The 57,671-nt window shown below is 45.6% G+C and carries 55 protein-coding genes (1 of these 55 running past the window's edge); 42 read left to right on the top strand and 13 right to left on the bottom strand.

The annotated features are described in order from the left end of the window. The 5 genes from BIZ39_RS04080 to BIZ39_RS04060 form a co-directional block, all read left to right on the top strand. Positions 1-49, top strand: partial view of a cation diffusion facilitator family transporter gene (locus BIZ39_RS04080; RefSeq protein WP_187446409.1) — the final stretch only. 944 nt of this gene lie to the left of the window's left edge; only the last 49 of its 993 coding nucleotides appear in the window; the start codon falls outside the window, past its left edge; the stop codon is at positions 47-49. 111 nt (positions 50-160) lie between these two features. Next, positions 161-1,156: a YeiH family protein gene (locus tag BIZ39_RS04075; protein WP_061096108.1), complete on the top strand. Its 996-nt coding sequence runs from the start codon at positions 161-163 to the stop codon at positions 1,154-1,156. Positions 1,157-1,315: 159 nt separating this feature from the next. Then, positions 1,316-2,398 (top strand): methyl-accepting chemotaxis protein, encoded by a 1,083-nt coding sequence (locus BIZ39_RS04070; RefSeq protein WP_187446408.1) that lies wholly within the window; start codon positions 1,316-1,318, stop codon positions 2,396-2,398. A 255-nt stretch (positions 2,399-2,653) separates the two neighbouring features. Further along, positions 2,654-2,890, top strand: a complete 237-nt coding sequence (locus tag BIZ39_RS22155; protein ID WP_239257672.1) for a sensor histidine kinase — start codon at positions 2,654-2,656, stop codon at positions 2,888-2,890. 156 nt (positions 2,891-3,046) lie between these two features. Beyond that, on the top strand, positions 3,047-4,618 hold the full coding sequence (locus BIZ39_RS04060) for a methyl-accepting chemotaxis protein (RefSeq protein WP_187446407.1): 1,572 nt from the start codon (positions 3,047-3,049) through the stop codon (positions 4,616-4,618). Between the two features lie 129 nt (positions 4,619-4,747). Here the strand turns inward: BIZ39_RS04060 and BIZ39_RS04055 are convergent, their stop codons facing one another. The 3 genes from BIZ39_RS04055 to BIZ39_RS04045 form a co-directional block, all read right to left on the bottom strand. Beyond that, complete coding sequence (locus BIZ39_RS04055) at positions 4,748-6,073, bottom strand: ABC transporter permease (protein ID WP_049585674.1); 1,326 nt, start codon at positions 6,071-6,073, stop codon at positions 4,748-4,750. Next, on the bottom strand, positions 6,073-6,876 hold the full coding sequence (locus tag BIZ39_RS04050) for an ABC transporter ATP-binding protein (protein ID WP_061096103.1): 804 nt from the start codon (positions 6,874-6,876) through the stop codon (positions 6,073-6,075). Before BIZ39_RS04050 ends, BIZ39_RS04055 begins: the two co-directional genes overlap by 1 nt. 222 nt (positions 6,877-7,098) lie before the next feature. Next, complete coding sequence (locus tag BIZ39_RS04045) at positions 7,099-7,386, bottom strand: YebG family protein (RefSeq protein ID WP_061096102.1); 288 nt, start codon at positions 7,384-7,386, stop codon at positions 7,099-7,101. Positions 7,387-7,632: 246 nt separating this feature from the next. On the opposite strand from BIZ39_RS04045, the gene rpsF reads away from it, so the two are divergent. From rpsF to BIZ39_RS04010, 7 genes are all read left to right on the top strand, one after another. Further along, positions 7,633-8,034, top strand: coding sequence for a 30S ribosomal protein S6 (rpsF, locus tag BIZ39_RS04040; RefSeq protein ID WP_014951120.1), 402 nt, complete (start codon positions 7,633-7,635; stop codon positions 8,032-8,034). 11 nt (positions 8,035-8,045) lie between these two features. After that, positions 8,046-8,273, top strand: a complete 228-nt coding sequence (gene rpsR / locus BIZ39_RS04035) for a 30S ribosomal protein S18 (RefSeq protein ID WP_012519954.1) — start codon at positions 8,046-8,048, stop codon at positions 8,271-8,273. 26 nt (positions 8,274-8,299) lie between these two features. Beyond that, complete coding sequence (gene rplI, locus BIZ39_RS04030; protein WP_012519953.1) at positions 8,300-8,752, top strand: 50S ribosomal protein L9; 453 nt, start codon at positions 8,300-8,302, stop codon at positions 8,750-8,752. 459 nt (positions 8,753-9,211) lie between these two features. Then, the gene (locus BIZ39_RS04025) at positions 9,212-12,397 is read left to right on the top strand and encodes an efflux RND transporter permease subunit (protein ID WP_049585677.1); all 3,186 of its coding nucleotides are present in this window, start codon (positions 9,212-9,214) and stop codon (positions 12,395-12,397) included. Between the two features lie 13 nt (positions 12,398-12,410). Continuing rightward, positions 12,411-13,499: an efflux RND transporter periplasmic adaptor subunit gene (locus BIZ39_RS04020; RefSeq protein WP_168463113.1), complete on the top strand. Its 1,089-nt coding sequence runs from the start codon at positions 12,411-12,413 to the stop codon at positions 13,497-13,499. A gap of 96 nt (positions 13,500-13,595) precedes the next feature. Further along, positions 13,596-15,641 (top strand): TonB-dependent receptor, encoded by a 2,046-nt coding sequence (locus tag BIZ39_RS04015; RefSeq protein WP_049585681.1) that lies wholly within the window; start codon positions 13,596-13,598, stop codon positions 15,639-15,641. 13 nt (positions 15,642-15,654) lie between these two features. Beyond that, positions 15,655-16,785, top strand: coding sequence for a PepSY-associated TM helix domain-containing protein (locus tag BIZ39_RS04010; protein WP_187446406.1), 1,131 nt, complete (start codon positions 15,655-15,657; stop codon positions 16,783-16,785). Here the strand turns inward: BIZ39_RS04010 and BIZ39_RS04005 are convergent. Continuing rightward, entirely contained in the window at positions 16,763-18,193 is a 1,431-nt protein-coding gene (locus BIZ39_RS04005) for a sensor histidine kinase (protein WP_049585686.1), read from the bottom strand. The genes BIZ39_RS04010 and BIZ39_RS04005 overlap by 23 nt on opposite strands. Next, complete coding sequence (locus BIZ39_RS04000; protein WP_014977663.1) at positions 18,190-18,879, bottom strand: response regulator transcription factor; 690 nt, start codon at positions 18,877-18,879, stop codon at positions 18,190-18,192. Before BIZ39_RS04000 ends, BIZ39_RS04005 begins: the two co-directional genes overlap by 4 nt. Positions 18,880-19,168: 289 nt before the next feature. On the opposite strand from BIZ39_RS04000, the gene BIZ39_RS03995 reads away from it, so the two are divergent. Beyond that, positions 19,169-20,281: an MBL fold metallo-hydrolase gene (locus BIZ39_RS03995; RefSeq protein WP_187446405.1), complete on the top strand. Its 1,113-nt coding sequence runs from the start codon at positions 19,169-19,171 to the stop codon at positions 20,279-20,281. Positions 20,282-20,302: 21 nt separating this feature from the next. Here BIZ39_RS03995 and BIZ39_RS03990 read toward each other — a convergent pair whose 3' ends face one another. Further along, positions 20,303-20,953 carry an MOSC domain-containing protein gene (locus BIZ39_RS03990; RefSeq protein WP_187446404.1) on the bottom strand — a complete coding sequence of 217 codons (651 nt, stop codon included), beginning with the start codon at positions 20,951-20,953 and terminating at the stop codon, positions 20,303-20,305. 111 nt (positions 20,954-21,064) lie between these two features. Here BIZ39_RS03990 and BIZ39_RS03985 point away from each other — a divergent pair, with 111 nt between their 5' ends. The 5 genes from BIZ39_RS03985 to dnaB all read left to right on the top strand — a co-directional run bounded on the left by BIZ39_RS03985 (position 21,065) and on the right by dnaB (position 25,371). Beyond that, entirely contained in the window at positions 21,065-21,640 is a 576-nt protein-coding gene (locus BIZ39_RS03985; protein ID WP_168463653.1) for an RNA polymerase sigma factor, read from the top strand. Further along, complete coding sequence (locus BIZ39_RS03980) at positions 21,633-22,130, top strand: hypothetical protein (RefSeq protein ID WP_187446403.1); 498 nt, start codon at positions 21,633-21,635, stop codon at positions 22,128-22,130. Before BIZ39_RS03985 ends, BIZ39_RS03980 begins: the two co-directional genes overlap by 8 nt. A gap of 13 nt (positions 22,131-22,143) precedes the next feature. Next, the gene (locus BIZ39_RS03975) at positions 22,144-23,145 is read left to right on the top strand and encodes a DUF4097 family beta strand repeat-containing protein (protein WP_187446402.1); all 1,002 of its coding nucleotides are present in this window, start codon (positions 22,144-22,146) and stop codon (positions 23,143-23,145) included. A gap of 254 nt (positions 23,146-23,399) precedes the next feature. Continuing rightward, the gene (locus BIZ39_RS03970; RefSeq protein ID WP_187446401.1) at positions 23,400-23,870 is read left to right on the top strand and encodes a hypothetical protein; all 471 of its coding nucleotides are present in this window, start codon (positions 23,400-23,402) and stop codon (positions 23,868-23,870) included. A gap of 115 nt (positions 23,871-23,985) precedes the next feature. Next, complete coding sequence (gene dnaB, locus BIZ39_RS03965; protein ID WP_014951107.1) at positions 23,986-25,371, top strand: replicative DNA helicase; 1,386 nt, start codon at positions 23,986-23,988, stop codon at positions 25,369-25,371. Positions 25,372-25,497: 126 nt separating this feature from the next. On the opposite strand, the gene BIZ39_RS03960 is transcribed toward dnaB, so the two are convergent. The 5 genes from BIZ39_RS03960 to BIZ39_RS03940 form a co-directional block, all read right to left on the bottom strand. Further along, positions 25,498-26,694: an OmpA family protein gene (locus BIZ39_RS03960; RefSeq protein ID WP_187446400.1), complete on the bottom strand. Its 1,197-nt coding sequence runs from the start codon at positions 26,692-26,694 to the stop codon at positions 25,498-25,500. 101 nt (positions 26,695-26,795) lie between these two features. Continuing rightward, complete coding sequence (locus tag BIZ39_RS03955; protein ID WP_014951105.1) at positions 26,796-27,233, bottom strand: secondary thiamine-phosphate synthase enzyme YjbQ; 438 nt, start codon at positions 27,231-27,233, stop codon at positions 26,796-26,798. After that, on the bottom strand, positions 27,223-27,687 hold the full coding sequence (locus BIZ39_RS03950; RefSeq protein ID WP_014951104.1) for a chemotaxis protein CheX: 465 nt from the start codon (positions 27,685-27,687) through the stop codon (positions 27,223-27,225). Before BIZ39_RS03950 ends, BIZ39_RS03955 begins: the two co-directional genes overlap by 11 nt. Continuing rightward, positions 27,677-28,150 carry a transcriptional repressor gene (locus BIZ39_RS03945; protein ID WP_014951103.1) on the bottom strand — a complete coding sequence of 158 codons (474 nt, stop codon included), beginning with the start codon at positions 28,148-28,150 and terminating at the stop codon, positions 27,677-27,679. The genes BIZ39_RS03950 and BIZ39_RS03945 overlap by 11 nt, the downstream gene beginning before the upstream one ends. Before the next feature lie 35 nt (positions 28,151-28,185). Beyond that, positions 28,186-28,650 carry an Rsd/AlgQ family anti-sigma factor gene (locus BIZ39_RS03940; protein WP_014977657.1) on the bottom strand — a complete coding sequence of 155 codons (465 nt, stop codon included), beginning with the start codon at positions 28,648-28,650 and terminating at the stop codon, positions 28,186-28,188. Positions 28,651-28,811: 161 nt separating this feature from the next. On the opposite strand from BIZ39_RS03940, the gene nudC reads away from it, so the two are divergent. From nudC to BIZ39_RS03925, 3 genes are all read left to right on the top strand, one after another. Beyond that, complete coding sequence (gene nudC / locus BIZ39_RS03935; RefSeq protein WP_080986364.1) at positions 28,812-29,645, top strand: NAD(+) diphosphatase; 834 nt, start codon at positions 28,812-28,814, stop codon at positions 29,643-29,645. A gap of 268 nt (positions 29,646-29,913) precedes the next feature. Next, positions 29,914-31,005, top strand: a complete 1,092-nt coding sequence (gene hemE / locus BIZ39_RS03930; RefSeq protein WP_014951100.1) for a uroporphyrinogen decarboxylase — start codon at positions 29,914-29,916, stop codon at positions 31,003-31,005. 23 nt (positions 31,006-31,028) lie between these two features. Continuing rightward, on the top strand, positions 31,029-31,652 hold the full coding sequence (locus BIZ39_RS03925; RefSeq protein WP_014980563.1) for a hypothetical protein: 624 nt from the start codon (positions 31,029-31,031) through the stop codon (positions 31,650-31,652). 62 nt (positions 31,653-31,714) lie between these two features. Here the strand turns inward: BIZ39_RS03925 and queG are convergent, their stop codons facing one another. Then, complete coding sequence (gene queG / locus BIZ39_RS03920) at positions 31,715-32,857, bottom strand: tRNA epoxyqueuosine(34) reductase QueG (RefSeq protein WP_187446399.1); 1,143 nt, start codon at positions 32,855-32,857, stop codon at positions 31,715-31,717. A 6-nt stretch (positions 32,858-32,863) separates the two neighbouring features. On the opposite strand from queG, the gene BIZ39_RS03915 reads away from it, so the two are divergent. From BIZ39_RS03915 to BIZ39_RS03845, 15 genes are all read left to right on the top strand, one after another. Further along, complete coding sequence (locus BIZ39_RS03915; RefSeq protein ID WP_187446398.1) at positions 32,864-34,363, top strand: NAD(P)H-hydrate dehydratase; 1,500 nt, start codon at positions 32,864-32,866, stop codon at positions 34,361-34,363. Between the two features lie 74 nt (positions 34,364-34,437). After that, positions 34,438-34,920, top strand: a complete 483-nt coding sequence (gene tsaE / locus BIZ39_RS03910) for a tRNA (adenosine(37)-N6)-threonylcarbamoyltransferase complex ATPase subunit type 1 TsaE (protein ID WP_014951096.1) — start codon at positions 34,438-34,440, stop codon at positions 34,918-34,920. 85 nt (positions 34,921-35,005) lie between these two features. Next, positions 35,006-36,355, top strand: coding sequence for an N-acetylmuramoyl-L-alanine amidase (locus tag BIZ39_RS03905; RefSeq protein WP_187446397.1), 1,350 nt, complete (start codon positions 35,006-35,008; stop codon positions 36,353-36,355). 94 nt (positions 36,356-36,449) lie between these two features. Continuing rightward, a complete protein-coding gene (gene mutL, locus BIZ39_RS03900; protein WP_187446396.1) occupies positions 36,450-38,309 on the top strand; it encodes a DNA mismatch repair endonuclease MutL in 1,860 nt (619 codons plus the stop codon). A gap of 43 nt (positions 38,310-38,352) precedes the next feature. Further along, positions 38,353-39,246: a tRNA (adenosine(37)-N6)-dimethylallyltransferase MiaA gene (gene miaA, locus BIZ39_RS03895; RefSeq protein WP_262385702.1), complete on the top strand. Its 894-nt coding sequence runs from the start codon at positions 38,353-38,355 to the stop codon at positions 39,244-39,246. A gap of 78 nt (positions 39,247-39,324) precedes the next feature. Next, entirely contained in the window at positions 39,325-39,573 is a 249-nt protein-coding gene (gene hfq / locus BIZ39_RS03890; RefSeq protein WP_014951092.1) for an RNA chaperone Hfq, read from the top strand. A gap of 17 nt (positions 39,574-39,590) precedes the next feature. Further along, positions 39,591-40,880 (top strand): ribosome rescue GTPase HflX, encoded by a 1,290-nt coding sequence (gene hflX / locus BIZ39_RS03885; protein ID WP_187446394.1) that lies wholly within the window; start codon positions 39,591-39,593, stop codon positions 40,878-40,880. Between the two features lie 67 nt (positions 40,881-40,947). Then, positions 40,948-42,099 (top strand): FtsH protease activity modulator HflK, encoded by a 1,152-nt coding sequence (gene hflK / locus BIZ39_RS03880; protein WP_061096083.1) that lies wholly within the window; start codon positions 40,948-40,950, stop codon positions 42,097-42,099. A gap of 5 nt (positions 42,100-42,104) precedes the next feature. Continuing rightward, positions 42,105-42,986, top strand: coding sequence for a protease modulator HflC (gene hflC / locus BIZ39_RS03875; protein ID WP_039221808.1), 882 nt, complete (start codon positions 42,105-42,107; stop codon positions 42,984-42,986). A 296-nt stretch (positions 42,987-43,282) separates the two neighbouring features. Continuing rightward, positions 43,283-44,884 (top strand): AbgT family transporter, encoded by a 1,602-nt coding sequence (locus BIZ39_RS03870; protein ID WP_222936449.1) that lies wholly within the window; start codon positions 43,283-43,285, stop codon positions 44,882-44,884. 212 nt (positions 44,885-45,096) lie between these two features. Further along, positions 45,097-46,176 carry a ferrochelatase gene (gene hemH / locus BIZ39_RS03865; protein WP_014951087.1) on the top strand — a complete coding sequence of 360 codons (1,080 nt, stop codon included), beginning with the start codon at positions 45,097-45,099 and terminating at the stop codon, positions 46,174-46,176. 93 nt (positions 46,177-46,269) lie between these two features. Next, a complete protein-coding gene (locus BIZ39_RS03860; RefSeq protein ID WP_014977648.1) occupies positions 46,270-46,671 on the top strand; it encodes a DUF4112 domain-containing protein in 402 nt (133 codons plus the stop codon). A 142-nt stretch (positions 46,672-46,813) separates the two neighbouring features. Then, positions 46,814-47,698 (top strand): intradiol ring-cleavage dioxygenase, encoded by an 885-nt coding sequence (locus BIZ39_RS03855; protein ID WP_187446393.1) that lies wholly within the window; start codon positions 46,814-46,816, stop codon positions 47,696-47,698. Between the two features lie 151 nt (positions 47,699-47,849). Beyond that, positions 47,850-49,490: an acetolactate synthase large subunit gene (locus BIZ39_RS03850; protein ID WP_187446392.1), complete on the top strand. Its 1,641-nt coding sequence runs from the start codon at positions 47,850-47,852 to the stop codon at positions 49,488-49,490. Between the two features lie 32 nt (positions 49,491-49,522). Next, positions 49,523-50,953, top strand: a complete 1,431-nt coding sequence (locus BIZ39_RS03845) for an aldehyde dehydrogenase family protein (RefSeq protein ID WP_061096080.1) — start codon at positions 49,523-49,525, stop codon at positions 50,951-50,953. 84 nt (positions 50,954-51,037) lie between these two features. Here BIZ39_RS03845 and BIZ39_RS03840 read toward each other — a convergent pair whose 3' ends face one another. Next, positions 51,038-51,397 carry a DUF2237 family protein gene (locus BIZ39_RS03840; RefSeq protein ID WP_014951082.1) on the bottom strand — a complete coding sequence of 120 codons (360 nt, stop codon included), beginning with the start codon at positions 51,395-51,397 and terminating at the stop codon, positions 51,038-51,040. A gap of 164 nt (positions 51,398-51,561) precedes the next feature. Between BIZ39_RS03840 and ubiG the strand changes: the two genes are divergently transcribed. The 6 genes from ubiG to BIZ39_RS03810 all read left to right on the top strand — a co-directional run. Beyond that, positions 51,562-52,314 (top strand): bifunctional 2-polyprenyl-6-hydroxyphenol methylase/3-demethylubiquinol 3-O-methyltransferase UbiG, encoded by a 753-nt coding sequence (gene ubiG / locus BIZ39_RS03835; protein WP_187446391.1) that lies wholly within the window; start codon positions 51,562-51,564, stop codon positions 52,312-52,314. 249 nt (positions 52,315-52,563) lie between these two features. Continuing rightward, on the top strand, positions 52,564-53,553 hold the full coding sequence (locus BIZ39_RS03830) for an esterase/lipase family protein (protein ID WP_222936448.1): 990 nt from the start codon (positions 52,564-52,566) through the stop codon (positions 53,551-53,553). Further along, a complete protein-coding gene (locus tag BIZ39_RS03825; protein ID WP_187446390.1) occupies positions 53,553-54,566 on the top strand; it encodes a lipase secretion chaperone in 1,014 nt (337 codons plus the stop codon). Before BIZ39_RS03830 ends, BIZ39_RS03825 begins: the two co-directional genes overlap by 1 nt. 189 nt (positions 54,567-54,755) lie before the next feature. After that, positions 54,756-55,364, top strand: a complete 609-nt coding sequence (locus tag BIZ39_RS03820; protein WP_014951078.1) for a glutathione S-transferase family protein — start codon at positions 54,756-54,758, stop codon at positions 55,362-55,364. Further along, positions 55,364-56,023, top strand: coding sequence for a glutathione S-transferase family protein (locus tag BIZ39_RS03815; protein WP_187446389.1), 660 nt, complete (start codon positions 55,364-55,366; stop codon positions 56,021-56,023). Before BIZ39_RS03820 ends, BIZ39_RS03815 begins: the two co-directional genes overlap by 1 nt. A 95-nt stretch (positions 56,024-56,118) precedes the next feature. Continuing rightward, a partial coding sequence (locus BIZ39_RS03810; protein ID WP_187446388.1) for an alpha/beta hydrolase family protein occupies positions 56,119-57,671 on the top strand: 1,553 nt, incomplete at its 3' end.

Genomic DNA, 57,671 nt, shown 5'->3' with positions numbered 1-57,671 from the left:
TGACCATTTACACGCCCACTCTCATGAACACCAGCACGAAGAAATATAAGTTGCGTTTAACTCTGGCGAGAGTAGGGATTCGTTCTTTAAAGGCCTACGAAAATCAAGCTATTGTAGTGATAGGCCTTTTAAGTAATAACTATAATTAATAAATAAAAGTATGAATATTAGATATCAAGCGATTCTCCCGGGAGTAAGCGTTTCGGTCATAACCGGCTTGGCGGCTCTTTTTCTCAGCGATCACTACGGTTCCCCTGCCATGCTGTTTGCTCTTCTGATAGGAATGGCTGTTTCTTTCCTCTATCGAGCCGATTCACCAAGTACCGAAGGTATTGATTTCTGTGCCAGTACTCTATTACGTACAGGTGTTGTACTCCTTGGTTTAAGGCTCGCACTTGAAGATTTAACGGCACTGGGTTGGGATACGCTGGGCTTATTGTGCTTTGCCATTTTAACGACTATTTTGCTTGGAATTGGCCTCGCTAAAATTTTTGGGTTAAAAGGGCAGTTAGGTGCCTTAACAGGAGGCGCAGTTGCCATCTGTGGCGCATCCGCTGCCTTAGCTATATCTACCATTCTACCCAAAGGCCAGCACCATGAGCGAGATACACTAGTTACCGTTATTGGCGTTACCGCTATGTCTACAATCGCCATGGTACTCTATCCTATTATCGCTGTTCAGCTAAACCTGTCAGACAGTGAAGCCGGCATATTTCTAGGTGGCACTATTCATGATGTTGCGCAAGTTGTAGGGGCAGGGTACTCGATTTCTCAGGAAGTAGGTGATATGGCGACGCTAACTAAACTTGTTAGGGTGGCTATGCTAGTTCCAGTAGTTATGATTATGGTGTTAGTCGTAGCAAAAACCTTATCTGTTGATATCAAAAGCCGCCAAACAAACAGTCCTAAGATACCACTGTTTTTAGTTGGCTTCGTAATGATGATGCTCCTGAACAGCTTCTTTGTTTTACCTGAAAGTGTTGTAGAGGTGGGGAGTCAAATCTCACGTTTTTTCCTTATCGTTTCCATAGCCGCGATTGGAATGAAATCAAACTTGGGTCAGCTCATCAATGTTGGTGTGCGACCAATAATTATGATTTTCGCAGAAACCTTATGGTTAGCACTCATCATTTTAGGGTACTTACACTTTTCGTAACGTTAGATAAGAAACTGGACGCGTCGTTTTAAATGTATCGAATTTAGAAAATCTGCCGATATTCAATGTATAACGCTACTTCAGACTAATAGTTAAATGGTCTGAATATCTGTTAATCTGAACAAAATAACTCTATAAAAAACATATCGGTAACCACACATGTTTGTATCTCGCAGTAAATACGAAGAAAAAGAAGAGCAAGTACGTAAATTAGAAGCAAAAATGCAAGAAGCCTTAGACAAAATTGACGTTTTAGAGGCAGAAAATAGTGAGCTCATTAATGCCATTGAGGCTGCAAGTAGCCAGCACGCATCGTCGAACGATTCCGTTGTAATGAAGTGCATTATTGATGGTATGCGTCAATTAGAAGGTATTCGTGAAACGGTGTTGACCACTTATCAGCGTATTGACGCTGAGAATCAGTCAGTGGCTAATATTCATGAGCTCTTTAGTGACTCTGCTACTACGTTAAGCAAAATTGTTACCGACATGAGCGGGCTTAATATCCAAATGGGCAGCATGAGTGAGCGTATATCGGGGCTATCAACGACAGCAGATAACATTAATAAATTTGTTACTACTATTACGAGTATTTCTGACCAAACTAACTTACTTGCACTAAACGCTGCTATCGAAGCTGCGCGAGCAGGCGATGCAGGCCGCGGGTTTAGTGTTGTTGCTGATGAAGTACGTGCATTGGCGACAGAAACCAACAAATCAGCAACAGAAGTATCTGAGCTGGTGAACGGTATAATTCAGTCTACTTCCAAAGCGGTTTCAGGTGTTAATGAGCTGCGCGGTAACAACGAGCAGCTAGGGACTGGCATTAATCAGCTAAATGGCAGCTACGAAGTTATGGTACAACACTGTGACAGTATGAAGTCCACCATTAGCGAAGGCGCAATTGCTACGTTCATTCAAACAGTAAAGTTGGATCATGTAGTGTGGAAGGCCGAGGTTTATGCAATGCTGTGCGGTTACAGCAATAAATCTGTAGCGGACTTTAGCGATCATAAGAACTGCCGCCTTGGGCAGTGGTATAGTGACAATGCTAACAAAGCGATTGGCCAGACAACGGCATTCAGAGAGATTGAAGCGCCGCATGCAAAAGTGCATAGCAGCGGAATAGCCGCAGTGCTAGCTAAACAAAATGGCGACAACGCTGAAGCTGATGCTAAGCTTATAGAAATGGAACAAGCCAGTGAGAGAGTAATAACACTCCTTGATAGGCTAGTTAATTAGCGGCCCTAGAACCTTACGGTTCAACTGGCCCTATTGAAAAGCGTGGCGCCCGAATTCATAGCGGCGGTCGAATTTAGCGGTGCCCATTGTGGAAAAGCATTTATTGTAGAAGGTGAAGCGCTAACGGTTGGGGGATGATAGCAGGTGCTATCTCACGATAATGGATGGTATAGCTCTCCCTAGCTCGCCAAACCTCTCAAAGACGAAACCCCTCTGACACTGCGCGAGAGCTATTCTCACTGGTGCGTTAATGCAGTGCAGCAAGATGACAAAAGCGCCATGCTTATCGTAGAAGACGAGGGTATTGGTATGTCGAAAGAAACACTGGATAGAATATTCACGCCCTTTTTTACAACTAAACCACCCGGCGAGGGAACAGGGTTGGGAATGTCTATTTCCATGACTATTGTTGAAGAGCACAACGGAAAGATAAATATCACCAGCGAAGAAGGAAAGGGTACGCGCGTTACCGTTTTGTTACCTCTAGCCTAAAGTATAAATTGCTTTCCTAAATAGCTGATAGAATATAGAATTTCTCTAATTTTTTCTTCCTGCTAGACAGAATTTGTTTATGTTCTAGTCTTAGGAGGTAAGCAACATTTCCTACGATTAACGGATGGTTGCTTTGCTACATGGAGAAAGCACCGAATGAGAAACAATCAGCCAGTTACCCAAAAAGAATATAAGTTTCCAGCACATCATCGCCTGATATCTTCGACCGATAAGCGCGGTGTTATCCAGCATTGCAATAGCGAATTTGTGGAGGCGAGCGGATATACTCGTGAAGAACTCATTGGTAAAAACCACAATGTTATCCGTCATCCAGATATGCCAGCCCCCGTATTCAAAGAGATGTGGCGTACTTTGGAATCTGGGCAGAGCTGGTTAGGTCTCGTTAAAAACAGAAGAAAAAATGGCGATCATTATTGGGTTTCGGCCTTCGTAACGCCTGTGTACGAGGGGAAAACCGTTGTCGGCTATGAGTCCGTTCGAGTTCCAGCGTTGAATGATGAAATAACGCGTGCTTCCGGTGTTTATGCAAGAATGCAGCAAGGAAAGTCAGCGGTATCACCAATGTCGCGCTTAGCTCAAAACCTAATGCATCTGGCGCCTCCGTTGCTGATAAGTGCTGTCTTAGTAATAGCTCTTGCATTTACCCACGGCGCCGCTGCGGCTGGCATTGCGCTGCTTGGAGCTATAGTTTTAATGATTGCTCAAGAAGCCAAGACAAGAAAAGACTGGGGCGCGCTGCTTTCTCTTAGCCCAGAAAGCTACGCGAATGAAACGGTGGCACAAACCTACTTCCCAGACCCCCCTCACATAAGCCAAGCCAAACTTGCACTGGGGTGTGAACTTGCCAGAAATCGCACGGCATTAACCCGAATTAAAGATGCGTCAGCGGGGCTCGAATCAATTGCTAACACCACGCATGAGCAAGCAGAAAGCACCAGTGCCGCGGTTGTTCAGCAAAATCAAGCTACACAGCAAATTGCGTCTGCGGTAACACAAATGAGTCAAGCGATTCAAGAAGTTGCCGAACGAGTAGAAAGTAACGCAAAGAGCGCAAGGACAGCGGCATCCAATGTAGAGACAGGCAACCAAAAAGCAGAACAAGCCATGCAGGCGATCGTAGCGTTGCGCGAGGCGGTAGAGTCTATTTCTACCACAGTGACAGAGTTGGCTCAGTCAACCAGCGATATTGGCGAAGCGGCCAATATCATCTCGACCATCGCTGAGCAGACTAACCTGTTAGCGCTTAATGCTGCGATTGAAGCTGCAAGGGCTGGCGAACAAGGAAGAGGTTTTGCGGTTGTTGCCGATGAGGTTCGTACTTTAGCTTCGAAAACTCGCGAATCGACCGATAAAATCCACAACATCATTAATGAATTGGCTGAGCGTTCTGATCGAGCTGTAAGGGTATCGACGGAAGGGCTAGCTTCAGCTGAGCACGGCAGCGCTATAGTAGAAGAAACCCGAGGTGCATTGTTTGAAATTAACAATGCAGTGAAAGGTATCGCTGATGCCACGGTAGAGATGTCTTCAGCGGTAGAAGAACAAAGCACGGTGGCAGAGCATATTAACCAGCAGTTAGTAGAAGTCGCTGACGGCGCGTCTGAAACCCAGCGTTCATCTGAAGCATCGCTTGCAGCAAGCCACGATTTGCGCGCAACGGTTAATCAGGTTCACGAGCTAATATTGCGTTTCAGTACAGATAAGTGAGTAGGAGAGTAATACTCACTCCAGCTCGCTTAAGCTCGCTCCATTAAAAGACCTATTGCCTATTTGCGCACAGATGTGGGGCTAAATAGAAGCTGACAAAACCCGAAACAACGCTGTAGGCTTGGGTATTTATGAGTTCGCGTTTAGTCCCGCGTGTAGGCCGCGTCTGTAGGCCGCCACAGCGGGGAATAGTGAAACCAAGTATGTGCACCCCAGTATCAGTAAAATGATAATAACACTGCTTTGTCCAAACAGCGGGCTGCTTAAAAACAACCCATAGGTACTGCTTAACCAAGGTTTTAGTGCGCTCATAAGCCCAGCTACCAAGCCTAAACTCAGTGCGGCACTCACAATCGTAAGCAGCATCGCTTCAATCTGTATGAGTAGCAGTAAGGTAAACGGTCCTGCGCCTATAGTTCGTAAAACGGCGATTTCTTGATAACGCTCCCTCATCGTTGCTAGCAGCATAGTCGCAAGCCCAATAAGCGCGCAGATGACGATAAGACCGGAAAGGCCAAGCAATAGCGATTCAACATTTCCCATAATTTGCCAAAGTTCTGCGAGTGCCATGCCCGGTAGAATAGCCATTAGCGGCTCTTTTTTACTTTGATTAATTTGATACTGAAGCTGCAGTGCAGTTACCCGATGTTTAAGCCCCAGCATCACCACGGATACTGACTCAGGCGTAAACGCTTCGCTATTGTAAACTGCATGTTCTTTTGTATGCTCGTCATGCTCATGCTCATGCTCATGCTCATGCTCATGCTCGTTCGCCTTGTCAGCAGATTTACGGCCTAACATTGAGGTGGGCGAATGTTTAGGTCCTGTGTGGGCTTCTTCAAGTCCCTGTAGGGTAACGTATACGGCTTTATCTACGGGCGTACCGGTTTTCTTAACTATGCCTGAGATAGTGAAAGGGTGATCATCATGGTTGTTGAACGATACGCTACCCAGACCATGGGAAATAATAATCTTATCCCCTACCTTGTACCCCAATGATTTGGCGATATCTGCGCCAATAACGGTAGACAGTGGCTGCGTAAATGTCGAGCCTGCTGCCATTTCAAGTGATTGCATATCACCGTATTTAAAGTGGTCGAAAAAGCTGTTGGTCGTACCTACTACTCTAAAACCTCTGTGGGTATCACCCAAAGATAGTGGGATAAGCCACGATACCTGCTTGTTAGATTGAAGCGCCGCAATACTTTTATATTCAATACCTTTGGTGGGAGTGCCTATATTAAACACTGATGACAGGAGTAAATTAAGCTGTCCACTTGGTGCGCCAACAATAAGATCTACACCAGAAACGGTGCGCGTAAAACTGGTTTTAACTTGGGTGCGAATAATGTCCACGCACAAAAGTAAACTAATGCTGATGGTAATGCTTAAAAGTGTGAGGATTGCCGTTGTTTTCCTGCGCTTTAAGCTTTCAATAGCAATGGTACTTAGCATTACGCACGCTCCTGTGCTTTTGTGGCCTCATCGCCTCGCGTTTTTATGTGGTTTGTACTTGGGTTTAATTCACTCATGCTGCAGTGGCGGTCGAAATAACTCTCCATGGCTTTATCGTGACTAACAAAAATCATGGTGCTTTCACCTGCAACGTCTTTTAGCAGCGACATAAAACTATCTCTGGCATCGGTATCTAGGGCAGAGGTAGGTTCATCGACAATTAATAATTGTGGGTCGTTAATCAGTGCTCTGGCAATGGCAACGCGCTGCTGCTGACCAATACTCAATGCGTCAGCTTTCGCATGCAGCACGTGAGAAGGCAGCTGTAGCTTGTCCAGTAAATGACGAAGCTTTGCGTCTGATGCTGTCTTGCTGACGTTTGTACTTGCAAAATACACCGCCGCATTAATGTTCTGTGCCACAGAAAGGTAGGGAATAAGATTAAATTGTTGAAAAACAACGCCGATATTGCGTGCTCTAAACTTGTCCCGCTGTCGGTTCGATAATGCGGAGAAAGGCTGCGCTAATAAGGCGATGTCGCCCTGAGTTGGAGTTAATGTTCCGCACAGCAAATTGAGCAATGTGCTCTTTCCGCTACCCGAAGGCCCTGAGAGAAAAACGTGCTCACCTTGCGAAACTTGCCACGCTTTAATGTCAATGATGGGGGGGCTTTCTTTGGTGTACGAAAACTGTAAATTGCTAACTTCAATCGCTTTGTTGCGCTCTTCAGTCACTGCACTGCGGCCTTCAACTACTGCATTGCGCTGGGAGTGAGTGCTATTGTTTTTATTGATGGTATTCACGCTAAGCCCGACCTGTATTTACGTCTTATGTTCACATTAGCAAAAGCGACACGTCTGTTCACCCAGTTAAAAACCAGAGAAAACACATTGCCGCGTTGAGGTAATGTTATCAAATAACATTTTTTCGTATAGCTATGCTATCAGATCTCATCAGCCTAAAGCGGCAATTGCTCTTATTAATTGCTCATCATAACGACGCAAAAGAAAGGCGCGCCTAAATTATCAGCCGTTAGCTTGTAGCTTTACCACTTCTGCGCTTTCATCTTCTAATACGCTTTCTGCGGTAGCGCCTTTGAAAATCTTACTGATTTTATCTTTGTTTTTAGACAGCATAATGGTGAGTTCTTCCACTACGCTATCGTCTAGCTTAATGCCCTTCGCATAAATGTAGTCAGCAAGGTTATCCGCTGCATCGAGCATTTTGTCATACTGATCGGCTTCTTTTTTGTCGGTAGTTACCAATTTTTCTACCCCTTTGTGCGTAACAACATACTGTGTGGTAATGGCCATGGTAGGTCCCCTGTTTATTAAAGACACAAAAACTGTACAGCATTTTACTGTATAAATAAACAGTATTTTGATTAAATGTCTGAGAGTAGTGTTTGGGGAAAGGGCAAATGATTGTTCTAAAGGTGATTAATGCTTGTGCAATTAGTAACTGCTGCGTATAATGCGCGCCCTTACAGCCATCCCAATTCGTTCCTTGTCTCCATACAGTCGGCTGTACTGTCGAGGCTACAACCGTAAGGAGCTATAATGCGTCATTACGAAATCGTATTTATGGTTCACCCTGATCAGAGTGAACAAGTACCTGGTATGATCGAGCGTTATACCACAATCCTAAAGCAAGACGGTGGTCAGATTCATCGTTTAGAAGATTGGGGCCGTCGTCAACTGGCTTACCCAATTGAAAAGCTGCACAAAGCCCACTACGTACTAATCAATGCTGAAGCGTCTGCAGAAGCTGTTGATGAATTGGAAAATGCTTTCCGTTTCAACGACGTGATCCTACGTAACATGGTTATGCGCACTAAGACTGCTGTGACTGAGCCTTCTCCAATGATGAAAGAAGAGCCTCGTCGTGAGCGTCGTGACGATTCTGCTCCTCGCCAAGATCGCGCGGAAAAGAAAACTGAAACCACTGAAGACAACGCTTAAGGAGATCACCCATGGCTCGTTTTTTCAGACGTCGTAAGTTCTGCCGTTTCACTGCAGAAGGTGTGACTGAGATTGATTACAAAGATATCGCTACTCTTAAGAACTACATCACTGAGAGCGGTAAAATTGTCCCTAGCCGTATTACTGGTACAAGCGCAAAATATCAGCGTCAGCTGTCTTCTGCGATCAAGCGCGCACGTTTCCTTGCGTTGCTTCCGTACACTGATTCACACAAGTAATTTGGCGAATATAAGGGTTAGCTAAGATGAATATCATCCTACTAGATAAAATCGCCAACCTTGGCGGCCTGGGCGACCAAGTGACTGTTAAGTCTGGTTACGCTCGTAACTTCCTTTTCCCACAGGGTAAAGCGGTTCCTGCAACTAAAGACAACGTTGAAAAGTTCGAAGCACGTCGTGCTGAACTTGAAGCGAAAATTGCTGAGCAACTAGCTGCTGCTAACGCACGCGCTGAAAAAGTTGCTGAGCTTGCTGAAGTTACAATCGCAGCTCCTGCTGGTGACGAAGGTAAACTTTTTGGCTCTGTTGGTACTCGTGACATCGCTGATGCAATCACTGCAGCTGGCGTTGAAGTACAAAAAGCAGAAGTTAAACTACCTACTGGTACTCTTCGTGAAACTGGTGAGTATGACATCGACTTACAACTTCACTCTGACGTTATCACTTCAATCAAAGTGATCATCATTGCTGAAGCGTAATCGCTGACGTATTTGAAAAAAGCCGCTCCTAGAGCGGCTTTTTTTTGCTCTAAATTTTTGTTCGATACTTAAAGAACAATACCAATCCGCATAGATGATTGCCCACCCAGAAGGTGCTGGTAAGTTTCCTAGCAAAGCGTGGGAATGTAGGAATGGCCGTTGCTTTTCAAATTCCCAGAGTGAAGCTTGCCAGACCTTCCCGAAGGGCGAGTTTAAAATATCCCTACCCTCACTCCACGTCGCGACGCCTAATTAACGATGGGTGTAAGCAAATATGTCCAGCGCCGACAAATGGCGTATTTTTGAGGTCCACTCATCTGCGATAAATAACGTTTTTTAAACGGTATTTAAACAAAATGTTAATAATCGCTGAAATTCTTAGTGTCATGGCTTTAAACTTTTTCTGTCATTCCTGCGACCTATAGTAAACCAAACAATAAAAAGCATAAGTGCCATATTATGGACATCACTAAGCAAGCAATAAAAAACGCGACTGGGGTAGGTATCGGAATAACGCTACTGGTATTTTTAGGGCTATATAGCCTGTTTAATTTACCTGTACAGCTGTTTCCTGACATTGAAAGACCGAATATTAACATCCAGACCTCTTGGCGCGCTGCGTCGCCTCAAGAAATCGAATCTGAGATCATTGAGCCTCAAGAGGAAGTGCTGCAAGGGATCCCTGGCCTTGAGTCGATGAATGCATGGGCAAACCAAGGTAATGCGTGGATTAATCTAGAGTTTGGTTTAGATACGGACATGCAGAAAACGCTCATTGAAGTGATTAGCCGCATGAATCGCGTACCGCCACTACCTCGCGATGCCTTGTCCCCTAATATTATGCTTGCTGGAAGTGGGGGAGACGCCCCCGCTTTGACCTACTTTTTTCTTCAGCGCCTTCCGGGCAATCCAAACGAAATTAATACCTATGTAACCTTTTTTACCGATGTCATTAAACCTCAGCTTGAATCCATCCCGGGCGTTGCAAGGGCGCGTATGGAAAGCGGGGTTGGCGGCGTTGAGGAGTTTCAAATTGTTTTCGACCCGTTTAAAGCGGCGCAGTTAGGCATTGACCTAACGGCAGTTGCCAACGAGTTGGGGCGTGCGAATGATATTTCAGGCGGCTTTGTCGATGTGGGCAGAAGACGCTATACCCTGCGTTTTGAAGGTCGCTACGAGCCTACGCAAATGGGTGAAATGATCCTTGAATGGCGAGACGGCAGCCCTATCACGCTAAATGACATTGCCGAAATTAAAATCACCCGCGCTGACGGTGCAAACTACAGTGTGCAAAACGGCAATCCGGCTATATCTATTCGCGTAGACAGACAAAACAACGCCAATGTTTTAGCTACCTTAGAAGCCGTAAAAGCAAAAGTTGCACAAATAAACGAACAGGACTTGGCCCCTGAACAGTTAGTAATGGCGCAAAGCTTCGATGCCTCAGTGTTTATCTATAGAGCGGTGCAGCTAGTTACCAGCAATTTATTTATAGGCGTGCTGCTTGCCATTGCCGTGCTTTGGCTCTTTATGCGCCAGCTGCGGGCAACGCTCATTGTGGCATTGGCCATTCCTATCTCACTACTTAGCACTTTTGTGGTGCTTCAACTTACCGGTCGCTCGCTCAATATCATTTCACTGGCAGGACTCGCCTTCGCGGTAGGTATGGTGCTAGATGCCGCTATTGTCGTGCTGGAAAACATTGTAAGAACGCGCAAGAGCGCCGAAGCCGAAATCGAAAATAAAGACCCACATTCACAAACGCACATGGAGGATTGTGCCCATCGGGGAACGAAAGGAGTGTTTGGTGCCCTCATGGCGTCAACAGCCACCACCGTTGCTATTTTTATTCCCGTCATGTTTTTGGAAGATGTTGAAGGGCAATTGTTTGCTGACCTCGCTCTTACCATTGCCATTGCAGTGTGTATGTCGCTAGTGGTTGCGGTAACGGTATTGCCTGTTGTTGCCGCTCGATATCTTAATGGCAACATGCCAGCTGATAGCTTACAGCGGGTATGGGCTAAGATAACCCGCGCTATTATGTCGCTATCAAGTACGCCGCTTCGCCGCCTTGTATTAGTCATAACACTCATGGGCGTGCCTATAACAGGTAGTGTTCTGCTTATGCCTTCCATGGACTATTTGCCACCCGTAAAACGCGATGCCGTTGACGCCTTCTTAAGTTTGCCTGCAGGTGCTAGTGAAAACTTTATTAGCGAAGAAGTGATGCCAATTATCGTTGAGCGACTGCAGCCCTATATGGACGGAGAAAAGCAGCCAGCGCTGAAAAACTACTACATTATCACATGGCCAAATGGCGGAAATTTGGGTGTGCGCGCTAAAGATCAGTCTAAGGTCAAAGAGTTAGAAGCCATTGTTCGCGATGAAATTTTAAAGGATTTGCCGGATACACAGACCTTTTCACAACAAGGCAATTTGTTCGGCGGCTTTGGAAACGGTCGCTCAATCGACATTCATCTTCAAGGTACCGATCAGGCCATGCTCGGCATCGCTGCGCAAGCAGGTTTAGACAAATTGAGAGAAGTTTTTCCTAACGCGAATGCGCGTTCGAATCCACCTCTAGAGCAAGCCGAACCAGAGCTTCGCTTCTACCCTAATGACAGCCGAATGATGGAAGTCGGGTTAAATCGCGGCAGTATGGGGAACCTGGTACGTGCCATGGGTGATGGTATGTATGTGGGGGAGTACTTCGATGGCACCAAGCGCATGAATATTATCTTCCGCTCAGCCCCCTGGTTTACACCCGAAGACTTAAATAGCACGCCAGTCATGACGCCATCAGGCGAGGTGGTGCAATTAGGCGAACTGGTAGGTATTGAAAGAGCCGTAGGGCCAAGTCGTATTCAGCGCATTGATGGTCGAAGAACCCTCACGCTAAACGTAAATCCGCCAGAGGGTATGAGTTTAGAAGAAGCAATGAAAGTGATTACCTCTGAGGTTGAGCCCGCCATTATGGCAATGATGCCTACCGATGGCGCTATTAATTATGGTGGTAGCGCGGATAGCTTAAAAGGCGCTATTGCCTCGATGGCTGATAACTTTCTTTTTGCCATGGTGTTGCTACTGCTGTTAATGGCGGGGTTGTTTAAATCGTTAAAAGACAGCGTGCTGGTAGTACTTTCTATTCCGCTAGCCACGGTGGGCGGGGTGATTGCTATTCGTATCATGAACATCTTTACCTTCCAGCCCATGGACCTGTTAACCATGATTGGCTTCATTATTTTGCTAGGGCTTGTGGTGAACAATGCCATTTTACTCGTGCATCAGACTCGTATAGGAGAGCAAGAAGGGCTGACCCGTGATGACGCGGTAGAACAAGCAATCAAACTACGTTTACGGCCTATCTTTATGAGCACGCTGACTTCAATCTTTGGCATGCTGCCCCTGCTGTTGCTACCAGGTGCAGGCAGCGTTATTTACCGAGGTCTTGCGGCTGTTATTGTGGGAGGAATGACGGTGAGTACCATATTCACCTTGCTATTACTGCCTACCTTGCTGCGTATGACGGCTTCAAAGTCACCTGTAAATATACTCAAACCCCTGGCCGAGCGCATAGAGAGCACCGGCGCTTCGCCGACTACCTCATCCACCGTAAAACAAAATAAATACAACGATCATGTGTAAGGAAAATACAACCATGAAAGCAATGACTTCTACTCTCGCCCTTAGTGTGTTTGCCTTATTTGCAAGCAGTGTATCGTTGAGCGCACACGCGCAGGATAGCAAGCAACCACCGCCGGTGCTGGTTCAAATAGATGAAGCCAGAGAGCAAGCGATTTCACAACTAACCTGGGTTCCTGGAACGGTACTAAGCGTTATCGATGCAAACCTTGCCTCTGAGGTAGACGGTCGCATCACTTGGATGGCAGATGTAGGTGATGTGGTTAAAGCAGGGGAGCCTTTAGTTAAAGTCGACGATACTCGCTTAAGCATTACCCGCAATCAAAATGCCTCAAATATTGCCAGATGGCAGTCGCAGGTTGAACTGTTTACCAAACGTCTAGCGAGGTACAAAAACCTTCAAGCAAGTCAAAACACGTCCAGAGGTGAGTTAGAGGAAGTTCAAGCTGACTTAGAGAATGCTAAGCAGGAGTTAGCGCAAGCCAAATTGGATTTAGAATTCACCGAATATCAGATAGCACAAAGCAGTATTCGTGCTCCCTTTACGGCTTTGGTGGTTGAAAGGCTACAGTCGCCGGGCGAATACACTGGGGTAGGGCAAACCCTGCTTCGCGTGGTAAACCCTGATAGCGTTGAAGTTCAGGTGCGTGCACCGCTCAACGTATTACCCTATATTGCTAACGGCATGAGCGTAAGCGTTCACAATAACGTGAACCAAGTAGAAGAATCTATTCGTGCCATTGTACCGGTAGGCAACAGTACATCGCGCATGATGGAGCTACGAATTGCCATCAACCCCGGTGACTTTCCTATAGGTAGTGCAGTGCGCGTGGCGCTGCCTAGCAGCGATACTCATGATGGTGTCACCATACCCCGCGATGCACTGGTACTAAGAAAGTCGGGCACCTTTATCTATCAGCTCAATGAAAATAATGAAGCGGAGCAAGTTAAGGTGACAACCGGGGTGGGGATGGGCGATAGAATTGAAGTGTTTGGCGATGTGAACCCGAAGCGCTCGGTTGTGGTGAGAGGAGCTGAACGTCTGCGTGCAGGCCAGAAAGTACGTTACAACAATGAGCGTGAGTCTTTGACAGCGAAGAACTGAGAGAATTGTAACAAATGTAAAAGTGCTATCCATTTAGACTAAAGTTAATGAGAATGTTTCTTATTTGTAATTGTTGATTATCAAATGGAGACATCCTTGAAAAAGTTAGTTTTAGCCAGTGCAGTGTGCACGCTATCCAGTCCGGTAGTATTTGCGCAATCCCTAGAAAGCCAGAATGAAGAAACCAAGTCTATAGAGCGAGTTGCTGTGGTAGGCGCAGCAACTAACTTGAGCATTACTGCCGAGGATATTGAGCAGTTTCAGGCAAACGATTTAGCTGATGTTTTTAGAGAGTCTCCGTCGGTCAGCGTTGGCGGTTCAGTAGGTGTAGCGCAGAAAATCTTTATCCGTGGACTAGAAGATGCCTACCTGAATGTAACCGTAGATGGCGCGCAACAAACCTCAACCCTATTTCACCACATTGGCCGCGTAACGCTAGATCCCGATCTTTTGAAGCAAATCGATGTGCAGGCTGGTGCAGGTGAAGCAACCAGTGGCCCAGGTGCCATTGGTGGTTCAATCCGCTTTAAAACCAAAGATGCGCAAGATTTATTGAGAGGCGACGAACAATTTGGTGGTCGAGTAAAAGCGAGTTATTTCTCAAACGAAGGCACCCGATATAGCGGCAGCCTTTATGGAAAGCTAAGTGATTCATGGGGCTTGCTAGGTTATTACAGCACGGTTGACAGAGATAACTTTGAAGACGGCGACGGCAACGAAGTGCTGGGTACTGCCGCAGATCAAGATCTCATGTTCCTTAAAGCCAGTGGTTACATTGCGGATAATCAATACCTTTCAATAAGTGCAGAGCAGCGCGATGAAGAAGGTGAGTTTTCGGCAAGACCTAACTGGGTAGTACTAGAAGGTGCTCCACTTTATCCTAGTGAAGCAGAGCGTGATACCTACGTAGCGAACTACCGCTTTGACCACAGCGCATTGGTTTTCTTAGAAGCCACTGCATACCAAACATCATCATCGTTCCGCGGCGGCCGTTTCGATTTCTTGTCTGATATCGATACCTATGGTTTTGATATTAGAAACACCACCGACATTTCAAACCACGTATTCACCTACGGTATCGACTATCGTAAAGATGAGGTAGAAAGTGGCCCTGGCGTAGGTCCTGTGCAGAACGCAGAAGAAGGCAGCGTAATGGGTATTTACGCGCAAGCTCATAGCAATATCACACCAGAGTTGTTGTTGAGCTACGGTGTTCGTTATGACGACTTTGATTTTCAGCAACAAATCTTGATCGATGACTATTACGGCACACCCGTTACCGATGAGCCATCTGGACTAGACGACAATGAACTTAGCTTTAACGTCGGTCTTGAGTATCAGCTTACCGAAGCTTGGACCCTTGGTCTTGGTTACGCAGAAGCGGCGCGCGGTAAGCAAATTGGTGATGGTTTCACGCTTGACGAATACTTATATGATGGTGAGGACGTTCCCGTTGTTGCCAGTGACGTGGTGCCTGAAACTGTCACTAATATTGAAGCGTCAATCGAATACAGCGCGAATAACCTTAATGCGCGCCTTAGCGCCTATGAATCTACTATTGATGATGTGCTATTTAGCGGTTATCAAGGCAACTCGGTATTTAATAATATCGGCGACCTAGAATCATCTGGCGTAGAGTTTAACCTTGCGTATCGCTGGGACTCTGTTGACGTGTACTTTGGGTTTTCAAGCGTAGATGTTGAATTGATGCCTCGTGAAGATCTGTACAGCGTACCCTATAACAGCATCGATATTAACGGATACGAGTTTGTTGGCTTAGGTAATAGTCGCGGTGATACGTGGGTACTTGGTGCAGATTACACCGTTACTGCAGACATTAGCGTTGGCTTTAACATCACTATGGTTGACGACATCAACATAGATACACTACATCAGGCCTTGGAAAACGGTTGGACCGACTCGCTTTATTCACTTAACAAAGCAGACTATACCCTAGTGGATATTTATGGCGAGTGGGAAGTCACAAACGACCTTCGCTTAAATCTGGCGGTAACGAACTTGTTTGATGAAGCGTATATCGACCATTCAAGTGTGGGTGACTACAGCGAAGTATTCCCAAGCGTTATTGGTCCGCAAGAAGCTGGACGAGATATTCGTTTGTCTGTGACTTACGATTTCTAAGCAACGCCTTTAGATGAACTTTTCCACGTTTAAAAGGTGGATCTTTTGGGCCCACCTCTTTGCTGGCTTATTGGCCAGCATTGTCGTTTTCATTATGGCTTTTACCGGTGTATTACTCACTTACGAGCGCCAGTTCAAAGAGCTAAGTGAAATGGCTTATGCACAAACGATTGATATCGAAAAGTCGGTAATCTCGACTGAGCGGGTTGTAGCAATACTTCGTGAAAAGCATCCTAACGAAGCGCATATTTTTGTTCGATGGGTCAATAGCGAGGGAGCGGCAATTCCCGCATGGGCCGGCGAACACAGCTATCTTATTCACCCCTATACCGGAGATATATTAAGAGAAGGAGAAGGGGTCGTTGAAGAAGCATTTCATGTCATAACTGACCTGCATCGATATCTTTTAATGGAAGGGGATTACCAATTAATTGGCAAAACCATAACGGCTTATAGCAATCTTATTTTTATTTTTTTGCTGTTATCGGGAGTCATCATATGGTTGCCCAAACACATATCGAAAAAATCCTTAAAGCAGCAAATGTGGTTACGGCAAAAGTACACTAATAAACAGCACCGTCGCCGACATTGGCATTTTGTTTTTGGTATGTGGTCACTGCCTTTTTTAGTTGTGATTGGACTAACGGCTACCCTGTTTTATTTTGAGTGGGCAAACAAAGCATTGTATGGAATGTACGGTGAACAAGTCCCTACTCGCGAAAAGAAAGCTATGCCTGAGACGCTAGACGCCGACGTTGTCAGTTACGACACGCTATTTACCAAAGCTCAGCAACACGCCAATGAAAATGGCTATCAGGATTGGTATTCCATGTGGATGGAAATTGGCAAAAGTGAGGGTGTTGCACGGTTTTATATCGATAAAAGTATAGGGCACAGGCAAGAGTTAGCGTATTCACTGTATTTCGACACGGGAACCGGTGACATCACTAGGACACTTTACAAAACCGATTGGCCCAAAGGGAGTCAGGCTTGGGGTACTTCCCGCTTTTTGCACACGGGAGAATACTTTGGCTTTATAGGGCAGACCATCGCAGGGCTGGTAAGCTTGCTTTGCTGTATCTTAGTTTATACTGGCACACTACTTGGTGTGCAGAGACTTCTCAATTTGCGAAAGCAGCATTAAAAGACTTAGGCAGGGTAATGGTAACGACTAGCCCTGTTTGCTTTGTAGCACTAGCGTCTCTATGTAATGCGTTGCCTTTGATTAGTGCAGCGCGATTTATCGCCGAAATGTCGCCGCCCACAGCGGCAATTTGACGTTTCGCCAGTGCAAGCCCTAGACCAAAGCCAGAGCGCTTTGCGGCATGTACGTAGTTTTTGGCTGCCCGTGCCTTGTCTACCCTGAAAAAAGGTTCGAATATGGCGTCTAGCATTGATTCAGGGACGCCGGTGCCTTCGTCTGTAACCGTGATAACATAGTTATTATTATCGCTGGTCAGCGTTAAACTCACTTTGCTTTGCTCAGGGGTATGACGCAAAGCATTACGAATAATATTTTCTAACGCCTGCCCCAAAGCAAGCTGGCTGCTCTTTTCAATATTCGCGCATTCAGGTGTGTCGACATGCAAGGTTCTATCAGGGTATTCAAACCGCGCATCTTCACAAATAACATTGATAAGTTCTACCAAGTCAAAGTCATCGCTGTTCAATTGTGGCGATTCTGTATTTAGCCATGCAAAGGTTAGGGTATCTTCAACAAGCTCTCTCATCGTGCTCGCTTCATAACGCAGGCGTGAAAGTGCTTGTTCACGATTAATGTCTTGCTCTACAAAGTCTATTGCCATATCAATGCGGGCAAGAGGCGTGCGAAGCTCGTGAGAGAGATCAGCAAGCAAACTTCTTTGATTATAAATGAGACTGCTGGTTCTTTGGGCCATCTTGTCGAACGTTTGGGCAAGCCCAGTAAGTTCGTCATTTCGCTTGGGCATTGCAGCCATTGCACGGGCTTCTAAATTGCCATTTGCGAAATCTTTTGTGGCATTTTCTAATTGCTTTAGTGGCGTCATTAGGTGTCGATACAGCATAAAACTCAACAGACTTAATATCACTAGAGGTAATGCAATTTGAAGCGTTAAGCGTGTGGCGAGCAATAACGAACCTGGGCGCATACGCTGTGGAAGTTGAATTAAAAAGTGCGTATTGTCATCGACGAAGGGGACTTCCATCACAGGGTTTTCAGAAAAGTATAAATGTATTTTCCATTCGGGGCTGCGGCCTATTTGAAATCGGTCAACAAACTCATCTAACATTTGGGTGTCAGCGAATGTGGTCATTTGGGAGTTAACTACGGCAAGCCACGTGTCCTCCTTTGTCTTCACTTCTTGCAAAAAAGCAGCTAACGCTTGTTCTCCATCCTCCAGGTAGATTTTCTCCGCTTCTTGACCATAGGAATAAAGGGTTTCTTGATGAGCTTTATCGATAAAACTCATGCTGGTCTCGGTATGATTGGTAAGCCACGCGATGGCCCAAAATAACAGAACAGTACCAACGGCAATAAATGCGCACAGTCGCCATAGCAGTTTATTTTTCACGAAAAGCGATATCCTTGGCCGTGGACAGTGGCAAGGCGTTCAGGGGGCATGCCAGTCTCAACGAGCTTTTTGCGTACTCTAGACAAATGCATATCTAAGCTTCGGTCGTACCTCGAAAAGGGTTTGTTAAGCACGCTGTGATAAAGAAATGCTTTGCTCAACGTTTCCCCTTTGTTATCTACTAACATCCAAAGAAGCTTAAATTGTATTGGCGTGAATTCGAGTAGTCTTGAGTGGTATTTGGTAACTTGCTGAATGCGATTTAAATAAAGCACATCAACAATGATTTCCGACTTTTGCGTGCCTGAGTCGTTTAGTGTTTTGCTGCGTCGCAACAGTGCGTCGATGCGAAGCATCATTTCAGTAAAATTGAAGGGCTTGGGTAAGTAGTCATCTGCGCCCTTACGGTAGCCTTCAATCCTTTCTTGCTCGGCACCTGACGCGGTGATCATCATAACCGGTGTTTGCTTTATTTGCCTTAATTGGTTTAACAGCGACAAGCCGTTTAAAGAGGGAAGGCGTATGTCGAGTAACACAAGGTCAAAGTTCTCCTCAAGCACAGCTTGTAATCCAGCATTACCGTCACTTTCGTGGCGAGTGTCAAATCCTCGAGACTGCAACAGCTGTGTGATTTGTTCACTTAACGTCGCGTCATCTTCAACAATGAGTATTCGGGTTTTACGCATAATGACTTCAGGAAAGAATTTTAAACATACTATTAATAATAGTTATCATTTGCAACTAATCGGTTTGTGACGATAAATGGGGCCGCTAACGCGCGCTTTTATATTGTTACAAATTTACTGTGGTGCTGATGGTTTCTCGCTTTACAATAACGGTTAACAGCTATCTTAGTGCTTGCGCTAAACTGCGGTGCTCTTGATGTCTGCACAATTGAGTAAATAAAGCATAGACGCAGCAGTCAACTAAGCGCTTTGCCTCCTAGGTTGGAGCTACAAGGACACGATCTTAAAAATGGTAATGAGTTTAAAGAAGTTAACGACGTTGTCGGCGTCGCTAGTAGTAGCAGGAAGTGTCGTTACTGGTTGCGCCAGCTCTAATCATGTTACTCAGATAGAAGGTGAAAATGCTGTAATCAAGCACGACAATGAGCCTGGGTATGAGGACAGATTCAGCAATATTTACGACAGTTTTAAAGCATACCCCGTCACGTGCACTAATGATTGCTACCCAGCGTCTGCCGATATTGAATGTGAAAGTGACATGCAAAATTGTCAGTTCGTTGGCAACAACCCGACAGTGAACTCGCACACCGGCTTTAATGTCACCTGGTTAGGGCACGCAAGTTTTTTACTTAACACCGCAAGTGGTGAGCAAATACTTATTGACCCTGTGTTTGGGCAGTTTGATTGGCCCGTCAATTGGGCTTTTCGATTGGCGGAGGGGTTCAGCCGCAACGAACCCGCTGAGGTAGGTGAAGACAAACTCGCACAAACCGATGCTGTGGTTTATTCCCATATTCACTATGATCATTTCAATAAAGCCGATATTGCCGAATTAGGCACAAAGCCCGAATATCTTGTTCCGTTAGGTTTCGCAGAGCACTTCCCTAATAGAGGCTACACCATTAAAGAAATGGCGTGGTATACCAGCAAAAACGTAGGCAAAACCTCTATTCACTTCGTGCCGGCCCATCATTTCAGTAACCGAATTTGGGTGCCTTATTTGTACGAGGACGACAATGCGACACTGTGGGGTGGTTGGGTATTTGAGAGTGAAGGCAAAACATTGTTCTTTGCGGGGGATACGGGATATTCACCGCACTTCAAGGATATTAAAGCGCGCTTTGGTGAAATAGATGTTTGCCTGTTACCTATAGCGTCTTATTTCAGCGAAACCTCACCTAAATGGTATCGCAAGGTACATACTACGCCAGAAGATGCCATTGTTGCGGCCCAAGACCTAGGCTGTAAAGCCGTAGTGCCTTGGGGCTATGGAAATGCCAGCTGGATGATGGGTGACAAGACGTCACATTCTGCGCTATTTCGTCTTATGAAAATGAAGAAGCAGCTAAACCCTGCAATGCCTTGGATTATTTTGAATGAAGGTGAGCAGGCGTCTTTTTAATTTAAGCTACGGATAAATGGCCTATTTATCCGCAATCTTATCCGCAATTTTTTGGCATTTTTCGCGCCATTCGTCATCAAGCGCCTCAAGTTTCGCTAGCTTTTGTGCCAGGGATTTGTCTGCTTTGGTATGGGCGCATTGCATTAGGGTGTGAACGTTAACGGTATCGTCCTCACGGTGCAGTAGTGTTACTTCGTCGCCAACACTGATGGTTCCGGTTTTAATAACCCGGTAATACCAGCCAGTGATACCTCGTTCTCCGACAAATCTATCTAAATTGGGCACTTCGAAGCGTTGCGAGATTTTATTGCAAGGGGCACGGGGTGCACTTACTTGCAGTTCTACCTCGCCGAACTTCCATATATCGCCGATATAAACGGTAGCATCGTCCATGCCCTCTACACTGATGTTTTCGCCAATGCTGCCCAGCGAAAATTCGCCTTCAGGAAAATGCTTTTTTAATGTCAGATAGTTGGTCGGGTTGAACTGATGCAGCACTTTCTCCGGTCCACCGTGAAGCCGTTTGTTGGCCTGTTCGTCTTCATCGGTTCTGTCCATATGTACCGTTAACGCGTCGACGGGGGCTTTAACAATACTGCTTGGTGCCCCACGAGGGCCTAGCGGCTGAGGTTTTCCAGCAAACAGAGCGTTAACAGAAAATGAGGTAGACATGGCATCTCCAAAAAATATTTTTGTGCATTTAAACCTTTCTACTATAGGGTACGACTAACCTTATAACACTAACAAGTGCTAATCAGCACCACAAATAACAAAGAGAAAAGAATGGAACACACACAACAACGTGTTGTACACGCCAATGTGGTGTTTGGTAATAAAAGCGAAAATGAGCTGATATCTAAAGCGAAAAAGGGCGATAAGCAGGCATTTCGGTCCCTTTACGATGAACATATTGGGCGAGTCTACGCGCTTTGTTACCGGCTTACAGGTGAAAAGGGAATGGCAGACGATGCTTCGCAAGAAGTCTTTATTCAGCTATGGAAAAAATTGGGTAATTTTGATGGGCAAAGCCAATTTTCCACGTGGTTACACAGCGTTACGGCAAACATTACCATCTCTTATATGCGTAAGCAGAAAGGGTGGGTGCAGCGGATGTTTAACTTGGAAAACAGCGGCATTAACGAGATGCCGGCTGAAGAAAACAGCACCGATGTGGATTTAGAAGCATTAGTTATTCGCTTACCCGAGCGAGCCAGAATGGTTTTTGTCCTCCATGCAATTGAAGGTTACAGACACGAAGACATTGCCAGCATGTTGAACATGGCAGTGGGCTCAAGCAAAGCACAATTTTTCCGTGCTAAGCAATTATTGAAAGATTTTATGGGAGTCGATGATGAGTAATTTTGACGACAAGCTTGCTCAGCATATTTCTGGGATATCGAAAGAGAAGCAGCCAGAACGAGATTTGTGGCGAGGTATTGAACTCGGCATAACATCGCAGCAAGGCGACGCTTCATCATCTAGGGTTACATCAAAACAGTGGATGGCAATAGCCGCAAGCGTTTGTTTAGTTACTTTATTGTGGTTTGCGGCTCCTTTTGCGTTTAAAGCTGATGAAAGTCGAAGCGATGGCTATGCCCTGATTGACGCAATGAGTATGCAGCAGCAACAACAAGTGAATAGTCTCCTTGCTAGTTATGAAAGTACAACAGCGCTAACGGAAGATTGGCAAGAGCAATTAAAAGAATTGGACGATGCTGCAGATGTTATTAAAGCGGCATTAAAGGACGATCCAGACAACTCAGCATTAATCAAAATGCTGCATCACGTATATCAACAGCAGATTGCCTTAATTGAGCGAGTGCACGCGCCAAAATGGCAGCAAATTTAATAAGGGTTTAAAGATGAATATAAATACGAAAAGCACATTTTTGCACACGTTCATGGCACCTTTGGGGGCCAAGGTATTACTTACTACTGCGCTGCTAAGTATCGCTACTGTGGCGTTTGCAGGAGAAAAAGTAGATAAGACCATCGACACATCGTCTTCGCCGAAAGTGGACATTGAACACATCAACGGAAAAGCAGATATCCGAGTTTGGGATAAGTCTCAGGTACGTGTCACCGGCGAACTGGGCGATCAAACTGAAGAGTTTATCTTTGAAAGACGTGGAGATGTCGTGGTTATACACGTTGAAGTCGAGCGCCACTCAAAGAGCTGGTTTAATAAAGGTAAAGATGGCGACGACCTTGTTATCTATATACCTTCAGCAAGCGACCTTCACTATACCGCGGTCAATGCTGATCTTATTGCAGAAGGTATAGCAAAAGCAGTAGATGTTGAGGTGGTAAACGGCGACGTAACCCTTAAAAACATAGGTGAGCGGGTTGAAGTTGAGTCGGTTAATGGCGATATCGTGCTTGAGAATGTGAGAGGCCGTTTAGAGGCGGAAACGGTGAATGGCGAAATTGAAGCGTCACACTCAGGAAACACGCCAGTGAGCTTTGCGTCAGTTAATGGCAAGCTCGACATCACTTCCGATAGCCCAGACGTATCAGTAGAAACCGTCAACGGTCGAATCGATGTGTCTCTTCAAGCGGTAGACGTACTGCAAATCAATACGGTTAATGGAAGGACTTACGCAAGTTTAGTTCTTAATAAGAACGGTAGCGTAAAAGCGAATTCTGTAGGCGGTGCGATGGAATTTGTCTTTCAAGATGGCGTATCGGCACAATTTAATATTGAGACGCACGCTGGCGGCAACATTGTAAACAATATCAGTGATGAAAAGTCGCAAAAGCCTAAGTATGGCCCAGGCAGCTGGCTACGCTTTATCCACAACGGTGGGGCTGCAAATGTAGACATCTCTACGGTTCACGGGCGAATTGAAATAGACCAAAAGTGAATAAGCTATAGGCAACACAATTGAAACTTTAGGTTGAAAAAATGAATTTAGTCCATATTTACTAATTAGACATGTGGTGATTAATGAGAAGCTGCGAGTGATCGCAGCTTTTTTTGTTTGGTCGCTAAAAATGTGTTGCTGGGCGTTTGTAAATAACAAAAGTGCGTTTTAATGGCTCTTAGTTACAAATCAGCCAACCTGCATGCTTCACCCACATCATCACATGGTTTGTTATTTTTTGATTGGAGGTTAAATTGAGTATTGTTGGACACGTCAAAAGGTTTTGGCGATTTCATAGTCTAATTATTGGTGCGTTTGGAATATGCGCACTTACGCTAGGCTGTGCTGTTCATGAACCCGCTTATTACGAAGGTACTTGGGTGGTGACTAAGGCCTATAATGTAGGTGTTTCAGCTCACTCATCAATAGAGTCAGAAAAGTTCTTGGGTCGCTCGGTAACCTATGCTTCAGACTCGGCTAAACTCGATCAGGCATTTTGTGAGTCACCGGTGTATTCAACGAAAAATATCAGTAATCAAGATTTTTATGCTGCTTTTAAAGCCTCTCCATCATCGCTTGGCTTTAGCGACGACAAGATTACTGAAGTAAGTTTGTCGTGCCTTGATAATTCAGCAATCGTGGGTTCTACACTCATTTTTCAGGAAGGTGGCAGCGCCTACACCTTGGTTGATGGTACGTTTTTAAAGCTGGAGAAAACGCTTTAAACGATGTTGTCTTTTTGCGCTTTCGCAACAAAATGACGACTTCCTTTGTTGAGTGATGGACGTTAAAAGCGCATAATATCCAACTGACTTTTGTGCATTGGAATAGGTTTCACTCGTGGCGTCTGCGTCTAAAAACGATAAGAATGTTGAAAAATTGAAAGTTCCACCTCATAGCATTGAGGCTGAGCAATCTGTTTTGGGCAGCATGCTTATTGACCCTGAAAGCTGGGACAAAGTCGCGGAGCTTGTTACCGATAACGATTTCTACAATCGCTCACACCAAATTATCTTTCGTGCTATCACTCGACTACTAAACAGTAGCCAGCCAATAGATCTTATAACAGTATCAGAAGAGCTGGAAAAACATGATGAACTGGAAGATGCCGGTGGTTTTGCCTACTTAGGTGAACTTGCCAAAAACACGCCAAGTTCTGCGAACGTTGTTTCTTATGCGCAGATTATCAGTGAGCGCGCGATAACCCGTGAGCTTATTGGCGTGGCGCATGAAATAGCGGAAGTTGGGTACAACCCCGAAGGCCGTGACAGTGCAGACATTCTTGACCTGGCCGAAAGTAAAGTATTTGAAATTGCCGAGCGAAGAACTGGTGAAAACGAAGGTCCTCGCGATGTCGAGTCTATCTTAGGGAAGACCATTGACCGTCTAGAAGAATTGGTGAAAACCAATAAAGACGTTACTGGTGTTACTACTGGCTTTACCGACCTAGACAAAATGACCAGTGGTATGCAGCCCTCTGACCTTATTATCGTGGCGGCTCGTCCATCGATGGGTAAGACCACCTTCGCCATGAACTTGATTGAAAACGCCATGATGGCAGAAGACAAACCTGTACTTGTTTTCAGTCTTGAGATGCCCTCAGAACAAATCATGATGCGTATGTTGGCGTCATTAAGCCGCGTTGACCAAACCAAAATTCGTACTGCGCAGCTGGATGATGAGGATTGGGCACGTATCTCCAACACCATGGCTATGCTCAAAGACAAAGATTGTTTGTTTGTTGATGATTCATCAGGTCTTACACCAATGGACGTGCGAAGCCGGGCACGTAAACTCGCTCGCGAACGTGGCGGCATCAGCCTTATCATGGTCGATTACCTCCAACTGATGCGTGTACCTTCTCTTAGCGACAACCGAACTTTGGAAATTGCTGAAATCTCACGGTCACTGAAAGCATTGGCTAAAGAGCTTGAAGTGCCGGTAGTTGCCCTTTCACAGCTTAACCGTACGCTAGAACAACGCGCCGATAAACGTCCTGTAAACTCTGACCTTCGTGAGTCTGGCTCTATCGAGCAGGATGCCGACCTTATTATGTTTATTTATCGTGATGAGGTTTATCACGAAAACAGTGAGTATAAGGGCATTGCAGAGATTATTATTGGTAAACAGCGTAACGGCCCAATTGGTACCTGTCGACTTACGTTCCAAGGTCAGTTCTCACGATTTGACAACTATGCAGGCCCTGCCATAGCCGACGAATATTAGCCCCTCTTATAGCGACTAAAGGCTTCGAGCGCGGCCACGGTCTACATTTTAAGGGTTAACAAGTTAAAGTATTTCAGACACAAAAAAGGCGCCGTAAGGCGCCTTTTTCAATTCATATACAATGAATTACTTTTCTTCAGCTACTTTCACTGTGTCTTTAACTGTCACTGAAATGCGACGGTTAACACGGTGTGCTTCAGCATTCTTACCTTTGTCTAGAAGCTGAGTTTCGCCGTAACCGATAGTCTCTAAACGAGAACCTTCGATACCGTACATGTCTACCATAACTTCTTTGAAGTTCGCAGCACGACGCTTAGAAAGGTCCATGTTGTAAGCTTCACTACCTGGTGCAGAAGTGTGACCTTCAATTACCGCAGTTGTTGAAGGATACTGCTTCATGAACTCAGCAAATTCAGAGATTTCTGGATCTTTCGGCATTTTAACTACAGCACTTTCGTTGTCGAATAGAACGCGTAGTGTGATTTCTACTGTCTCTTCGTCAAATACTGTACAACCTTTTGCATCAACTTTTACGCCAGCTGGTGTATCAGGGCACATATCTTTGCTGTCTACAACGCCGTCGTTGTCCGAATCTTTAATTGCACAGCCAGTTGCATCTACTTTAGTGCCAGCTGGAGTGTTAGGACACTGGTCAACGTTGTTTAGAACGCCATCGTTATCATCATCGATGCTACAACCATTTGCGTCAACACGAACACCCGCTGGTGTCATTGGGCACTGGTCTTTGCTATCTACAACGCCATCGTTGTCGCTGTCTTTAGGTGCGGCAGGAGTGCCTTTACCAAATGGGATCGCGATACCAACTTTAACACTGTAGTCATTGTAATCTTCACCGAAGTCGTGATAAGCGGCGATTTCAGTAACAAGTTTAACATCTTCGTGGATGTCCCAGTGTTTACCGATACCGATGTTACCAAGCGTAGTTGATTCGCCTACTGCTTGACGCTTAACACCACCAAAAACGAACCATGCATCATTTGGCATGAAGTATAGTGCGTCAACACCAACCATTTCACCGCTTTCATCACCGCCGCCTGCATAATCAAGGTCTAGGGCTGTAAATTCAACACGTGCTGCCCAGCTTTGAGTAAACCGGAAACCGTATTCAAAAGCTACGCCACGACCATCGTCGTAAAGGCCGCCGTCAGTTAGATCTAACGGACGTGAGTCGTCAGTGTTGTAATACATGCCAGACAAACCAAACCAGTTTTTGTACTCTGGCTCAGAAGAGTCTTGTGCAAATGCATTAGTCGAAGAAATTACAGCAAGAGATAGCGCTGCCATTTTAAAGTGTTGTTTCATAGTCACATCCTGTTTAACGTTGAGTGATTACCGATTTTTGATAATTTTGTGTTGTGCTTAACGTTTAATGTAAGCACAAATTGTGCCATTTATAATATGGGTTAGGCTGCGATCCCTTGTAATGTGGCAATAATTGTTCGTCTTCCACCATGATCTCGGTGTTCGCCGAGCATGATACCCTGCCACGTGCCAAGTGCAAGCTTGCCTTGTTGGACAGGTATAGTAAGTTGACACCCTAGTATACTCGATTTTAAGTGAGCAGGCATATCATCTTTACCTTCATAAGTATGCCTGAAAAAAGAAAGCTCTTCTTTTACACTATGGTTGAAGAACGCTTCCATATCATGCCTCACTGTAGGGTCGGCATTTTCATTGATTGTCAAACTAGCGCTTGTATGCTGAAGCCATAGGTGCAAAAGGCCGACTTCAACATGACGAATACTGGGTATTGCAGATTCCACCTGCTGTGTTATCAGGTGAAATCCTCTCGGGTAGCTGTCGAGTGTAATTTTTTCAGACTGCCAGAAATTATTTGTCAAAACAGATTTCCAAATGCGCTAATCCTTCGTCGCACATGAAAGGAAGAATAATTTTAGCACCATCAACCTGGTGACTAATCGTATGTTGCTTTCCTGATACAACAATGGGTGTTGCCATTCCAAACTCGTAACCCCGTTCAGCAAGGTCTCGTTTTGCGTTACCGCAAATCATGTTGGTAACTTCGCCAACCATGTCGCCTACTTCTGCATCAAGCTTCTCAGGGCGCTCGCCAACCATTCTCTCCATTATAGTCAGGGCCAAAGACTCGTCAAAAGTAATAGACATAGAGCCGCGAACGTCAGGGCCCACCATGCCAATTAGCCCCGATACATCGCCTTTGGCGATATCACTTTGTTTGCGCTTGGGCTTGCCCGGGGTCAATTTAGTTTGAGCCATGGTTTCAAGCACGTTCAAAAGACCAGCAATAAACGGGTTCACAAAATCAGCATTCATGTACACTCTCCTGCGCAGCGTGATCTTCCGTTTGTTGACAATCGGCACATAATCCATGGGCCTCTATAGTTTGTTTCGATACTTTGAATCCGTGTTGCTTTGCTTGGCTATCAAGGGTCTCTTGAAGACCTTCAGATTGAATTTCAGCAACATCACCACAGCTGTCACAAATTAGAAACTGAACAGGGTGGTTACAACCAAAATGATAGCAGGCCACAAACGCATTCGTAGACTCTAAACGGTGAATAAACCCAAAATCGAGAAGAAAATCAAGGGCGCGATAGACTGTCGCAGGTTTGGCACTAGACTCTGTTTCTTTTAGTGAGTCGAGTAGTTCATAAGCACCCATAGGGCCGTGCTTTGAAACAAGAATTTCGTACACCTTTTCTCTAAGCGGTGTGAATCTGGCGCCGCGTTGCTCGCAATAAGCCCGTGCCTTATGAATAAGTGTGGTTTTGTTCATTGATGATAACCGTAAACTCGACTTTCATTGTTATATTAAAGCGTCACTTCTGGATCACGTTTTTTAGTGTGTACATGAGCTATTAACTCATCTTCCAAGGCAAAACGCTCTTCTAATGTCTCACCAAGCTTGGCTAGCGCTGAGTCAAATTCAGCTGCCTGCTCGGGCGTTACTGCTTGTGCAAACGTATCATTAAATGCGAGTGCTGCGTCAGTGGTTTTTGTCAATCTGGGGTAAAGTTTATCTCGTAGTGCAAGGCCTTCATTGTCGTTTTCAACCAACATATCGAAAACCTCAAAGTGTCCTACCGACAAATAATCGAGTAATGCGCTGCAAAAGTTGTCTATTTCATCTGGGTCAGGTAAACACTCGCTTCGCTTGTTAATACCTGCTAGTTCACAGAAAGAAACTAACAGTGCCTGTCTGTCCATTAACCAGCGGTCAATAACCTGGCTTTTCCCGCCCCATTTTGATTTAACGCTTTCTAACTGTTGCAACATTTTGATGTGTTACCCGTTTAGCGACAATAAGTTTCAGTATAACACTGTGCACTAGCGACACAAATTTTGCGCGAAAAAGTTCGTTTCAAAATGTATGGTGGCGATCTATACGCTCAGTATTTAGTGTAGTATGAAGCATTAAAGAACAGGAGTGATGTGCAATGATGATAAAGTTGGATGAGGCGAAACTAGCTGCTCAGCAAGCCCTGTGGGTAGTTTTTAGTCGCGGCAAAATTGTAGTACAAGAATCGTCTGAGTCTATCCCCGTTGCTTACCTGAGTGATATTCCATTTTTAGCATCTTATATCGATGAAATTCATCAACTTCCGCCGCTCAATGAGACGGCGCATAGAGATCTGCCCGTATATGTTGTTGATTTGGGCGCTGAGCATGTTGACGAACCCGGTTGGGAACGGGTATCGCTTAGACAGCTTCTTTTTGCCGAATACGATATTGCCTTTTCCGTTATTGGGCGAGCCTGGCAATACATCCACTTCTTGCGTACTCATCAATTTTGCGGGCAATGTGGAGCCAAGACTGAACGCGTAGATTGGGAAATGGCAATGCATTGTCACCGCTGTCAACATCGCAGTTATCCAAGAGTGTCTCCCTGTATCATTGTTTCTATACACGACAACGAAAAAATATTGTTGGCCAAAGGCGTTCGCCACCGAGAATCCAATATGTATTCAACCCTTGCAGGCTTCGTAGAAAGTGGTGAAAGTCTGGAGCAAGCGGTCCACAGAGAAGTTTTCGAAGAAGTTGGCGTTAAGGTTAAAAACTTGCGCTATTACAATAGTCAGCCATGGCCATTTCCACATTCCTTAATGGTCGGGTTTGTTGCCGAGTATGACGAAGGGGAAATTCGTTGTCAGGAGAACGAGATAGATGATGCGCAATGGTTTGATATAGATGCGCTGCCGACTATTCCACCGAAAGTGTCTATTGCGGGACAATTAATTGCTGAAACGGTGTCTCTGATCGGCGACAAATAAAAAACCCTGCCGAAGCAGGGTTTCAATAAGTTTAGCACGGTCCCATGTAGGGCTTCTTTTCTTTAACGGTTATAGTAATAGCAAACACTCACTTTAAGTGCAAGCGTCTTTTTAAAGTAATGTTCAAGTATTGTTTGTCTTTAATAATCGACACTACACCGATTTGTCGTTAAAACATTGATTTTTTAATACAGGTTTTAGCACACCTTAGTTAAGAATACTGGTATACTTTCGCGCTCAAATATCTTCAGTAATTTAGGTGAGTTATATGTCGCAAAATTTCCCCAGTGTTGATAAGCCCGCGTTAAAGAACGATCGTTACTTACGTGCGTTACTTAAGCAGCCGGTTGATGTCACACCTGTATGGATGATGCGACAAGCCGGGCGCTACCTCCCAGAGTACAAAGCGACTCGTGCAGTAGCAGGCGATTTTATGTCGTTGTGCAAGAATGCAGAACTTGCATGTGAGGTGACGCTACAACCTTTACGTCGTTTTCCTCTCGACGCTGCAATTCTCTTTTCGGATATTTTGACCATTCCAGATGCGATGGGCCTCGGTCTTTACTTTGAAACAGGTGAAGGCCCTCGCTTTAAAAATCCAATCACGTGTAAAGCGGATGTGGATAAAATAGGCCTTCCTGATCCAGAAGGTGAATTACAGTACGTAATGAATGCCGTTCGTACTATTCGCCGTGAGCTTAAAGGTGAAGTGCCATTAATTGGTTTTTCTGGAAGCCCTTGGACACTCGCGACTTACATGATTGAAGGTGGTTCAAGTAAAGCCTTTACCAAAATCAAGAAAATGGCATTTGCTGAGCCAGCAACGCTTCATGCGTTACTAGCAAAACTGGCTGATTCTGTTACTGAGTATTTAAATGCTCAAATCGCTGCGGGCGCGCAGTCAGTCATGGTATTTGATACTTGGGGTGGCGTGTTATCTCCTCGTGACTACAAAGAATTCTCGCTTCAGTACATGGAGCGCATTGTAAGTGGGCTGACCCGTGAAAATGAAGGCCGTAAAGTACCTGTTACCTTGTTCACCAAAAACGGTGGCATGTGGCTAGAATCGATTGCGGCGACAGGCTGTGACGCAGTAGGTTTAGACTGGACTATCGACATTAAAGAAGCGCGTGCGCGCATTGGCGATAAAGTTGCACTTCAAGGTAATATGGATCCATCAATGCTGTATGCTCAACCGCAAAGAATTGAGCAAGAAGTGGCGTCCATTCTAGAAGGTTACGGTGAAGGTAGCGGTCACGTATTTAATTTAGGTCACGGTATCCATCTAGACGTACCACCTGAAAATGCAGGTGTGTTCGTTAATGCGGTACATGAACTTAGTAAGCAATATCACAAGTAAGCGACTTCGATAAAGGAAGTAAAATGAAAACGTGGCTTGTGTTGTTGCTGATAGCGTTTGCATTGATAGCAGGGTATAAATTTTCTGGCTATCAACACCAACTCAGTGAATCCAATGCAGAAAAAGAGCGACTAACCAATGTGTTAGCGCGCTCTCGTGCCACCGAAACGAGTGAGCTGAAAGTTATTAAGCCCGCCGCCAAGTTGGTTTCAAATGAAGCAGGTGCGGTGCTCTTGGATACAAGCGTTACGAAAAACGGCGAGATGAATGTTGCCCCCGTTGCTGAGAATGTCCAAATCATGGCGCCAGAGGTTTTCTACACTAAAACCGAAGGCTCACTCAATACGTTTTTTGCGCTGCCGCCTAACAACGAGCGCTTTGTTTTAGACTCGGTAAAATGTGAGAACGGACATTGCGAAATAACGGGTGAGTATGACGGTTCTGAAACTGAGCTGTCGCGAGTTATTGAAGCATTGGAACAGGAACCGTGGTGGGAATTCGGCTCGCCTATCATAACCACGCAAGTGGCACAGCGAGGCCTCAAACTTAACGTTTCTTTCGCCGCATCCCATTCGCCAAATGCTCGTGTGCGTTATCGGAATAGCACTCAGGCCGATTTAAACAGTCAGCTTGCCTCAGCGGGTTAACCCCAAAACGTGTATATCGCCAATTGAATTCGCGGTATGCCTTATTCAAACGTGTACTGGCGTTAGGCGTCTCTTGGTAAACCTTTTTCAATTACGCGAATAAGCCGCGCTTGCTGCCTGTTTTTTGCATCAGACGCTTGTTGCTTCTCTTGCTGCCGCTTAAGAGCCCAATCAATATGTCTGTCCACCAAGTCACTCACGCTCCCTCGTCTTTCTTTCAAAAGCAGAATGCTTTGTTCATCATACGGAGCGTTTCCTAACGCAACGGCAATATTACGCTGCCACTTCTCAAAGCCAATCCGCCTGATGGGAGAGCCTTCCGTATTGCGCAAGAAGGTTTCTTCAGACCAGCCGAAAAGCGCATTGAGACTTTGGCCGTGTAGCACTTGTCGCGGGTGGAAATCTTCTTCACTGGTAACATCCGCAAAGCGATTCCAAGGGCAAACAAGTTGGCAATCGTCACAGCCATAAATGCGATTGCCCATCATGGGGCGCAAATCTTCGGGAATATCTTTGTCTGATTCAATGGTGAGATAGGAAATACAGCGACGGGCATCTACTTTATAAGGCGCAACAATTGCATTGGTCGGGCAGATGGTTAGACACGCCGTGCAGGTGCCGCAACCCTCTTCAATTGGTGAGTCAGTGGGTAATGGCAAATTGATGAACAGCTCACCTAAGAAGAACCAAGAGCCGGCTTTTTTGTTGAGTGTCAGGCTGTGTTTCCCCGTCCAGCCAATACCCGCTTTTTCAGCAATAGCGTGTTCCAACACGGGGGCTGAGTCTACAAACGGGCGATATTGGGTATGCGCCAAGGATGCGGTGATTTTCTCTCCCAATTGCTTCAGACGTTTGCGCAGCACTTTGTGGTAGTCACGGCCCAATGCATAGCGGCTGATGTATCCTATTTCTGGCTTTTTTAAATGCTTAGCAAACGAGGCGTCGGGAGGTAAGTAGTTCATGCGAACGCTGATAACCCGTAATGTCCCTGGGACCAACTCATCAGGCCGGGCACGCTTCATCCCATGACTCTCCATAAAGGCCATGTCACCGTGATACCCATTGTCTAACCATTCCTGAAGGTGTGCCTCGTGCTGATGTAGATCAATATCGCTGATGCCAACCTGCTGAAAGCCTAGCGCTGTACCCCAAGCCTTGATATTGTTGGTTAATTCAACAAGGTCGATAGAACTAAATTCGGACATGTGCTCATGCTAGATACTCAATTAACGTCAAGTTTATCATACAAATTATTTCGGGCCGATCAGGTTAGGGAAAATGAGGGACAAGCCGCCGCGAATTCGGGCTGCGATATGTTCACCTTGATGCAACGAGCTGGTGATGTGGTGTTTAAGCAGTGTCTTGAGCTTATGCCAAACTCAGACGTTTACTTAGTGCTGGTGGGCCAAGGTAACAATGCGGGTGACGGCTACATTGCAGCAATAAACGCAAAACTTGCGGGTAAACAAGTGCATTTATGTGCGGTTGAGCCTGAACGTACGCTGGAAGGTGATGCTGGCAAAGCACAGCAGCGCTGGCTCGATTCAGGAGGCAGTATCAATGGGTTTGACGCTGCGCTCCTCGAGAAGTCTGACGTAGTGATTGATGCGCTTCTTGGTACAGGTATTAATAGCTATATTCGCAATGAGTTTGCAGACATCATTGATGCGGTGAATGCGTCATCAACACCGGTAGTAAGCGTTGATGTGCCGTCAGGGCTTGATGCAAATACAGGACAGAGCCTAGGGCGATGTGTTCAGGCTGATATCACCGTTACTTTTGTAGGCATTAAGCCGGGGCTTGTTACTGGTGCGGGTAAACAATCGTGCGGTAAGTTAGTGTATGCGGATTTGGGTATCGGCAAAGCGTTCCAAGCATTAGCTAAAGCGAGCGCGACCATGCTAAATATCGACCACTTTAAAGGTATGGGGCCACGGGAGATTAACAGTCATAAAGGGACTTATGGTCGACTGTTGTGCATTGGCGGTAACCGCGGAACAGCAGGTGCCATTCGACTCGCCAGTGAAGCCGCACTGAGAAGTGGTGCGGGCATGGTACGCGTGTATACCCATGAGTCGTCAGTCATTCAGGTCAGTGCAGGCAGACCTGAACTCATGGTCACCGACTTTAATTTGGAAGATGCATTAGCTTGGGCAACCTGTGTGGTTATTGGACCCGGTCTTGGGCAAGATGAATGGGCAGAAAGCGCATTTGAAACCACCATGAAACACTGTCAAAGCCAAAATAAGCCTGTGGTCATTGATGCTGACGCGCTAAATCTATTGTGTAAGCAGTCAACCGCGTACACCTTGTCTGACAGTATTTTAACCCCTCACGCGGGCGAAGCTGCGCGTTTACTCGGTGTTTCTATTGATGATGTAGAAAGCGACCGTTTTAACTACGCAAGGCAGTGCTCACAGCGATACCATGCGGTCTGTGTACTAAAAGGGGCGGGCACGCTTATCGACAATGAAAAGAAAACCTGGGTTTGCCGTCACGGTAATCCAGGTATGGCTACCGCAGGAAGCGGTGATGTATTAAGCGGAATATTGGGCGCGTTGCTCGCGCAAGGCGTAGAAACAGATATTGCAGCGAAATATGGTGTAGTGCTTCATGCTAAGGCTGGCGATGATATTGCCCAACTGTATGGTCAACGTGGTATGATAGCGAGCGATTTGTTTGACGCAGTACGTGCGCTTATAAACCACTAGTTAGCGTGGTTTTGTCTTGAACGGGCAGGCATCTACTGTGTTATTCGGCTTTCTATTACTGTGGAATATTGTTGATGTCTTACCCGCATACCTCTTTTTTTGCTAATGAAGTAGATGATACTGCGCAGCTTGCCAGAGATTTAGCGCAGGCTGTTTCGAGTCAACTCCCTACCGATGCTGTTATTTATTTAAACGGCGACTTAGGTGCAGGGAAAACGACATTTAGCCGATATTTCATTCAATCTTTAGGTCATTCAGGTAGCGTTAAAAGTCCAACCTATACATTGGTTGAACCTTATGAGTTGGATGGCGTCAATATCTATCACTTCGACCTGTATCGCTTAGCCGACCCAGAAGAGTTAGAGTTCATGGGAATTCGCGATTACTTTGGTTCGGGCGCTATCGCGCTTATTGAATGGTCGGAAAAAGGGGGCGAATACTTGGCATCCCCAGACTTAGTGATTAGTATAAATATTACGCCATCGGGTAGGCAGTTTAATTTGGAAGCAAAAAGTGCCCACGGTGCTAAATTGCTTCAGCAATGCAAGCGCGTTTAGCGCAAATGCGAAATGAAAGAAAAACTGAATAAATAGCCGCTCCGGAGTTGACGAGAGCAGCATAACAATAACAGAAAGGCTAATTATGGTGCGCAGTATAGTTTCGGTATTATTATTGTGTTTCGTCGTGCAATTCGCACACGGTGCGCAAAATAACATCGACGGGGTTAGGATATGGCCGTCGCCGGACAATACGCGCGTTGTTTTCGATATGAAATCAGCGCCAGAGTTCACCTATTTTACACTTAAAAATCCGCTTCGGCTTGTCATCGATCTTAACAACACCAGCGACACCGCTAAGCTTTCTGGTATTGAAAACAGCGGTGATTTGATTAAAAAGCTGCGCTACTCCACGCCGAAAAACAAGTCATCTGCAAGAGTGGTTGTTGAGCTTAATAGAAATACAAAGCCCTCGTTATTTGCAGTAACCCCCGATGGTGCTTACGGACACAGGCTGGTTGTCGATTTACCAGATAGCGCGCCGAAGCCGCCGCCAACGTTATCAGCGTCGGCATCAACTGGCTCTGTCGTTATTGATGATTCTACCAGCGCCCGAGACCGAGACATTATCGTCGCCATCGACGCCGGGCATGGTGGTCATGACCCAGGTTCAATTGGTCCGGCTGGTACCTATGAAAAGCACATCACGCTGAGTATCGCTAAAAAGCTGGAAGACATGATAAATCGGGAGCGAGGCATGCGCGCTATCATGACCCGTGGCGATGATTATTATGTCTCTCCTAATCGACGCCCTGAAATTGCGCGCGAGAAAAAAGCCGACCTGCTTATTTCTATTCACGCCGATGCGTTTAGTCAGCCTCAACCACGTGGCGGTTCGGTATGGGTATTATCCATGCGAAGAGCCGATACCGAACTAGGTCGATGGCTAGAAAAATCTGAACGCCACTCGGAACTATTAGGTGGAGCTGCTGAGGTTATCAATGACAAGTCAAGCGAGCGATATCTAACTGAAACCATACTGGGTTTATCGATGGATCACAGCATGGCGACCAGCCACGATTTAGGCAATAAAGTGGTAGAAGAATTAAAGCAGGTGACCAGTCTTCATAAGAGAAGGCCACAAGCCGCCAGTTTTGCAGTTTTGACAGCGCCTGACATCCCCTCTATTTTGGTTGAAGTAGGCTTCATTTCTAATCCGCAAGAAGAGAAGAATCTGAACTGGTCTAAACATCGCGAACGCTTAGCGAATGCCATGTTTAATGCGACTGAGCGTTACTTCAAGCAAGTTCCCCCTGATGGTACACTGTGGGCACAAGAAAGGGCGAATAACCGAACGCACAAAGTAAGAAGCGGCGAGTCGCTCTCGTTATTAGCACAGCGTTACAATGTAAAAGTAAGCAGTATCAAAGCAGCGAATGATCTTTCAAGTGATGTTGTACGAGTAGGCCAGGTACTAAATATTCCGAGAACATAAACCAAAGTTTTGTTCCATAGGCTTTTTCAGCACTTGTTGCACTTACATGTCGTATCGCCACAAATCCATATAGTTAATTTCATAGGGTAGTCCTTTGCCTATACAGCTTTTATCTCCCCAACTTGCAAACCAGATTGCCGCGGGTGAAGTGGTTGAGCGCCCCGCGTCTGTGGTTAAAGAATTACTAGAAAACAGCCTTGATGCTGGTGCCACCAAAATAGAAATCGATATCGAAAAAGGTGGCCACAAACGCATCAGAATAAAAGACAATGGGTCTGGCATTGTCAAAAGTGAACTGCAGCTGGCATTGAGTCGCCATGCAACCAGCAAAATCACCACTCTGGATGACTTAGAACAAATTCTCTCTCTTGGCTTTCGTGGCGAAGCGCTAGCCAGTATTAGCTCGGTAAGCCGGTTAACACTGACATCGCGCACTGAGTCTCAAGGTGAGGCGTGGCAGGCCTACTGTGAGGGTAGGGAAATGGCGGTAAATATCCAGCCAGCGGCCCACCCTGTTGGCACCACAATTGACGTGGCAGATCTGTTTTACAACACGCCAGCAAGACGTAAGTTTTTACGCACCGAAAAAACCGAATTTCAGCATATTGAAGAAGTCATAAAACGCATAGCACTGAGCTATCCCAAGGTTTCATTTGTTTTAAAACACAACGATAAAGTAGCAAAGCGCTTTATCGCCGATAAGGAAGGCAGTTTAGCCACCCGAATTGGCGCTGTGGTTGGACAAAAGTTTGTTCAAAACGCCGTACATATTAGTACCGAGTATGAAGGTCTTCACATTGATGCTTGGCTAGGTAATGAGGCCATGCTTCGCAGCAGTAATGATTGCCAGTTCAGTTTTGTTAACGGCAGAGGCATGCGAGATAAGCTTATTATGCACGCTATTCGCCAAGCGTACGAAAGCGTTTGGGGTGTGGTGGAGCAACCAAGCTTTGTGGTGTACTTAACGGTTAACCCTAAAGATGTGGATGTAAATGTTCATCCCGCCAAGCATGAGGTGAGGTTTCAACAAGGCAGATTGGTACACGACTTTATCTGTAAAACCGTGAGTGATGCGCTGCACGCCATGACCGAAGAACAGCCTTTATCAGGAATGGATGCAAACCGTCCTTCGGGCTCAGATTTCATGTCTTCTCAGGTAGAACACGATTACATTAGGCCTTTACAGAATCAAACCTCGGATAATACACAGGCGTTCAACGAGTCTTCTCGTTACTCGACGGGGGGAGTCTCTCAAGGCGCGCCACAGCCTTATGGACAATTTACAGGCAGTCCAAGAAATACCTCCTCGGGGAGTGCCAGTAGTGGACGAAGTGGTGGCGCTGCACATAAGCAAAGTCGAGGGCCAACCGCGGCATATCAGTCAAATTACAATGCGTTAATGACGCCAAATAGCGACATTATTAATAACAATGCAGACCCGATGCCCGTTGTAGAGCACGTTAATCTAACTTCCCAGAGTAGAATTTACCCAAAATCAGAAAAAATTTACCTTCTTTATGCAACTAAAGTTGCAAATATCTGGTTAAGCGAACTATTTTTAAAAGCGCAGCATGGGCAACCGTTGTTAATGCCCGTTGCTGTTTCACTCAAAAACGTCAATGAGCAACTGGTTACACTGCTAAACGACGCGCATTTTGAAGTGAATAAAGTGGCTGGCAAATATCGGCTGCAACAGGTGCCAGCCGGCACCAGGCACTTGCCGTGGCTGAAGTGGTTTGAATACTTTTTATTAGTTGAACTAAATGATGAAGTAAATTCGCTTGATGATGCCGTAAAGTCATTGGTTTTGCCTGAACATGTTTTAGATGAAGCGACATTGAATGCGCTGTGGTACTGGTTGGATCAGCAGAGCGAAGTGAAACAATGGGAAATTATTGAGCAATTTGCTAAAGTGCGCCCTTTGAATTCAGTGCTGGATGTATGGGGAGAATAAGGTGTCCAATGGCATAAATTCTGCATTGCCAGTAATAGCAATTATGGGCCCCACGGCATCAGGCAAGACAGGCTTGGCGCTTGATATAGCGGCCAAGGTTGAAAGCGAAGTAATTAGTGTTGATTCAGCCCTTGTATATAAAGGTATGGACATCGGCACTGCTAAACCTACGCAGGAAGAGCAAGCAGGTGTAGTGCATCATCTTATTGATATTATTGATCCTGCTCAAAGCTATTCGGTGTCGCGATTTGTAAACGACACCAATGCGCTTATTGGCGATATTTTAGCGCGTGGCAAGGTGCCAATTTTGGCTGGAGGTACAATGATGTACTTTAATGCCTTGATAAATGGAATTTCGCCACTACCTAAGTCAGATGAAAAGATACGGGACGAAATAACACAGCAGGCACAACGCTTGGGTTGGTCTAAATTACACGATGAATTACGTGGTGTAGACCCAATTAGTGGTGAGAGAATTCACCCCAACGACCCACAGCGAATTACCCGTGCGCTGGAAGTGTATAGGAGTACCGGCAAGACGTTGACACATTGGCAACAACAAGAGGGTGAAAAGTGCCCTTATAACATTGCACAATTTGCCATAGCGCCCGCAGACAGGGCAGTGTTGCACGAACGTATAGCGACCCGCTTTGATTTGATGTTGGAGCAAGGGTTCGAGAAAGAAGTAGTAAAGCTCTACGAACGCAGTGATCTTCATGAAGATTTGCCTTCTATTCGTTCGGTAGGGTACAGACAGATGTGGCAGTACCTAGACGGCCAATTGAGTTACGCAGAAATGCGTGAAAGAGGCATTATCGCTACAAGACAGCTCGCCAAGCGTCAACTCACGTGGTTACGGGGCTGGGAGCAGGTTACATGGCTAGACACATTTGCTAACGATAATTTGACTAAAATTACAGCGAAAGTCACACTTTAAATGTTTGAGTGTGGTATATATTAGACGTGCAGTGATAGTGAAATTCCTATCACGAATAATAAAAACTAAGGATATCAAATGGCTAAAGGGCAATCTTTACAAGACCCATTCTTGAACGCTTTGCGTAAGGAACGGATTCCAGTATCAATTTATCTGGTAAACGGTATTAAACTTCAGGGACAGGTTGAGTCTTTCGACCAGTTCGTAATTTTACTGAAGAACACAGTAAGCCAAATGGTGTATAAGCACGCGATTTCTACTGTTGTTCCAGCACGCGCTATCACAATGCCTAGCGCAGGAGATTCTGAAAATACTAAAGGTGAATAATTTAAAAGGTAACGCGCTTGTTTGACCGTTATGAAGCCGGTGAACAGGCTGTACTTGTTCATGTTAATTTTTCCGACGAGAGCAGTAAAGAAGACTTAAGTGAGCTTGAATTACTTGTGTCTTCAGCAGGGGTTAATGCGGTAGAAGTTATTACGACTTCGCGCAGTGCGCCTCATGCTAAGTTTTTTGTTGGTTCAGGTAAGGCAGAGGAAATAGCAGCGGCAGTGAAAGCTCACGATGCCAACGTTGTTATCTTCAACCACGCGCTTTCTCCTTCTCAGGAGCGTAATTTAGAAGCGGTGTGTAAATGCCGGGTGTTAGATAGAACGGGGCTAATTCTTGATATTTTTGCGCAGCGCGCAAGAACACACGAGGGGAAGCTCCAGGTCGAACTAGCCCAGTTGAGGCATATCTCAACTCGTCTCATCAGAGGATGGACCCACCTTGAGCGTCAAAAAGGTGGTATTGGTCTTCGTGGTCCAGGTGAGACACAGCTAGAAACTGACCGTCGACTACTTCGTGGTCGTATTAAAGCCATTCTTCGTCGTTTGGAAAAAGTGCAAAAGCAACGCGAGCAGGGTCGCCGCTCGCGCAAACGCGCTGAAATTCCAACGGTATCCTTAGTTGGCTATACGAATGCGGGAAAATCGACGCTGTTTAACACCATTACCGATTCACACGTTTACGCTGCCGATCAGCTGTTTGCAACGCTAGATCCCACGTTACGTAAAATCGAGTTAAAAGATGTTGGTCCCGCTATTTTGGCCGACACGGTTGGTTTTATTCGTCATCTTCCCCACGACCTCGTTGCTGCGTTTAAAGCAACGCTTCAAGAGACTCAAGAAGCAGATTTACTGCTCCATGTGGTTGATATTGCTGATGCAAAATATCGCGAAACCATGGATGAAGTTAATGATGTACTTGCAGAAATTGAAGCTGGAGAGATTCAACAATTACTAATCTGTAATAAGATTGATAAACTAGACGACGTTCAACCGCGTATAGAAAGAAACGACGAAGGCGTGCCTGTTAGAGTGTGGCTATCTGCACAAACAGGCGAAGGAACGGAATTATTGAGCCAAGCTTTAACCGAATGTTTAGGTAAAAGCATGGTGAATTACACGTTGAAGATTCCGCCTGCACAAAGTCGATTGCGCGGCGTGTTGTTCGAACTAAACTGTATTGCTAGTGAAGAATACGACAGTCAGGGAGACTGGGTAGTTGATGTAAGAATGCCCGCCGCTGACTGGAACAGGCTTGAAAAGCGTCTGGAAAACGGAATATCAGAGTATGTTGTGCGACATTAGTCAGTGCTAGTCACTGCATTGAGCATGCGAAATTCAAAAATATAACAGTAATCTATGGAGTATCAGCATGGCTTGGAATGAGCCGGGTGGCAATAATAACGACCCGTGGAAGAATCGCGGTGGGAAAGAGCAAGGTCCCCCAGATTTGGACGATGTGTTTAAAAACTTATTTGGTAAGTTTGGAAAGTCAGGTGGCAACGGTGGCGGCTCAGGCAAAAGCCTAGGCGGTATTGGTGCTGGTATTCTTGTAGGTTTACTTGTCGTAATTTGGTTCATTAGTGGCTTTTACACCATTCGTGAAGCAGAGCGCGGCGTAGTCCTTCGTTTTGGTGAGTATCACGAGCAGGTTGAACCAGGTCTTCGTTGGGCACCAACGTTTATTGATTCAGTTATTCCTGTAGATGTTCAGTCAATTCGCGACCAGTCATCTTCAGGTTCTATGCTTACAGAAGACGAAAACGTGGTAAGCGTTCAAATGGAAATGCAATTTCGCGTTGTAGATCCGTATCGTTGGACGTTTGCCGTTGAAAGCCCTGAGCAGAGCTTAAGCCAGTCGCTTGATAGTGCTATTCGCTACGTTGTTGGTCACTCTAAGATGGATGATGTGTTGACTGACGGTCGTGAGGTAACGCGTCAGCGCGTTTGGGAAGAGCTACAAGCTATCATTGAACCCTACAACATGGGTGTTTCCATTATCGATATGAACTTCCGTGATGCTCGTCCACCTGAGCAAGTTAAAGATGCATTCGATGATGCCATTGCTGCACAGGAAGATCAACAGCGCTTCATTCGTGAAGCTGAAGCTTATGCGAGAGAGATTGAGCCACGTGCACGTGGTCAAGTAAATCGTATGAATGAAGAAGCGCAAGCCTATAAAGAGCGTGTAACGTTGGAAGCGCAGGGTGAAGTGGCACGTTTTGAAGAGCTGCTTCCACAATATGAGCGTGCTCCTCAAGTTACTCGCGAGCGTATTTATCTAGAGACCATGGAAGAAGTGTTGGGTAATACCAGCAAGATCATGGTTGATAGTAAAGGCGGCAATAACATGATGTATTTGCCTTTAGATAAGATTATGGAACGCCAGCAATCAACTAATAACAAGAATACTCGCAATACACTGGAAGGCTTACAAGCACCAGTAACTGATGCTAACGGCCGCAGCCGCAACAGCTCGCCAAGTATGGGCTTGCGTGGCGATAGCTACAGAGAGGGGAGATAAGCACAATGAAGAATTTGTTAATTGCAGTATTTGTTCTTCTTGTAATGCTTGCATCAGGCTCACTGTTTGCAGTTAAAGAAGGCGAGCGCGCCATTGTTATTCAGTTTGGTAAAGTGCAAAGAGACGATGCGACCGGCGATACAAAAGTATTTGAACCAGGCCTTCACTTTAAACTTCCATTTATCGATTCAGTCCGTGTTCTTGATGCGCGAATTCAAACGTTAGATGGATCACCAGACCGCTTTGTAACAAGCGAGAAGAAAGACCTGATTGTTGACTCTTATGTTAAGTGGCGCATAGAAGACTTTGCACGTTACTATCTATCAACGGGGGGCAACAAGCTGCAAGCAGAAGCGCTACTGAAGCAAAAAGTAAACAACGGCCTACGTTCTGAGTTTGGTACTCGTACTATTGCACAAATCGTTTCTGGTGAGCGTTCAGCGCTTATGAACCAAGCAATGGAACAAGCTTCTACATCGTCTGACGAGCTTGGTATTGAAATTGTAGACGTACGCGTTAAGCAGATTAACTTACCTACTGAGGTGAGCAACTCGATCTTCCAGCGTATGCGCGCAGAGCGTGCCGCCGTAGCTCGTGAGCACCGTTCAGAAGGTCAAGAGCAAGCCGAAGTCATTAAGGCGAACATCGATGCTAAGGTAACGGTAATGCTTGCTGATGCTGAGCGTAATGCTCGACAACTTCGCGGTGAAGGTGATGCGATTGCGGCACAAATTTACGCTGACGCTTACTCAAAGAACGCTGATTTTTACAGCTTCCTGCGCAGTATGGATGCGTATAAGCAAAGCTTTAACAGCAAACAAGATGTCATGGTTATTGCACCAGATAGCGACTTCTTCAAGTATATGAACAAGTCAAACGGTAACTAAATAGCCGTAATTTGAAGCTTTAAAAACCAGTCTTTTTAGACTGGTTTTTTTACGCCTTTCAAAAGGCTAAAGGTATGATATAGCGGGTTATATTTAATCAGCGTAGCCGGGCAATTTTAGGAAAATATACACTGACTTAACCCTTCATTTACCCTACCTACTGCCAAATTTTCACAGAATCGGGTAAAATACCACCTGAATATTATTAAAACACGTCACTATTTATGTACAAGGTTGATGCCTTCCCAGCATTAACCTTGGTGTGGTAGACGTCAATAAACGACAGAGGGAAGATTTTGACAACGGAAAATACAAATACAGTGTCTGCCGATGATAGGGGCGGACAAGGTGGGTTATTCTCGCGATTTCTCACCACGGTGGAATGGTTAGGAAACCTGCTCCCACATCCAGTAACGCTGTTCGCTCTGCTTTCACTTTTTATAGTGTTACTTAGTGGGATACTTGGTTACTTTGACATTGCTGTGGCTGACCCTCGCCCAATAGGTGCAAAGGGGCGCGAAGAAGACGGTATGATTGAAGTCATATCGCTGATGAGCGCAGAAGGTTTGCAGCGAATAGTAACGGGTTTGGTCACCAACTTTACTGGCTTTGCGCCGCTGGGTACCGTACTTGTTGCGCTTCTTGGTGTATCGGTAGCAGAACATTCTGGCCTTTTGTCGGCAGCTATGCGCGCATTGGTGATGAATGCCTCTAAACGTGCCGTGACCTTTGCTATCGTCTTCGCAGGTATCATTTCAAACACAGCATCAGAGCTTGGCTACGTGGTACTTATTCCACTGGCAGCGATGATTTTCCACTCGTTAGGTCGTCACCCGTTAGCGGGTCTGGCCGCCGCGTTTGCAGGTGTATCGGCTGGCTATAGCGCCAACCTACTGCTTGGAACTGTTGACCCACTGTTGTCGGGTATCACGGAAGCCGCTGCTCACATGATTGACCCCGACTATATGGTAGGCCCAGAAGTAAACTGGTACTTCATGTTCATCAGTACCTTCGTTGTAGCCACAATGGGAGCGTTGGTCACCGAAAAGGTTGTTGAGCCGAGACTCGGTAAATTTGACCCTGCTGATGCTTCCATAGATTTAGGCAAGCAATCAATGGACGCGCCTACGGATTTAGAAAAGAAAGGCCTGCGTTGGGCAGGGATATCGTTTGTTATAGTTTGCGCGATATTAGCGCTAACGGTAGTGCCAGAAAACGGTATATTGCGTCATCCAGAAACAGGTGAAGTAGCGGGCTCTCCGTTCCTTAAAGGCATTGTTGCATTCATCTTTATCACCTTTGCTATTCCTGGTTTTGTTTACGGTAAAGTCACCAAGTCGATGAAAAATGATAAAGACGTTATTGATGCCATGTCTAAAAGCATGGGGGCAATGGGTCTTTACATAACGTTAGTATTCTTTGCTGCGCAGTTTGTTGCGTTTTTCAAATGGACAAACTTAGGCACAGTATTAGCAGTTAAAGGTGCTGCGGCGTTACAAGCGGCAGGGTTAGATGGCCCAGCGGTGTTTATTCTGTTCATTTTGATGTGTGGTGTAGTGAACCTGTCGCTAGGAAGTGCATCAGCACAATGGGCAGTAACAGCACCTATTTTTGTGCCAATGCTCATGCTCATAGGCTACGCGCCTGAAGTGATTCAAGCTGCATACCGTATTGGTGATTCAGTTACAAACGTTATCGCACCTATGATGAGCTATTTCGGACTAATCTTAGCCATGGCTGCAAGGTACAAGAAAGACTTGGGAATGGGCACGCTCATTGCCATGATGCTGCCTTACTCAATGGTGTTTATCGTAGGTTGGACAATTTTGTTCTACATTTGGGTGTTCTTACTCGGTATGCCGGTAGGCCCGGGCGCAGCGACTTACTATCAGCCTTAAATAGGTAGCTTTACGTGCTGCCACACGCTTAATGCGGCAGCAAACTAAAAAAGCGGCATGTGTTTTTGAAAAGTATTTTAGAACACCTGTCGCTTTTTTAATGCCTAAAATCTATTAGCGCAATCGCACTTTTTTGGCGTTATAGCAGATCATAATCTAAGGTAATTCAGTATAATACGGATATAGCGCAGTACTTCTCGGACTATGAATACATGAAATACAAATCGAACAAAGGTTTTACTCACGGGCAACCAGATAAAATTGGCGTACTGGTAACGAATTTGGGGACACCGGAAGCGCCAACTAAGCAGGCGTTACGCCCTTATTTGAAAGAGTTTCTTTCTGACCCGCGGGTTGTGGAAGTGCCTAAAGCGATTTGGTGGTTTGTATTAAATGGCATTATTCTAAACTTTCGCCCCAAGCGCTCGGCAGAGGCTTATTCCACCGTATGGACAGAAGAAGGCTCTCCACTTATGGCTATTACTAAAGCGCAAGCATCAGCTATTGCTGAACGCTGCAAAGCCCAATATGGTGATGACGTAATTGTCGATTTTGCCATGCGCTACGGCAAGCCCGCCATAGGTGATACCATCGAGTCCATGTTGGAAAAAGGCGTACGCAAACTCGTCGTTTTACCGCTTTACCCTCAATACAGCGCGTCGACAACTGGCTCCACATTTGATGCTATCGCTAAGGATTTCACCTCTCGCCGTTGGTTACCTGAACTTCGCTTCGTGAATCACTATCACGACCGCGATAATTTCATCACCGCGCTGGCGAACAAAGTAAAAGCGCATTGGGAAACCCATGGAAGAGCGGACAAGCTTATTTTGTCTTACCACGGAATTCCTAAGCGCTATTTAATGAATGGTGATCCCTATCACTGCGAGTGCCACAAAACGTCGCGTTTGCTTGCCGAGAAACTTGGCCTTTCACACGACGAATATATGACAACCTTCCAATCTCGTTTTGGTCGAGAAGAGTGGTTGAAACCGTATACAGATGAAACGTTAAAGTCTTTACCTGAAAAAGGGGTGAAATCCATTCAGGTTATGTGCCCTGGCTTCTCAGCCGATTGTTTGGAAACGATTGAAGAAATTGGTGAAGAGAATCGCGAGTACTTTATGGAGGCTGGCGGTGAACGCTATGAATATATCGCGGCACTTAACAGTGACAAAGAACACATAGACGTGCTTTTTGACATAGTGCAAGAAAACCTGCATGGGTGGACAGTACAGTCGGACAACGGTTTGCGCGCAGGCTTAGCAAGAGCGTTAGGCGCTGAAAAGTAGCGTTTGAAAAGCTGACAGTAAACGTTTCGAGGAAAACCAATAGGGAAATCACCCTTGGTGGCGCATTTATTATATTAAAAGGGAGATAAGGTCGTGGAAGGCAAAGCACCAAAGGCACTACTTAAAGCGCAAAAACTGGCGAACTTGCTGGATACTGCTGTAAAGCTCCCTTTTATCCCAATAAGAATAGGCTTGGATTCAATCGTGGGCCTTATCCCAGGAGCCGGTGACGCGCTGATGCTCTTCGTTTCACTTCGAATAGTTTGGCTGGGAAAATCATTGGGTATGCCCAAAGCGCTAATAGCTCAAATGGTAAAAAACTCAGCAATCGACTTTGGCTTAGGTTTTATTCCATTTGTTGGCGACATTGTGGATATATTCTATAAAGCCAATCAGAAAAATGTCCGTATTATGGAGCGCTGGTGGATAAGCGAAAATAAACATGAGGTAGATAAAGTAACACAGAAGGCACTATCCGAATGGAGTGCTGAATAACCTAGGTTTAGTTACCCAAATACCTGCGCTTTTTTCACTTTGCTTATTTACTGTGTAAAGCTACGTAAAGCTTGAGTAAATAAGAGAACCTTGTCCTTTAGCTAAATGTCTTTTTTGCAAAGACAACCAAGGGCAACGCACGATGACATCAAAAAAATTAACGGAAAAGCCGCTCAAGCGACGCCGCTTTATGAAAACAGCGGTGGGGCTTACATTGGCTCCTATTGCTATCGGGTTGTGGGGTTGTGGAGGTTCTAATTCCACCTCTACAAGTTCCACAGCATCTAACTCCTCATCTTCCAATAACGACACCGATTCAAATGCTGAACCTGAAGAAGATTTTGACGGTTGGGCAAGCGGTGGCACGTCAGCTATGACGTCAGACTTTCCAGACGATAGTTTATTTGACACTGCTTCTGTATGCAGTGTGGCTCTCACAGGTTCTCAAACGGAAGGCCCGTGCTATTTTCAAAGTGACTATCTTGACGACATCTCATATGAGCAAACAGGTTTGCCGATGATGTTGTGTCTTCAGTTAATTGATGAAGCGTGTAATCCCCTATCGGGTTATGAAATTGAAGTATGGCATTGCGATGTAGATGGCGTTTATTCAGGAGATACCAGTGATAGTGCCGATGCCAGCGGATTTAATTCGGCATTTTGCACGGGAAATGAAGTGGATGCATTAAGTGCGAAGTGGTTCAGAGGTATTGCGGTGACAGATGCTAGCGGAAGAATAAACCTAAAAAGCTGTTTTCCCGGCTGGTACAGCAGCCGAGCTATCCACATCCATTTTCGTATACGTCGCAACAATACTGATCAATTGGTTTCTCAATTTGGCTTTTCCGATAGCTTTTGCCAAGACATTTGTACCAATCATCCCGACTACAGTCACCGGGGTGAGCCAGACACGTTGCTGGGGCAAGATACAGCGTTTGGCAGTGACTACAATGAATATACATTTAGTGTGTCACAAAACGAAGATGGTTCTTTGCTCGCATACAAGCGCATAATAATCAGTGATTAGACTTCCTTTTTCTCTCCTATACACTATTTTTTAACATGCCCGTTAGCAACGGGCATTTTATTACGCACAGTAAACCCATTCGCAGCATTGTTTCGTAGCACAACTAATAAGAACTTTATTTTCTGCTCAAATTACAAGGAGCGTGCAGCACATGAAAGCGTCCGATTTATTTGTTAAAGCGTTAGAAGCAGAAGGCGTGGAATACGTCTTTGGTATCCCAGGTGAAGAAAACCTCGACTTACTTGAGTCGTTTCGCGAGTCCTCTATTAAACTGGTGCTGACTCGTCACGAGCAAGGCGCTGGTTTTATGGCTGCTACTTACGGCAGGCTTACCGGAAAAGTGGGAGTATGCCTTTCGACCTTAGGACCCGGGGCCACTAATCTAGTTACTCCCGCGGCTTATGCTCAACTTGGCGCAATGCCAATGTTGATGATTACCGGGCAAAAGCCGATCAAAACCAGCAAGCAAGGTCGCTTTCAAGTTATCGACATCGTTGACATGATGCGGCCGATCACTAAATTCACCAACCAGATTGTGAGTGGCGATAGAATTCCTTCTACTGTGCGAGAGGCATTTCGTCTAGCCCATGAAGAGCGCCCGGGCGCTGTACACATTGAACTGCCAGAAGACATTGCCGCAGAACAAACCAGTGCCCAAATACTAACACCTAGCATGGCCCGTCGACCTATCGCCGAATACAAAGCAATTGCTGCTGCGATTACCATGATTGAAGAAGCCCAGTCACCTTTGTTATTGATTGGCGCCGGAGCAAACAGAAAGCTAACAGCGAAAATGCTCAGGGAGTTTGTTGATAAAACCTGCATTCCATTTGTTACCACCCAAATGGGCAAAGGGGTACTAAACGAAAGCGACCCGCGCTTTGCAGGGAACACTGCTCTGTCTGACGGTGACTTTGTACACAGGGCAATAGAGCGTGCCGATCTTATTATCAACGTAGGCCACGATGTGGTAGAAAAGCCACCGTTCTTCATGCATCACAACGATAAAAAAGTGATTCATGTCAACTTTGATTCGGCTGCCGTAGACCCTGTTTACTTCCCGCAACTCGAAGTCGTTGGAGATATTGCTAACAGCATCTGGCAAATAAAAGAAGGCATCACTCCCCAAGACAGTTGGAAACTCGACTTCTACAAAGATGTGCATCAAGCCTATGTAGATCACCGTGCTGAAGCAGAAGACGATAATCGATTCCCTATCTTACCAGAACGTCTTGTACGCGATATTCGTAAAGTTATGCCTGATAACGGCATTGTTACGTTAGACAACGGCGTATATAAAATATGGTTTGCCCGAAATTACCCCGCATATCATCCGAATACCCTGCTTTTAGACAACGCACTGGCTTCAATGGGAGCCGGTTTGCCATCAGCTATAGCAGCCAAACTAGTGAAGCCTGATGTCCCTGTGGTAAGCGTATGCGGCGATGGCGGCTTTATGATGAATAGCCAAGAAATTGAGACTGCCGTTAGGCTTAAGCTTGACCTTGTGGTGATCATCTTGCGCGACGATGCGTACGGAATGATCAAGTGGAAACAAGCAAACATGCAGTTCGATGAGTTTGGTTTAGATTATGGCAACCCCAACTTTGTTAAATACGCACAAAGTTACGGCGCACAGGGCTGGAGAGTTGACGACGCGGATGTACTTATTCACTTAGTTGATAAGTGTTTGAACACAAAAGGCGTACATATTATCGATTGTCCAGTTGATTACAGTATGAATGACAAAACACTAAATCATACGATTAAAGAGCTTAGCGCCAAGCTTTAAGCCAAACGTAACAGAAAGGTAAGGAGTAAAAAATGTTGAAGGAAAGCTATCCCTATTATTTAGCGAGTGAGCCGCATTATGCCAATACCGACTTGGACGTGACTAATAAATACACCGGAGAGGTAGCAACCAAGGTGGCGATGGCCGATGCGGATACCATCGATAAGGCCATTGCTGCAGCAGAAGAAGCGCAGCCTGCGATGGCCGCCATGGCTCCTTTCGAAAGACAAGCGGTGCTAGAGCACTGTGTGAAGCGCTTTACCGAAAGAGCCGATGAGTTGGCACAAGCGCTTTGTATAGAGGCTGGTAAGCCAATTAAAGACGCTAAGGGCGAAGTCAGCCGCCTTATCGATACCTTCAAAATAGCGGCAGAAGAATCAGTGCGTATTAACGGCGAGGTGGTGAATTTAGAAATCTCGGCGCGTGCCAAAGGTTATCAGGGCATGACCAAGAAGGTCCCTATAGGTCCATGTTCATTTATATCGCCGTTTAATTTTCCTCTAAATTTGGCTGCGCACAAGGTGGCTCCTGCAATCGCAGCAGGCTGTACCTTTGTACTTAAGCCTGCCTCGCGAACCCCTATTGGTGCGCTCATTATCGGCGAGGTATTAGCTGAAACTGACTTACCCAAAGGCGCGTTTTCTATTCTACCTTGTAGCCGCGACGGCGCTGACTTATTCACTACTGATGAAAGACTAAAACTGCTTAGCTTCACAGGTTCACCTGATGTGGGCTGGGCGCTTAAAGCAAAAGCAGGAAAGAAGCCGGTGGTATTGGAGCTTGGCGGTAACGCCGCATGCGTAGTTGATGAAGATGCCGATATTGAAGACGCCATCGACCGGGTAATTGTCGGAGCTTATTATCAATCAGGGCAAAGTTGTATAAGTGTTCAGCGCCTTTTAGTGCATAGCAAAATATACGATGAGTTTAAGTCGCGCTATGTGGAAAAAGTGAAAGCGTTAGTGTCTGGCGACCCGTCTAATGAAGACACCTTTATTGGCCCTATGATCTCAGAAGGCGAAGCAGAGCGCCTTCACGGCTGGGTTGAAGAAGCAAAAGAGAAAGGTGCCACCATTCTATGCGGCGGAACGCGAGACGGCGCCATGCTTGAGGCTACGGTAATGGAAAATGTACCAAAGGATTGTGATGCCAGTGCCGAAGAAGCGTTTGGCCCTCTATCTATTCTGGTGCCATTCGATGACTATGACGAAGCGCTTGAAGAAGTAAACAACAGCCGCTACGGACTTCAAGCAGGTGTGTTTACCCGCGATATATACAAAGCGCACAAAGCATGGGACGTGCTTGACGTTGGTGGTGTGGTCATTGGAGATGTACCTAGCTGGCGGGTGGACAACATGCCCTATGGTGGCGTGAAGGACTCAGGCTTAGGTCGCGAAGGTATTCGCTATGCGATTGAAGATATGTCTGAGACTCGCCTTATGGTAATTCGTACTCCTCAGTAGTAGATTGAGTTTCACTGCTCAATCAAGCAATGTTCGCGCAATAGTGCGAATATAAGCATTCGAGGGCGAGGCGGCAGGTTTAGATTAATCTGCCGCGTACTCTTCTAGCAGTGAAAGTGGAATAATGTCTAACGCTTTTTCATGTGTGGCTTCCAAGCGTACTTTCGGCGCTACACCTGCCTCATAGGCTTGTAGCCAGCGAGCGGCACACAAACACCATCTGTCGCCTGCTAACAGGCCAGGAAATGTCATACTAGGCCACGGCGTGATGAGGTCGTTGCCTTGTCGTAGCGAAAACTGAAGAAATTCGTCAGTGACAACCGCGCATACGCTGTGATTACCCACATCAGCGTCTGGTACATAGCAAAACCCTTCTCGCGTAAATCCAGTATTTCCACAGCATAGCTGGAGTGGGCGTCCATAAACATTTTTTGCGTTCGCCAAAATCAGAACCCTCTTTTACAACGTATGGTTTAATAGGTATGTCTTATTCAAATCGCCAAGTAGCGAATTTAGGATGAATAGAACCTTATCTATCCACCTTATGACCCTGCTCGACAAGGGTCAACAATAAGCGCTACGGTAACTACGTTTTAAGGTAAAAAATCGTGCTCGATAAAAGCAAAAAAACAGGCGACAGTAACTTTTCTGAACAAGAGGTTGCGCGCTTCGATGCGCTGGCTGACTCTTGGTGGGACCCAGAAGGCAAATACAAAACCGCGCTGGATTTTAATCGGGCAAGACTAAACGTTATAAAAGCACAAATAGAAAATCATTTCGGTCAGGGCAACTTGCCTCCCGATTATTCCGCCTTATCTGTGATAGATATTGGCAGTGGCGGTGGGCTAATAAGCGAACCGCTAGCAAAATTAGGCGCTCAAGTTACGGGAATAGATGCCAGTGCGGTGAGTGTAGAAGTGGCAAAGCGCCATGCTCAAAATACAGGTGTAAAGGTAGACTATCAGCATAAACTCTCAAGCGAGGTAGTAGAAGAAGGTCGGCAATATGATGTGGTAATTAACGCCGAAGTTGTTGAGCACGTGCCTGACCAGCAGCAGCTTATGCGCGAGTGCGCAAGTTTGGTTAAGCCGGGTGGCCTGCTGATTTTGGCGACGCTGAACCGCACGCTGAAAAGTTATGTTGTTGCCATCGTGGGAGCGGAATACGTAATGCGCTACTTACCAATAGGAACCCATGACTGGAAGAAATTTGTTAAGCCCAGCGAATTAAAATGCTGGATTGGAAATGAGTTTACCCTTAAGTATCAGGTCGGTATGAGGCTAAACCCACTTAACGGAGAGTGGCTAACCACTTCGAGCCTGGCCGTAAACTACGTTCAAGCATATTCCAAACATAAATAAGCAACTATAAGTATTATTTATTCCCTGTATGTTTAGTGCAAATGGTATGAGTTAACATACTTCATGCCTGACGCTATCTTTATGAATTAACTGACTAATAGTAACTAACTCCGTCGAGAATTTACCTATACACAGTAAAAGCCTTTGTTAAAGATTTCATACAAAGGTTGATCTTTACATCTTGTTTACATAATTATAACAAAGGTCTGACCACAGGCCACATATAACCATAATTATGGGAAAAACTCGATGACATTACATAACCACTTACGCTCTACAAGAATACGCTCTACAAATCCATGGTTCGGTAAATTCGCCGTGATATTAGCTTTGTTCAGTATGACATTAGGCTTGTCTGGCCAAGCCAACGCTGGCACCTACGCAAAAACAAAACACCCTATTGTATTAGTTCACGGTCTGTTTGGTTTCGAAGATATCTTATTTGTTGATTATTTCTATAAGGTACCGCACAAACTTAGCCGAAACGGCGCTGTTGTCTATATCGCAGAGGTCTCACCAGCAAACTCGACCGAAGTCCGCGGTGAACAGTTACTCGATTACATTGATGAAGTTCTGGCGCTATCAGGAGCTGACAAAGTGAATTTAATTGGACACAGTCACGGTGGTCCAACGGCACGTTACGCCGCAAGCGTTGCCCCAGATAAGGTTGCTTCGGTAAGTTCAGTTGCCGGCGTAAACTGGGGAAGCAAAGTGGCAGATGAACTACGAGACGCTTTTTCTGAAGGTTCAGTGGGCGAGGGTGCTGCGGGCGTTGTAGTTAATGCGTTCGCCAATATCATCGAGATTGCCTCTGGGTCAGATCCGCGAGACAAACCTACAGATTCAATCGCTGCGCTTAATTCATTGTCTACGTCTGGCTCTGTTGCTTTCAATCAAAAATATCCAGAAGGGATGCCTACTGCCTACTGCCGCAACGATGGAAAAATGTTGGCTGAAAATGGCGTGTACTATTTCTCGTGGAGCGGAGGCAGAACTTACACCAATGCACTTGATGTAGTTGACCCATTCTTAGCTATTACTGGCACCGCATTCAAAGAGCCAAACGATGGGCTAGTATCGACCTGTAGTTCTCATTTAGGCAAAGTACTTAAAGACAACTATAAAATGAACCACCTTGATGAAGTCAACCAGAGCTTTGGCATAACGCACTGGTTTGAAACCGACCCAGTTGACGTGTTTGTTCGTCAGGCTAACCGACTGAAAGGCTTAGGACTGTAGTGGAGAAGCGTCAATTACGCCGTATTTTTCCAATACTAGGAGGGCTGCTCGCCCTCTTAGTATTCGGTGCTATTCTTTACAACCAGTTAGCGTCTGAATCCCAAACCTCTAATTCAGAAATTTTCAGTCAACGCTCATCCTCAGGTGCACAAGCGAAAGCCGGAGAATATGAGTTAGAAGGAGGCGGTGCAGTACATCAAGTAACTGATGTAGGTAGTCATCGGGATAGTGACACTGATATTGCAGCTGATCGTACAAAAGCTGATCTCATTCCCTTTGAACTCAATTACTCAACCAAAGACGCTTTCGATCGCTTCGTATTTACACGCTCCTCAGAAGTGCCGCAAGCAGTGAAACTTGCCTACACAACCCATGCTCACGGAGTATTCACACTCATCACGCAAGGTGACGCAATCGACTTATTTGCCCGGTATGTCGATTACAAAGTGGCGCTGTCTTTGGTTGAATTGGACGTCGACCTTGCCAGTCACAGCTTGCAGGATGTGTCGTTTAAGCTAGATGAGCGAGAGGAAATTAGGCGAACTTACTTTAATAATACTGAATACCACTATCTGTTTAGTCAAGAAGCGCAGGTAGATGAGGCGGCGCTAGCACGTTTAAGTGTTGCCCAAGAAAACACCTTATCCAGAGACGAGAGAAAGGCCCTTATCGTCGAGTCAATTAAAGCGGGAAACTCTGCCGAACGTAAAGCCTTCCAGCCCACGCTTAATATGCATCGAATAAACGAAATAAAAAACAACCACAGCACTATTAACGATCGCTATAACGCAGTGGCGGCTGAATTTGGTAGCGAAGTTGCAGAACGCTTTTCCAAAACATGGGCACAACAAGCTCAGTGGCAAAACAGAATTGCCGAATACAAAACATTCCGCGATAACTTGGCTCAGCAATCTCTTGATTCAAACGCAATAGAAGAAGCACTGCAAGAGTATCAATCTGCCCATTTTACTGACAATGAAATAAAGCGCCTTAAAGTGCTCACAGCGCTGTAGCAGCATTTAGATAGAGCTGGTTCAAGAGCTGCAACTGGTTAACTATCTGCGAAAAATACAGAGGTATAACCATAAAGGCGCTGAATAGTATGAGTCATATACAGAGTGATTTGAAAGCCTACTGCACAGTTACTAATCTTGGGTTATTACAATTCCTGACTAATCACCATAAGGCCCGTAATCATCATTATGAAAATCTACGAAACGAAGACTGCGCCCAACCCACGTCGAGTACGAATGTTTTTGGCTGAGAAGGGCATTGACGTTGACTACGTTCAGGTCGACATTCAAAAGGGTGAAAATCTAACTGCGGAAATGCGCGCGAAGAACCCGCTGGGAAAGATACCTATTTTAGAGCTTGATGACGGCACCTGTATTGCCGAAACCGATGCCATTTGTACGTATTTTGAAGCACTGCAGCCAGAGCCACCGCTAATGGGAACAACGCCCGTTGAAAAAGCGACTATTTCTATGTGGCAACGACAAGTAGAGTTCGCGTTTATGATGCAAATTGGTATGTGTTTTCAACATACTACAGGCTACTTTAAAGATCGTATGACACCAGTTCCTGAATTTGGTAAGGAAGCGGGTATTAATGCGTCGAAATATTTGAACATTTTAGAGCGTCGACTTGGTGTTAAAGAGTTTATTGCTGGTGACACCTTTTCTATTGCTGATATAACCGCGTTATGCGCTATGGATTTCGCCCGTGTGGTAAAAATTCGTATGACTGACGAGCATGTCAATCTGGCGCGCTGGTATGAGGCGGTAAGTAACAGAGAGAGTGCAAAAGCCTAATGATAGATTTATACACCGCAGCCACACCGAACGGTTGGAAAGCGTCGGTAGCGCTTGAAGAAATGGGGCTTGAATACACCGCCCATGCCGTAAACCTGATGAAGGGAGAGCAGAAAACTCCTGAATTTTTGGCGATGAACCCCAATGGCCGTATTCCGGTAATTGTGGATAGAGAAGCCGATGGTCACATCGTGTTTGAGTCTGGCGCTATCATGATTTATCTCGCAGAAAAAAGCGGTATGTTTTTACCCACCGACGCAAAGCGAAAAAGCCAGGTTTTACAGTGGGTCATGTTTCAGATGGGAGGCATAGGCCCAATGATGGGCCAAGCTAATGTGTTCCACCGCTACTTAGAAGAAAAAATTCCGGTGGCGATAGCACGTTATCAGAACGAAGTACGCCGCCTATTTACTGTGCTTGATGGGAGGCTAGAAAATCGAGAGTATTTGGTCGACGACTACAGTATTGCTGACATGGCGAACTGGTGTTGGGTACGTACCTATGAATGGTCTGGTGTAAGCATAGAAGGGTTGGACAACTTAATCCGTTGGAAAAACAGTATTGAAGCGAGGCCAGCCGCACGACGAGGAGTGGAAATCCCGAATAAAGTTGACAGAGAAGCACTGATCAAAGGGGCTAAAAATGTTGTTACGAAATAATGGATAGTGTTTTTCAATTTCTTGATTGAAACAAAAGTTTGTTGGCGTAATATTGATCAACAAACTTTAAAAAATCATAAAAATAAAGGACAAGTATGAAAGGATTTCTTCTCTCAGTATTAATGCTGCTAACAAGCCTTAGCGCATTCTCCTCACAAGAGTTGCCTCTTGAATATTTTATCAAGCACGGTGACTACCTAGACCTAGCTTTGTCTCCATCCGGTAAACATATTGCTGCGCGAGTCCAGGTAGACGGCAGGGTTTTTCTCGTTCTATTAAAAACAGAGGATATGTCTATTGTTGGAGGAATTAGACCGCAGAACAACGACATTATACATACGGTCAATTGGGTAAATGACGAACGCGTAGTGTTTGAGTATGCAGAAAAGCAATCTTATCTCGACAGCCCAATCCCTACTGGCGAGCTATACGCTATGAATATTGATGGGTCGCAACGAGAATTGATTTACGGGTATCGCGCCGGCGACCAGAAAACGGGGAGCCGTATTTCATCCAAAGATGATTCAAAGGCAAGCCAAGAAATCATTAGTTTCCTGGACAATGACGACGATCATATTTTAATCGTGGAGTACCCTTGGACAAAAGATGGCAAATTTTATTACGACCGTCGGGAAAAGCCGGCGTTAATTAGCCGTCTCAATGTTTACTCGGGCAAGAAACGTAAACTAGAAGTACTTCCCTATGGTTCAAGCAGCGCACTTGCCAATAAATTTGGCGATGTGAAGTTTATGACATGGCGAGATGATAACAATGTTCAACACTCTGCCTATAGAAGCAATAACGACGATGAGTGGATCCCACTTGAGGAAGCATTTGAGAACGCAAGTGGACTGTTGCCCTTAGGGCAAAGCGAAGACGGTGAATTTGTTTACCTATCCGGTCGCTTTGGTGATGAAGGTATTTCAACATTGTTTTCACTTCATCTACAGTCGGGGGAATATAAACGGGTGTTTTCTGACCATGCCACCGACATTGAATACGTAGTTCTAGACCGCAATGGCATGCCCGCTGTAGGTATCACTTACCCAAGTAGATCTAGCTATGTGTATGCGCAGACCGAAACAAAAGTGAGTAAAGTTCACAAGATGCTAGCTGAAGCGTTCAAAGGTCAAACTGCAACCATTGCAAGTCATACAAAAGACTGGAAAACACTGTTGGTACGCGTATCCAGTGATGTAAACCCCGGAGAGTACTACTTATTTGATAGCGATACATTGAGTGCTCGGTTTATTTGGGCAAACAGCTCTTGGATAGATCCTCGATTGCTTTTAAGCATGCAGCCTGTGGCAATACCTACAGATGACGGCGAAACAGTGAATGGTTACATCACGCTTCCAGCATCTAAAAAGAGCGACAAGAAACCTCCTTTAGTTGTTGTTATTCACGGCGGGCCACATCAATCAGGCACGCGTGATTTTTGGCGTTACGATTCTGAGACTCAGCTTTTGGCAAACCGAGGCTTTGCTGTTCTGCGCGTCAACTTCAGAGGAAGTGACGGCTATGGTAAGCGCTTTGAACGACTGGGTTATCAAGAGTGGGGCGGCACAATGATCAAAGACATCAACGATTCAGTAAAATGGGCCATTGAACAGGGCTATGTTGATGGAGAGCGAGTATGTGCCTATGG

It is taken from the genome of Alteromonas sp. BZK5 (assembly GCF_014349115.1).
Lineage (GTDB): Bacteria > Pseudomonadota > Gammaproteobacteria > Enterobacterales > Alteromonadaceae > Alteromonas > Alteromonas macleodii.
This window is presented reverse-complemented; position numbering and strand designations above follow the sequence as displayed.

Excerpts from the sequence above, each read along its gene's own strand:
- BIZ39_RS03985 (WP_168463653.1), top strand. The coding sequence starts at position 21,065 with ATGGAACACACACAACAACGTGTTGTACACGCCAATGTGGTGTTTGGT.
- BIZ39_RS03990 (WP_187446404.1), bottom strand. The coding sequence starts at position 20,953 with ATGTCTACCTCATTTTCTGTTAACGCTCTGTTTGCTGGAAAACCTCAG.
- rpsR (WP_012519954.1), top strand. The coding sequence starts at position 8,046 with ATGGCTCGTTTTTTCAGACGTCGTAAGTTCTGCCGTTTCACTGCAGAA.
- BIZ39_RS03980 (WP_187446403.1), top strand. The coding sequence starts at position 21,633 with ATGAGTAATTTTGACGACAAGCTTGCTCAGCATATTTCTGGGATATCG.
- hflC (WP_039221808.1), top strand. The coding sequence starts at position 42,105 with ATGAAGAATTTGTTAATTGCAGTATTTGTTCTTCTTGTAATGCTTGCA.
- BIZ39_RS04020 (WP_168463113.1), top strand. The coding sequence starts at position 12,411 with ATGAAAGCAATGACTTCTACTCTCGCCCTTAGTGTGTTTGCCTTATTT.
- BIZ39_RS04060 (WP_187446407.1), top strand. The coding sequence starts at position 3,047 with ATGAGAAACAATCAGCCAGTTACCCAAAAAGAATATAAGTTTCCAGCA.
- BIZ39_RS03815 (WP_187446389.1), top strand. The coding sequence starts at position 55,364 with ATGATAGATTTATACACCGCAGCCACACCGAACGGTTGGAAAGCGTCG.
- tsaE (WP_014951096.1), top strand. The coding sequence starts at position 34,438 with ATGTCTTACCCGCATACCTCTTTTTTTGCTAATGAAGTAGATGATACT.
- hemH (WP_014951087.1), top strand. The coding sequence starts at position 45,097 with ATGAAATACAAATCGAACAAAGGTTTTACTCACGGGCAACCAGATAAA.
- miaA (WP_262385702.1), top strand. The coding sequence starts at position 38,353 with ATGGGCCCCACGGCATCAGGCAAGACAGGCTTGGCGCTTGATATAGCG.
- BIZ39_RS03975 (WP_187446402.1), top strand. The coding sequence starts at position 22,144 with ATGAATATAAATACGAAAAGCACATTTTTGCACACGTTCATGGCACCT.
- BIZ39_RS03820 (WP_014951078.1), top strand. The coding sequence starts at position 54,756 with ATGAAAATCTACGAAACGAAGACTGCGCCCAACCCACGTCGAGTACGA.
- hemE (WP_014951100.1), top strand. The coding sequence starts at position 29,914 with ATGTCGCAAAATTTCCCCAGTGTTGATAAGCCCGCGTTAAAGAACGAT.
- BIZ39_RS03950 (WP_014951104.1), bottom strand. The coding sequence starts at position 27,687 with ATGAATGCTGATTTTGTGAACCCGTTTATTGCTGGTCTTTTGAACGTG.
- BIZ39_RS03925 (WP_014980563.1), top strand. The coding sequence starts at position 31,029 with ATGAAAACGTGGCTTGTGTTGTTGCTGATAGCGTTTGCATTGATAGCA.
- BIZ39_RS03830 (WP_222936448.1), top strand. The coding sequence starts at position 52,564 with ATGACATTACATAACCACTTACGCTCTACAAGAATACGCTCTACAAAT.
- hflK (WP_061096083.1), top strand. The coding sequence starts at position 40,948 with ATGGCTTGGAATGAGCCGGGTGGCAATAATAACGACCCGTGGAAGAAT.
- BIZ39_RS04055 (WP_049585674.1), bottom strand. The coding sequence starts at position 6,073 with ATGCTAAGTACCATTGCTATTGAAAGCTTAAAGCGCAGGAAAACAACG.
- queG (WP_187446399.1), bottom strand. The coding sequence starts at position 32,857 with ATGTCCGAATTTAGTTCTATCGACCTTGTTGAATTAACCAACAATATC.
- BIZ39_RS03915 (WP_187446398.1), top strand. The coding sequence starts at position 32,864 with ATGCTAGATACTCAATTAACGTCAAGTTTATCATACAAATTATTTCGG.
- rpsF (WP_014951120.1), top strand. The coding sequence starts at position 7,633 with ATGCGTCATTACGAAATCGTATTTATGGTTCACCCTGATCAGAGTGAA.
- BIZ39_RS04025 (WP_049585677.1), top strand. The coding sequence starts at position 9,212 with ATGGACATCACTAAGCAAGCAATAAAAAACGCGACTGGGGTAGGTATC.
- BIZ39_RS04075 (WP_061096108.1), top strand. The coding sequence starts at position 161 with ATGAATATTAGATATCAAGCGATTCTCCCGGGAGTAAGCGTTTCGGTC.
- BIZ39_RS04070 (WP_187446408.1), top strand. The coding sequence starts at position 1,316 with ATGTTTGTATCTCGCAGTAAATACGAAGAAAAAGAAGAGCAAGTACGT.
- BIZ39_RS03995 (WP_187446405.1), top strand. The coding sequence starts at position 19,169 with ATGGTAATGAGTTTAAAGAAGTTAACGACGTTGTCGGCGTCGCTAGTA.
- BIZ39_RS03940 (WP_014977657.1), bottom strand. The coding sequence starts at position 28,650 with ATGTTGCAACAGTTAGAAAGCGTTAAATCAAAATGGGGCGGGAAAAGC.
- hfq (WP_014951092.1), top strand. The coding sequence starts at position 39,325 with ATGGCTAAAGGGCAATCTTTACAAGACCCATTCTTGAACGCTTTGCGT.
- BIZ39_RS04000 (WP_014977663.1), bottom strand. The coding sequence starts at position 18,879 with ATGCGTAAAACCCGAATACTCATTGTTGAAGATGACGCGACGTTAAGT.
- BIZ39_RS03945 (WP_014951103.1), bottom strand. The coding sequence starts at position 28,150 with ATGAACAAAACCACACTTATTCATAAGGCACGGGCTTATTGCGAGCAA.
- rplI (WP_012519953.1), top strand. The coding sequence starts at position 8,300 with ATGAATATCATCCTACTAGATAAAATCGCCAACCTTGGCGGCCTGGGC.
- BIZ39_RS03905 (WP_187446397.1), top strand. The coding sequence starts at position 35,006 with ATGGTGCGCAGTATAGTTTCGGTATTATTATTGTGTTTCGTCGTGCAA.
- nudC (WP_080986364.1), top strand. The coding sequence starts at position 28,812 with ATGATGATAAAGTTGGATGAGGCGAAACTAGCTGCTCAGCAAGCCCTG.
- BIZ39_RS04010 (WP_187446406.1), top strand. The coding sequence starts at position 15,655 with ATGAACTTTTCCACGTTTAAAAGGTGGATCTTTTGGGCCCACCTCTTT.
- BIZ39_RS03850 (WP_187446392.1), top strand. The coding sequence starts at position 47,850 with ATGAAAGCGTCCGATTTATTTGTTAAAGCGTTAGAAGCAGAAGGCGTG.
- BIZ39_RS04045 (WP_061096102.1), bottom strand. The coding sequence starts at position 7,386 with ATGGCCATTACCACACAGTATGTTGTTACGCACAAAGGGGTAGAAAAA.
- BIZ39_RS03960 (WP_187446400.1), bottom strand. The coding sequence starts at position 26,694 with ATGAAACAACACTTTAAAATGGCAGCGCTATCTCTTGCTGTAATTTCT.
- BIZ39_RS03855 (WP_187446393.1), top strand. The coding sequence starts at position 46,814 with ATGACATCAAAAAAATTAACGGAAAAGCCGCTCAAGCGACGCCGCTTT.
- BIZ39_RS03845 (WP_061096080.1), top strand. The coding sequence starts at position 49,523 with ATGTTGAAGGAAAGCTATCCCTATTATTTAGCGAGTGAGCCGCATTAT.